The 57,671-nt window shown below is 41.7% G+C and carries 47 protein-coding genes (2 of these 47 running past the window's edge); 29 read left to right on the top strand and 18 right to left on the bottom strand.

From position 1 onward, the window contains the following. The 6 genes from leuD to DSM08_RS03825 form a co-directional block, all read left to right on the top strand. Positions 1 to 259, top strand: partial view of a 3-isopropylmalate dehydratase small subunit gene (gene leuD / locus DSM08_RS03850; protein ID WP_149524916.1) — the end only. Its footprint begins 326 nt before the window's first position; the window shows 259 of its 585 coding nt (coding positions 327-585); its start codon lies beyond the left edge, outside the window; it ends in the stop codon at positions 257 to 259. After that, positions 259 to 1,722, top strand: a complete 1,464-nt coding sequence (locus DSM08_RS03845; protein WP_149524914.1) for an ATP-binding cassette domain-containing protein — start codon at positions 259 to 261, stop codon at positions 1,720 to 1,722. Before leuD ends, DSM08_RS03845 begins: the two co-directional genes overlap by 1 nt. A 3-nt stretch (positions 1,723 to 1,725) precedes the next feature. Next, positions 1,726 to 2,799, top strand: a complete 1,074-nt coding sequence (gene leuB / locus DSM08_RS03840; RefSeq protein WP_149524912.1) for a 3-isopropylmalate dehydrogenase — start codon at positions 1,726 to 1,728, stop codon at positions 2,797 to 2,799. Between the two features lie 33 nt (positions 2,800 to 2,832). Continuing rightward, a complete protein-coding gene (locus DSM08_RS03835; protein ID WP_149524910.1) occupies positions 2,833 to 3,987 on the top strand; it encodes a 2-isopropylmalate synthase in 1,155 nt (384 codons plus the stop codon). A gap of 56 nt (positions 3,988 to 4,043) precedes the next feature. Next, positions 4,044 to 5,297: a threonine ammonia-lyase IlvA gene (gene ilvA, locus DSM08_RS03830; RefSeq protein ID WP_149524908.1), complete on the top strand. Its 1,254-nt coding sequence runs from the start codon at positions 4,044 to 4,046 to the stop codon at positions 5,295 to 5,297. A gap of 171 nt (positions 5,298 to 5,468) precedes the next feature. Then, positions 5,469 to 6,038 (top strand): DUF2911 domain-containing protein, encoded by a 570-nt coding sequence (locus tag DSM08_RS03825; protein WP_149524906.1) that lies wholly within the window; start codon positions 5,469 to 5,471, stop codon positions 6,036 to 6,038. A 460-nt stretch (positions 6,039 to 6,498) separates the two neighbouring features. Here DSM08_RS03825 and DSM08_RS03820 read toward each other — a convergent pair whose 3' ends face one another. Further along, entirely contained in the window at positions 6,499 to 8,895 is a 2,397-nt protein-coding gene (locus DSM08_RS03820; RefSeq protein WP_149524905.1) for an alpha/beta hydrolase family protein, read from the bottom strand. Between the two features lie 480 nt (positions 8,896 to 9,375). Between DSM08_RS03820 and DSM08_RS03815 the strand changes: the two genes are divergently transcribed. The 4 genes from DSM08_RS03815 (at position 9,376) to nrdF (ending at position 13,188) form a co-directional block, all read left to right on the top strand. Beyond that, positions 9,376 to 9,609 (top strand): glutaredoxin family protein, encoded by a 234-nt coding sequence (locus DSM08_RS03815; RefSeq protein WP_149524904.1) that lies wholly within the window; start codon positions 9,376 to 9,378, stop codon positions 9,607 to 9,609. A gap of 24 nt (positions 9,610 to 9,633) precedes the next feature. Beyond that, the gene (gene nrdI, locus DSM08_RS03810) at positions 9,634 to 10,041 is read left to right on the top strand and encodes a class Ib ribonucleoside-diphosphate reductase assembly flavoprotein NrdI (RefSeq protein ID WP_187773969.1); all 408 of its coding nucleotides are present in this window, start codon (positions 9,634 to 9,636) and stop codon (positions 10,039 to 10,041) included. Then, positions 10,001 to 12,106 carry a class 1b ribonucleoside-diphosphate reductase subunit alpha gene (nrdE, locus tag DSM08_RS03805; protein WP_149524903.1) on the top strand — a complete coding sequence of 702 codons (2,106 nt, stop codon included), beginning with the start codon at positions 10,001 to 10,003 and terminating at the stop codon, positions 12,104 to 12,106. Before nrdI ends, nrdE begins: the two co-directional genes overlap by 41 nt. A gap of 95 nt (positions 12,107 to 12,201) precedes the next feature. Next, positions 12,202 to 13,188, top strand: coding sequence for a class 1b ribonucleoside-diphosphate reductase subunit beta (gene nrdF / locus DSM08_RS03800; RefSeq protein ID WP_149524902.1), 987 nt, complete (start codon positions 12,202 to 12,204; stop codon positions 13,186 to 13,188). 91 nt (positions 13,189 to 13,279) lie between these two features. Here the strand turns inward: nrdF and DSM08_RS03795 are convergent, their stop codons facing one another. The 3 genes from DSM08_RS03795 to DSM08_RS03785 form a co-directional block, all read right to left on the bottom strand. After that, complete coding sequence (locus DSM08_RS03795; RefSeq protein WP_149524900.1) at positions 13,280 to 14,998, bottom strand: GMC oxidoreductase; 1,719 nt, start codon at positions 14,996 to 14,998, stop codon at positions 13,280 to 13,282. A gap of 3 nt (positions 14,999 to 15,001) precedes the next feature. After that, positions 15,002 to 15,481, bottom strand: a complete 480-nt coding sequence (locus tag DSM08_RS03790; RefSeq protein WP_149524899.1) for a gluconate 2-dehydrogenase subunit 3 family protein — start codon at positions 15,479 to 15,481, stop codon at positions 15,002 to 15,004. A gap of 63 nt (positions 15,482 to 15,544) precedes the next feature. Continuing rightward, entirely contained in the window at positions 15,545 to 16,195 is a 651-nt protein-coding gene (locus DSM08_RS03785; protein WP_149524897.1) for an HAD family hydrolase, read from the bottom strand. Positions 16,196 to 16,405: 210 nt separating this feature from the next. On the opposite strand from DSM08_RS03785, the gene DSM08_RS03780 reads away from it, so the two are divergent. From DSM08_RS03780 to DSM08_RS03765, 4 genes are read left to right on the top strand one after another with little or no spacing between them, the layout of a single operon-like run. After that, positions 16,406 to 17,017 (top strand): fumarylacetoacetate hydrolase family protein, encoded by a 612-nt coding sequence (locus tag DSM08_RS03780; protein ID WP_149524896.1) that lies wholly within the window; start codon positions 16,406 to 16,408, stop codon positions 17,015 to 17,017. A gap of 1 nt (position 17,018) precedes the next feature. Further along, positions 17,019 to 18,740 carry a M23 family metallopeptidase gene (locus DSM08_RS03775; protein WP_149524895.1) on the top strand — a complete coding sequence of 574 codons (1,722 nt, stop codon included), beginning with the start codon at positions 17,019 to 17,021 and terminating at the stop codon, positions 18,738 to 18,740. An 8-nt stretch (positions 18,741 to 18,748) separates the two neighbouring features. Continuing rightward, on the top strand, positions 18,749 to 19,210 hold the full coding sequence (gene bcp / locus DSM08_RS03770; RefSeq protein ID WP_149524894.1) for a thioredoxin-dependent thiol peroxidase: 462 nt from the start codon (positions 18,749 to 18,751) through the stop codon (positions 19,208 to 19,210). Positions 19,211 to 19,242: 32 nt separating this feature from the next. After that, the gene (locus DSM08_RS03765; RefSeq protein ID WP_149524893.1) at positions 19,243 to 20,712 is read left to right on the top strand and encodes a glycine--tRNA ligase; all 1,470 of its coding nucleotides are present in this window, start codon (positions 19,243 to 19,245) and stop codon (positions 20,710 to 20,712) included. Positions 20,713 to 20,842: 130 nt separating this feature from the next. On the opposite strand, the gene DSM08_RS03760 is transcribed toward DSM08_RS03765, so the two are convergent. Then, positions 20,843 to 21,928 carry an AraC family transcriptional regulator gene (locus tag DSM08_RS03760; protein WP_149524892.1) on the bottom strand — a complete coding sequence of 362 codons (1,086 nt, stop codon included), beginning with the start codon at positions 21,926 to 21,928 and terminating at the stop codon, positions 20,843 to 20,845. Between the two features lie 299 nt (positions 21,929 to 22,227). On the opposite strand from DSM08_RS03760, the gene DSM08_RS03755 reads away from it, so the two are divergent. Beyond that, the gene (locus DSM08_RS03755) at positions 22,228 to 23,472 is read left to right on the top strand and encodes a CotH kinase family protein (RefSeq protein ID WP_149524891.1); all 1,245 of its coding nucleotides are present in this window, start codon (positions 22,228 to 22,230) and stop codon (positions 23,470 to 23,472) included. Positions 23,473 to 23,530: 58 nt separating this feature from the next. On the opposite strand, the gene DSM08_RS03750 is transcribed toward DSM08_RS03755, so the two are convergent. The 4 genes from DSM08_RS03750 to DSM08_RS03735 form a co-directional block, all read right to left on the bottom strand. Beyond that, positions 23,531 to 23,860 (bottom strand): hypothetical protein, encoded by a 330-nt coding sequence (locus tag DSM08_RS03750; RefSeq protein ID WP_149524890.1) that lies wholly within the window; start codon positions 23,858 to 23,860, stop codon positions 23,531 to 23,533. Further along, complete coding sequence (locus DSM08_RS03745; protein WP_149524889.1) at positions 23,827 to 24,957, bottom strand: hypothetical protein; 1,131 nt, start codon at positions 24,955 to 24,957, stop codon at positions 23,827 to 23,829. Before DSM08_RS03745 ends, DSM08_RS03750 begins: the two co-directional genes overlap by 34 nt. Before the next feature lie 208 nt (positions 24,958 to 25,165). Further along, positions 25,166 to 27,499 (bottom strand): glycoside hydrolase family 95 protein, encoded by a 2,334-nt coding sequence (locus tag DSM08_RS03740; protein WP_149524888.1) that lies wholly within the window; start codon positions 27,497 to 27,499, stop codon positions 25,166 to 25,168. A 1-nt stretch (position 27,500) separates the two neighbouring features. Then, complete coding sequence (locus DSM08_RS03735) at positions 27,501 to 29,351, bottom strand: alpha-L-fucosidase (RefSeq protein ID WP_246172437.1); 1,851 nt, start codon at positions 29,349 to 29,351, stop codon at positions 27,501 to 27,503. Between the two features lie 243 nt (positions 29,352 to 29,594). Between DSM08_RS03735 and DSM08_RS03730 the strand changes: the two genes are divergently transcribed. Both DSM08_RS03730 and DSM08_RS03725 read left to right on the top strand, forming a co-directional pair. Continuing rightward, positions 29,595 to 29,885, top strand: coding sequence for a hypothetical protein (locus DSM08_RS03730; protein ID WP_149524886.1), 291 nt, complete (start codon positions 29,595 to 29,597; stop codon positions 29,883 to 29,885). 255 nt (positions 29,886 to 30,140) lie between these two features. Continuing rightward, on the top strand, positions 30,141 to 31,310 hold the full coding sequence (locus tag DSM08_RS03725) for a trans-sulfuration enzyme family protein (RefSeq protein ID WP_149524885.1): 1,170 nt from the start codon (positions 30,141 to 30,143) through the stop codon (positions 31,308 to 31,310). A gap of 393 nt (positions 31,311 to 31,703) precedes the next feature. Here DSM08_RS03725 and tpx read toward each other — a convergent pair whose 3' ends face one another. Beyond that, complete coding sequence (gene tpx / locus DSM08_RS03720; RefSeq protein ID WP_149524884.1) at positions 31,704 to 32,201, bottom strand: thiol peroxidase; 498 nt, start codon at positions 32,199 to 32,201, stop codon at positions 31,704 to 31,706. A gap of 175 nt (positions 32,202 to 32,376) precedes the next feature. Between tpx and DSM08_RS03715 the strand changes: the two genes are divergently transcribed. The 4 genes from DSM08_RS03715 to recA all read left to right on the top strand — a co-directional run bounded on the left by DSM08_RS03715 (position 32,377) and on the right by recA (position 36,921). Beyond that, on the top strand, positions 32,377 to 33,597 hold the full coding sequence (locus tag DSM08_RS03715) for an OmpP1/FadL family transporter (RefSeq protein WP_149524883.1): 1,221 nt from the start codon (positions 32,377 to 32,379) through the stop codon (positions 33,595 to 33,597). A 19-nt stretch (positions 33,598 to 33,616) separates the two neighbouring features. Beyond that, positions 33,617 to 34,942 carry an SGNH/GDSL hydrolase family protein gene (locus tag DSM08_RS03710; RefSeq protein WP_149524882.1) on the top strand — a complete coding sequence of 442 codons (1,326 nt, stop codon included), beginning with the start codon at positions 33,617 to 33,619 and terminating at the stop codon, positions 34,940 to 34,942. 150 nt (positions 34,943 to 35,092) lie between these two features. Further along, a complete protein-coding gene (nth, locus tag DSM08_RS03705; RefSeq protein ID WP_149524881.1) occupies positions 35,093 to 35,764 on the top strand; it encodes an endonuclease III in 672 nt (223 codons plus the stop codon). A 131-nt stretch (positions 35,765 to 35,895) separates the two neighbouring features. Then, entirely contained in the window at positions 35,896 to 36,921 is a 1,026-nt protein-coding gene (gene recA, locus DSM08_RS03700) for a recombinase RecA (RefSeq protein ID WP_149524880.1), read from the top strand. 241 nt (positions 36,922 to 37,162) lie between these two features. Here the strand turns inward: recA and pruA are convergent, their stop codons facing one another. From pruA to DSM08_RS03675, 5 genes are all read right to left on the bottom strand, one after another. Then, positions 37,163 to 38,797: an L-glutamate gamma-semialdehyde dehydrogenase gene (pruA, locus tag DSM08_RS03695; RefSeq protein WP_149524879.1), complete on the bottom strand. Its 1,635-nt coding sequence runs from the start codon at positions 38,795 to 38,797 to the stop codon at positions 37,163 to 37,165. 381 nt (positions 38,798 to 39,178) lie between these two features. Further along, the gene (locus tag DSM08_RS03690; RefSeq protein WP_149524878.1) at positions 39,179 to 39,787 is read right to left on the bottom strand and encodes a superoxide dismutase; all 609 of its coding nucleotides are present in this window, start codon (positions 39,785 to 39,787) and stop codon (positions 39,179 to 39,181) included. Positions 39,788 to 39,892: 105 nt separating this feature from the next. Further along, a complete protein-coding gene (locus DSM08_RS03685; protein ID WP_149524877.1) occupies positions 39,893 to 40,369 on the bottom strand; it encodes a nucleoside deaminase in 477 nt (158 codons plus the stop codon). After that, the gene (locus DSM08_RS03680; RefSeq protein WP_149524876.1) at positions 40,369 to 40,713 is read right to left on the bottom strand and encodes a tRNA-binding protein; all 345 of its coding nucleotides are present in this window, start codon (positions 40,711 to 40,713) and stop codon (positions 40,369 to 40,371) included. Before DSM08_RS03680 ends, DSM08_RS03685 begins: the two co-directional genes overlap by 1 nt. Position 40,714: 1 nt before the next feature. Further along, positions 40,715 to 40,930 (bottom strand): CsbD family protein, encoded by a 216-nt coding sequence (locus DSM08_RS03675; protein WP_149524875.1) that lies wholly within the window; start codon positions 40,928 to 40,930, stop codon positions 40,715 to 40,717. 70 nt (positions 40,931 to 41,000) lie between these two features. Here DSM08_RS03675 and DSM08_RS03670 point away from each other — a divergent pair, with 70 nt between their 5' ends. The 5 genes from DSM08_RS03670 to DSM08_RS03650 all read left to right on the top strand — a co-directional run bounded on the left by DSM08_RS03670 (position 41,001) and on the right by DSM08_RS03650 (position 49,343). Next, the gene (locus tag DSM08_RS03670) at positions 41,001 to 41,588 is read left to right on the top strand and encodes a porin family protein (RefSeq protein WP_149524874.1); all 588 of its coding nucleotides are present in this window, start codon (positions 41,001 to 41,003) and stop codon (positions 41,586 to 41,588) included. A 164-nt stretch (positions 41,589 to 41,752) separates the two neighbouring features. Next, positions 41,753 to 42,532 carry a succinate dehydrogenase cytochrome b subunit gene (locus DSM08_RS03665; RefSeq protein ID WP_149524873.1) on the top strand — a complete coding sequence of 260 codons (780 nt, stop codon included), beginning with the start codon at positions 41,753 to 41,755 and terminating at the stop codon, positions 42,530 to 42,532. Between the two features lie 50 nt (positions 42,533 to 42,582). After that, positions 42,583 to 44,517 (top strand): fumarate reductase/succinate dehydrogenase flavoprotein subunit, encoded by a 1,935-nt coding sequence (locus DSM08_RS03660; RefSeq protein WP_149524872.1) that lies wholly within the window; start codon positions 42,583 to 42,585, stop codon positions 44,515 to 44,517. Between the two features lie 43 nt (positions 44,518 to 44,560). After that, positions 44,561 to 45,334 carry a succinate dehydrogenase/fumarate reductase iron-sulfur subunit gene (locus DSM08_RS03655; protein WP_223110860.1) on the top strand — a complete coding sequence of 258 codons (774 nt, stop codon included), beginning with the start codon at positions 44,561 to 44,563 and terminating at the stop codon, positions 45,332 to 45,334. 247 nt (positions 45,335 to 45,581) lie between these two features. Next, positions 45,582 to 49,343 carry an ATP-binding protein gene (locus DSM08_RS03650; RefSeq protein ID WP_149524870.1) on the top strand — a complete coding sequence of 1,254 codons (3,762 nt, stop codon included), beginning with the start codon at positions 45,582 to 45,584 and terminating at the stop codon, positions 49,341 to 49,343. 384 nt (positions 49,344 to 49,727) lie between these two features. Here DSM08_RS03650 and DSM08_RS03645 read toward each other — a convergent pair whose 3' ends face one another. The 3 genes from DSM08_RS03645 to DSM08_RS03635 all read right to left on the bottom strand — a co-directional run bounded on the left by DSM08_RS03645 (position 49,728) and on the right by DSM08_RS03635 (position 52,595). Continuing rightward, positions 49,728 to 50,669 carry a hypothetical protein gene (locus DSM08_RS03645; RefSeq protein WP_246172435.1) on the bottom strand — a complete coding sequence of 314 codons (942 nt, stop codon included), beginning with the start codon at positions 50,667 to 50,669 and terminating at the stop codon, positions 49,728 to 49,730. Positions 50,670 to 50,787: 118 nt separating this feature from the next. Next, entirely contained in the window at positions 50,788 to 51,924 is a 1,137-nt protein-coding gene (gmd, locus tag DSM08_RS03640; RefSeq protein WP_149524869.1) for a GDP-mannose 4,6-dehydratase, read from the bottom strand. Positions 51,925 to 52,049: 125 nt separating this feature from the next. Next, positions 52,050 to 52,595 (bottom strand): hypothetical protein, encoded by a 546-nt coding sequence (locus DSM08_RS03635; protein ID WP_149524868.1) that lies wholly within the window; start codon positions 52,593 to 52,595, stop codon positions 52,050 to 52,052. Positions 52,596 to 52,996: 401 nt separating this feature from the next. On the opposite strand from DSM08_RS03635, the gene DSM08_RS03625 reads away from it, so the two are divergent. From DSM08_RS03625 to DSM08_RS03615, 3 genes are all read left to right on the top strand, one after another. Further along, complete coding sequence (locus tag DSM08_RS03625; protein ID WP_149524866.1) at positions 52,997 to 53,914, top strand: lysylphosphatidylglycerol synthase transmembrane domain-containing protein; 918 nt, start codon at positions 52,997 to 52,999, stop codon at positions 53,912 to 53,914. Further along, positions 53,914 to 54,624 (top strand): SDR family NAD(P)-dependent oxidoreductase, encoded by a 711-nt coding sequence (locus DSM08_RS03620; protein ID WP_149524865.1) that lies wholly within the window; start codon positions 53,914 to 53,916, stop codon positions 54,622 to 54,624. Before DSM08_RS03625 ends, DSM08_RS03620 begins: the two co-directional genes overlap by 1 nt. 369 nt (positions 54,625 to 54,993) lie before the next feature. Beyond that, positions 54,994 to 57,671: the 5' portion of a SusC/RagA family TonB-linked outer membrane protein gene (locus DSM08_RS03615; protein ID WP_149524864.1), read on the top strand. Its footprint extends 331 nt past the window's final position; the window shows 2,678 of its 3,009 coding nt (coding positions 1-2,678); the start codon lies at positions 54,994 to 54,996; its stop codon lies beyond the right edge, outside the window.

Below are 57,671 nucleotides of genomic sequence, written 5' to 3'. Positions count from 1 at the left end.
TGCCTTGAACAACGGCGTATTACCTATCACGGTTTCAGAGGAATTCCTAGAGAAAATCTTCGACAAGGTATTTGTTAATCCGGATACGGAACTTGTTGTCGATTTAGAGGCACAGACACTAACGATTGCCGAAACAGGTGATCAATTCACCTTTGAAATCAATCCTTACAAGAAATCATGCCTAATTAATGGCTATGATGATATCGACTTCATCTTAAGCCATAAAGCAGAAATAGAAAACTTCGAAGCAGCAAGATAATGCCAGTAACGGTGCATATACGAGACTTTTCGCTCGCATACGGAAGACATTCCGTTTTGCAGGATTTGTCATGGACCATTGCGAAAGGCGAACAGCTTGTATTGGCTGGTAAATCTGGCTCCGGCAAGACTAGCTTAGCGAAAGCCATAGCCGGACTTGTCAAAGGAACTGGACAGGTGGAAATCAACTACGACCTGTCCAGCTCTTTAGCTCAAAAAACAGTGTATGTCGCCAATTGGTATCAGTTTACCAATCTTGAAGGCGACCGTAATTTCTATTATCAGCAGCGCTATAACCGTCACCAAGGACATGATACGCTGACGGTGCATGCAGAATTGATGCATTTCGCAGAAAAAGAAGGCTTAGATTTTTCCGCAATTCAGGAAAAGATCAAGGCTTTCGGATTTGAGAATGTACAGCAGTCCCAATTGATCGAGTTATCCAGCGGTGAACACAAGAAATTACAATTAGTCAAGGGACTTTGGCAAAAACCGCAGTTGCTCATCATCGATGAACCTTACACCGGCCTTGACACAAATTCACGCGCAGTACTCAACGAATTGCTAGACGAATTGATCGTCGAGGGTGTTCAGTTGCTATTGATTACAAACGATAAGCAATTGCCTCATGGAATTAATTCCATCGTACAACTTGTTGATGGCCGTATTGAAAAAGCTGATAGTCTAGACGAGGTATTGCAAGACGCGCAACGCGTCAAGAAGCCATTGCCTAGCTTCCTGAAAGCCATCCCTGAGACGCCATATTCGCATATCGCGGAATTAAAGGATGTTGTCATCCGATATGGTGAAAAGGAAGTCTTGAAAAAGGTTTCCTGGTCTGTCAAGGTAGGCGAAAAATGGTTATTACAAGGACCGAATGGTTCCGGGAAGTCGACTTTATTGAGCTTAATCAATGGCGACCACCCGCAGTCCTACGGTTTGTCCATATCGTTATTCGGCAATCCACGAGGATCTGGCGAGAGCATTTGGGACATCAAGGAGAAGATCGGCATGATCTCGCCGGAGATGCACTGGTATTTTGATCAGCAGGCGACCGTATGGCATACCCTTGCTTCTGGATTCTACGATAGCATCGGATGGTTTATCGATGTAAAATTTCAGGAGAAAAAACAAATTGAAGAACTCATGGATTTCTTTGATCTTACCGAACATAAAGATCAATTGCTCCATACGCTTCCCCTCGGGAAGCAGCGACTGGCCATGCTGGCCAGAAGCATTATAAAGAATCCTCCCCTCTTGGTGTTGGATGAGCCGTGTCAGGGATTAGATACCACACAGGCTAAGTATTTTAACGATGTAGTAGACGAGCTTTGCCAATATGGCAAGACGTTAATCTATGTTGGCCATTATGAAAGCCAACTGCCAAACTGCATTGAACATAGAATTGTATTAGAGCGTGGCGAAGTAAAAGCCATTGAACATAAAGTAGAAAACGTTTTATAGTATATGAGAAAGAACATTCTTATTATTCCGGGAGATGGAATTGGACAAGAAGTAACGACTTGGGGAAAACAAGTATTAGAAGCTATAGCAGAAAAATACGGCCATGAGTTCGTTTTTGACGAAGCGATTATGGGTCATACAGCCATTGAAGCTACCGGAAATCCACTGCCAGATGAGACATTAGAAAAAGCTAAATCCTCAGATGCTATTCTTTTCGGTGCTATCGGACATGCAAAATATGACAACGACCCTTCGGCAAAGGTACGCCCGGAGCAAGGGTTATTGAAAATACGTAAAGAATTGGGCTTATATGCTAACCTGCGCCCAATCCTATTATTCGATGAACTATTGGACGCTTCCAGCTTAAAGCCTGAGGTTTTACGTGGAACAGATATACTTTTCTTCCGCGAACTAACGGGCGATGTGTACTTCGGCGAGAAAAACCGCAACGAGGACAACACCTTCGCATCTGACTTAATGAACTATCACCGCTATGAGGTGGAGCGCATCGCGCGCAAAGCTTTTGAAGCAGCGAGAACACGCAGCAAAAAACTATGCTCGGTAGATAAAGCCAATGTGTTAGAAACGTCCAGACTATGGCGCGAAGTGGTACAAGAGCTTGCTCAAGAGTATAGCGATGTAGAAACAGAGCACATGTTCATCGACAATGCCGCTATGCAATTAGTGAAGAACCCTAAGAAATTCGACGTCGTGCTTACGGCGAACCTTTTCGGCGATATCCTAACGGATGAGGCATCACAGATAGCAGGCTCTATGGGTATGCTAGCTTCGGCATCGATGGGCGATGGCACTGGATTTTTCGAACCTATCCATGGCTCAGCACACGATATTGCAGGCCAGAATAAAGCAAATCCACTCGCCTCTATCCTATCCGCAGCATTGATGCTGGACATCGCATTCGGACTACAGGACGAAGCAAAAACAGTGACGCAAGCCGTTGCTGATACCTTGAAAGCCGGCTGGAGAACAGGCGACATTGCTAATGCAGAAACCCCTGCCGACAAAATATTAGGCACCAACGAAATGGGCGCTAAAGTATTAGAATTCATCAAGTAATTTAACCAAGGAATAAACATAAATAGAAACGACATGTTACACGATCCTAATCACTTATACATTTTCGACACTACCTTGAGAGATGGAGAACAAGTACCGGGATGTCAATTAACGACACCAGAGAAAGTCGAGATTGCCAAAGATTTGGAACGCCTAGGCGTCGATATCATTGAGGCTGGCTTCCCTGTATCTAGTCCTGGCGATTTCCAATCCGTAGTGGAATTATCTAAAGCTGTCAACAATGTAATTATCTGTGCACTGACCCGTGCTAACAAAAACGATATTGATGTAGCTGCTGAAGCATTGAAATATGCGAAGCGACCAAGAATACACACTGGTATCGGCTCATCAGACATGCATATCAAGTACAAATTCAACAGCACACGCGAGGAAATCTTAGAGCGTGCGGTTGAAGCGGTGAAACATGCAAAAACCTATGTCGAAGACGTAGAGTTCTACGCGGAAGATGCCGGACGTGCTGATTTAGCATTCTTAGCACAAATGATCGAAGCCGTAATTGGCGCAGGCGCAACGGTAGTCAATATCCCGGATACAAACGGTTACTGTTTGCCGGATCAATACGGTGCTAAAATCAAATACTTAAAAGATCATGTTCAAAACATCGACCAAGCTATCATCTCTGCACATTGCCACAACGACCTAGGTCTGGCGACGGCAAACTCTATCGCTGCTGTACAGAACGGTGCTCGCCAGGTGGAATGTACCATCAATGGTATTGGCGAACGTGCCGGAAATACTTCGTTAGAGGAAGTAGCTATGATCTTAAAAGTTCATAAGCAATCGTTCGGCGGCATCACATCCAACATCGACAGCACCATGTTCACCGCGCTTTCTCGCAAGGTTAGCGAAATGATGAACATGCCTGTACAGCCTAACAAGGCAATCGTTGGCCGCAATGCATTCGCTCACAGTTCGGGTATCCACCAAGATGGATTCCTAAAACACAGAGAGAATTATGAGATTATCCGCCCGGAAGATGTAGGTTTATTAGAAGCCGATATCATCCTTACGGCACGCTCCGGTCGCCATGCCTTGAAGCATCACCTAGAGCGCCTAGGCTACAACCTAGACAAAGATAGTCTTGCCGATTGTTATCAACGTTTCTTAGTATTAGCCGATGCGAAGAAAGACATCAACGACGAAGATTTACTAACACTAGTAAAATAATAATAAAAGGCTGGGTTTTCCAGCCTTTTAACTCCCTAATACAAATCAATACCAACATGAGTTTGGATTTATCAACCTTAACCATAGATAGCGTTCAGGCCAAAGAACAAATCAAGGATGTAGTAAAAAGGACTCCTTTACAATACAACCACCATTTATCGGAGAAGTATAGCGCCGAAGTCTATCTGAAACGAGAAGACCTACAAGTAGTACGCTCCTATAAACTTAGAGGAGCATTCAATAAAATCAGCAGTCTTTCTGCTGAAGAACTGTCGCATGGCGTTGTATGCGCGTCTGCGGGCAACCATGCCCAAGGCGTAGCGCTATCCTGCAAGCGACTGAACATCAAGGGCGTTATTTTTATGCCAGGCCCTACCCCTCGCCAGAAGATTACCCAAACAGAAATGTGGGGAAATGGCAATATCGAAATCGTCCTTACGGGCGACACCTTTGATGACTGTCAAAAAGGCGCGCTAGCTTATGCTGCAGAACATCACATGACGTTCATCCCTCCGTTTGACGACATCAAGATTATCGAAGGACAGGGAACTGTAGCCGTGGAAATTCTAGAAGATCAACCGGATATTGATGCTGTATTTATCCCCATTGGTGGTGGAGGCTTGTCCTCAGGCGTCAGCTACCACATGAAGAAGTTTGCACCGAATGTAAAATGCTATGGTGTGGAACCAGAAGGCGCACCTTCCATGCAGGCTGCGTTGGAAAATGGCAGTCCAATTGAATTGGAACAGATCAACAAATTTGTTGATGGCGCTGCTGTAAAGAAAATCGGTGCACTGACCTACGAAATTAGCAGTCAACTGTTAGATAGCGTAAAATCCATCCCAGAGGGAAAGATTTGTACGACCATATTAGAACTTTACAATAAAGATGCGATTGTCGTAGAACCAGCCGGAGCGCTATCTATCGCAGCACTAGAATTCCATAAAGAAGAAATCAAAGGCAAGAAGGTAGTTTGTATCGTTTCGGGCGGAAATAATGACATCGACCGCATGAGCGAAATAAAAGAAATGTCGCTGCTTTACGAAGGCTTCAAACATTACTTTATCGTCCGATTCCCACAGCGCCCCGGTGCATTACGTCTATTAGTAACCGAAGTATTAGGTCCTAAGGATGATATCACACGCTTTGAATACATCAAAAAGACCGAACGCGAGCGTGGTCCGGCACTTATCGGTATCGAGCTGAACGATCCAAAAGATTATACCAGCTTTATAGAACGATTAAAGTCTTATAAATTCGACTTCATCGAAGTCAACAAGGATCAAACGTTATTTGAATACCTTGTTTAACTGCTCAACTAACCGTTCCTTATATTTAGAAATGGGGGCTGCGCACTGCAGCCCCTTTTCATTTTCAACCAGCAGATAAACCAATTCATAATCAATATTTTAACACTTTCGCCTGCAAACTATTTTTAGATGGGCTTGTTCTATTTACATACTAATCCAAAAGGAGGAAATATGAAAAATATAACATTCCTAATCAGTTTTCTGCTCTTATGCACACTTGGATACGCGCAGAAACCGCCTATGCCCAAGGCAACGATGCCAGCGACAAAAATGACGAAGGCCGATAAACCGAAACAAGTTGCAAGCCCACTCGACAGTTCAACAGTGACCACCAGCGACGGCGTTACGATCAATATCCGCTATGGTAGCCCCTCATTAAAGGGACGCGAAATAGGCGTAGACCTTGTGAAGCCTGGCGAGCGCTGGCGTACGGGCGCTAACGAAACAACCACCATCGAATTTGACAAAAACGTAACGGTAAACGGACAAAAACTTCCAGCAGGAAAGTACGGTTTAAACACCATTCCGGGAGAGCAAAGCAGCACCCTAATTTTTAATAAAAATTGGCAACAATGGGGTACCAAATTCGAGGAAAAAGATGACGTCCTAAAAGTCGAAGTACCTAACGAAACTACAACAGAATCGCTAGAAAGACTAAAAATTACAGCAGACCAGACCGGAAAAATCCATCTGGGATGGGGAACATACGGACTAAGTATGGATGTAAAAGCAGACCAATAAGCTGCATATACTATTCTAACATCCTTCGATACACTTCCCTTTCAAAACCCTTACAAACCCAATTGAAACCCCAATCAAACCCGCTCGGAAGCGGGTTTGATTGGGGTTTCAATTGGGAGTAGTTAGTAGTTAGTATTTAGTAGTTAGACCTATGACGTGAGATATTAGATATTAGATATTAGATGTTAGACAGTATAGTTTGTTTGCTTGATTGATTGATTGGTTGATTGGTTGATTTGGAAGGGAAGGATGGGTTGTCTTTGAACCAGGAAAGGAAGGATGAAAAGATGAGCAGGATCCTGTCAATCCTTGCATCCCTCTTTTCCTCATTCAAAACAACCTTTATTCTCGCTTAAAAGACAAATTCCCCTTCCTTTCCTTGTTCAAAACAGCACAAAAAAAGCAGGAGTGAATTCACCCCTGCTCTAAAATCTAATGTCTAATATCTAATGTCTAAAATCTACTTCTTCAAATACTTTTCCAAAAACTGGTCTTGTTCCCATAATAAGTGGAAGATATTTTCCTTAGCTGCATATCCGTGTGATTCGCGAGGTAGGATAACCATGCGGACCGGGGCCCCTAGGTTTTTCAATGCTTGGAAATAGCGTTCAGTTTGTAATGTAAAAGTTCCAGGGTTGTTATCCGCTGCGCCGTGCACTAGCAACATCGGTGTTTTCATGCGGTCAGCACTCATAAATGGCGACATCGTTACGTAAAGCTCAGGATTATCCCAGAAGTTGCGTTGCTCGCTTTGGAATCCGAAAGGTGTTAGCGTACGGTTGTATGCACCAGAACGTGCGATACCAGCTGCAAACAGTTTTGAGTTGCTCAACAAGTGTGCTGTCATAAAAGCGCCGTAAGAGTGGCCACCTACCGCAACGCGGCTGCGGTCGATATATCCTAGTTGATCGACGGCGTCAATCGCTGCCTCGGCGTTGGCAACCAATTGAGGAATAAACGTATCATTGGGTTCAGCTGTACCTTCACCTACGATTGGGAATGCGGCATTGTCAAGAACGGCGTATCCTTTAGATACCCAATAAACGAAAGAACCATAGTTAGGGAATGTAAATTCCTTCGGGTTGTTGGTGCTTTGTCCGGCAGTCGCCTTGTCTTTATATTCTCTTGGATAAGCCCAGATTAACAAGGGTAGTTTCTCCTTTTTCGACTTGTCATAGCCAGCCGGAAGATATAAGGTGCCGGAAAGTTCCACGCCGTCTTTACGCTTATAGTTCAATACTTCCTTATGAACTGCTTCCAAAGATTTAAATGGGTTTTGAATGCTGGTTACTGCCTTTTGTTTGCCCGATTTGATATTCTTGCTGTAGTAGTTTGGAAAATCCTTTGGCGATTGTAAGGAAACGATGATATCACCTTTGTTAATATCCACTACTGATGAGATACGCTCTTGCATTTCAGAAGCCTTTGCGGTATATAAACGTTTCTTCTTCAAAGTCTTCAAGTTCATCTCGTCGATAAATGGGAACTCACCTTCTTTCGTATACCCATCGCCGATCAAATAGATATTGTCTTTATTGATGTACATGCTATAGGTTCCGAAGTTGTTTTTATCCAAATGTACTTTTCCAGGATCACCATACACATCCTGGCTATTTCTATCGTCGATTAGCTTCGTTTCACCTGTCGTTGGGTTCAGCAAGAATGTTTTCACGTTTCTGGTATCATACCAGCGTGAACTTACCAAAGCGTATTGATCATTTCCGTAGAATGCGCCGCCAAAGCGGTCTGCTATTTTCATCAACGATTTGGGTGAGCCGTTGAAAGGTGCTTCCCAGTTGAATAGCTCGTCGCGCCATTCTGCGGCCTTGCTTGCATCGCCCCCATCGATAGCTTCCACAAACGATAAGGTCGCTGCTTTGTCGGGACGCCAGCTAAATGCACGTTTGCCCGGTCTAACCGAAGAGAAACCCTTAGGCATCACCTCAATCAAAGGTGTTTCGTTTACCTTTTTAACCAAGTTGCCCTTCAAGTCGTAAATATTCGTTTCCTGTGGGAAGTTATAATATGGAACCACATAGGAGAATGGTTTTTTCAAGGTGCTCACCATTACATAGTTGCCATCAGGCGAAATACTAGAACCTACATATAGATCGGCGTCTTTAAACTTCTCTTCTTTTCCTTGCAGGTCTACCCATACTAGTTGGGAATTGCCCAGTTCGACGAACTGTTCCTCGTCTTGTGGAGTTTTCAATAGATCTTGGTAGGTACGTAGTTGGGAAATCTGACCGCCGCTTGTCGAAACGATAGGGCCGGCAGGAACATTGTCGTCATCGATGCGACGTACGGGCGGAATCACTCTTTTGTTAACCAGCAATTTATCCGAAGTGCGATTCCAACGGAATGGCGCGTCCAGCACCGCATTAAGTTCTTCGCGCGTTAATCTATCAATTCTGCGTGTCGCTAGATCCAATACATAAAGCGCTGTTCCATTTTCTGCAGTGATAGTAAATGCTGCTTTTTTAGAGTTAGGCGAAAAGCTTAAGTTAGCGATCAGGGCGTTGTTAGGGAGGTTAAGCTTGTCAAAAGTCTGCTTTCCGTCCATCGAGCGCAAATCGATATCGTTGTAAAATACTTCATCGCTAGGCATACCCGTAGCAGCATTCATACGTAGACCTGCCAAACGAGTTTCTGCTTGGCCAAGGTCAGTAAGACTTTTATAAGTTGGTCTGTAAAGGAATAGTACCCAATTTTTATCGGGGCTAATCACTACTGCTGGAGGCCTTTGATAGTCTGCTAATGCTAAGATTTCTGCCGATGGCTTTTGGTAGCTCAAGTTTTCTTGCGCAAAGCCCAGCGTACTTAACAAGAGAAAGACTATTAGAAAGTAATTTTTCATAATGCAATTGTTAATATTAATTCAATGTTATTTTTGGAAGTCCTAAAATACTGAATTAAACGGGTTAACGGATATTGCGACAAGTCTTTTACAGAGACTGTTATTTTTAGGTTAATTTCTTGTATTTTCGAATCCGATTTTCATATAGCAAAATGGAATAAAAAGTCTATTTTTTGCAGATAAAATGACACTAAAAAAACGGAACAAATTGCAGTGTATTTTGCGTAACAAATTCCTCATATCAAGTTATCCACATAGTAGAATCCTTGAAAATCAACAGCTTATTATTACCCACGTGTTGCCAAGCGCGTTTTAAGCGGATAGTTGTGGACAATGTGGAAAAGTATAGCTTAGTATCTGAAGATATTAATGAGATATTTGTTCTAGTTGAGAATGTAACCTTCTCCAATCAAACGTTTTTTCATTTATCAAAGTTCCGGACTCTACTACCGAGCTTGGGATTTTCAAACTTAATATAACATGGCAAGAATCATTAAATTCGAAAAAAATGACTGTGCACCATGCGCACAGGTATCGGCATACTTAGACAACAAAGGTATTGCCTACGAAACTATTAATCCATTCGACGAGCCGGAATTAGCTGTTAAGTTTAAAGTTCGAACGGTGCCGACGGTAATCGTTTTGGAGAACGACGAGATTAAGAATCGTATCATTGGATTTAACCCTGCCGAGTTAGATCAGATCGCATTATAATATTAAATCATTTAGCCTATATCTATGATTTATCTATATTACGACTCACGAACAGGCAACGTGGAGCGCTTTATCAACAAAGTGATCCAAGTTACAGGCTGGACAGCTATTCGTATTCAAGAGGATACGGTAATTACTGAGCCCGGCCATTTGGTAACATATACCACCAATTTCGGCAAGGTTCCTGATAAGACCGAGGGTTTCGCGAATAAATTCGCAGAGCACCTTTACTCGGTAACATCTAGCGGTAATCGCAACTGGGGACGAAACTACGCGATCGCAGCGGAGAAGATTTCGGATCACTATGCCATTCCATTGGCGATGAAATTTGAACTTTCTGGCACATTGGAAGATATTAATCAATTTATTGACATCATCAAAAATCAGCACTATGATAGCAAACGAGGTAGCGAAAAATTGGATATTGCTTAACAACGAAATCATGATCAAACATGATGACGAGTTCAGCCTCCACAAAGATAAAGAGGCTGTACGCGCCTATTTCCTTGAATATGTAAATAAGAATACCGTATTCTTTTACACGTTGAAGGAAAAAGTAGATTATTTAATAGAAAACAACTATTACATTGATTTCTATGAATGGTTTACATTCGAGCAAATGGAAGAGGTTTACAATTATGTATTCGCTAAGAAATTCCGTTTCCAATCGTTCATGGCAGCGTTTAAATTCTTCCAAAGTTACGCCTTGCGCGACGACTCTGGCGAGAAGTTTTTAGAGCGCTATGAAGACCGCGTTGTTGCTGTATCTTTATTCTTGGCAAGAGAAGAGGGCGTACAGAAAGCTATTGAGTATGCAGAAATCATGATCAATCAAGAATATCAACCCGCTACCCCGACATTCTTGAACGCTGGAAAGAAACGTTCCGGCGAGTTGGTTTCCTGTTTCTTAGATGAAATTGGTGATAACTTAAACGGTATCGGCTATGCGGTAGATTCAGCAATGAAGCTTTCATCTATCGGTGGTGGTGTATCGTTCAACATCTCTAAGATTCGTGCTCGTGGTGAGGCTATCAAAGGTGTTGAGGGCCGTGCAGGCGGTGTATTGCCTATCATGAAGATCATGGAGGATACATTCTCTTACGCTAACCAATTAGGACAACGTCCGGGCGCAGGAGCTGTGTACTTAAATATTTTCCACTCGGATATCGAGGAGTTCTTAGACTGTAAGAAAATCAACGTAGACGAGAAAGTACGTATTAAATCATTGTCTATCGGTATCATCGTTCCTGATAAATTCATGGAATTGGCGGAGAAAGACGAGCCTTGCTACTTAATTTACCCACATACGGTAATGCAAGAGTATGGTAAATACCTAGACGAATTGGATATGGATGAGATGTACGATGAGCTGATCACCAATCCAAATGTTAAAAAGAAAAAAATCAATGCACGTCACTTATTAGTGAAGATTGCACAGACACAGAAAGAATCAGGATATCCATATATCTTCTTCAAGGAGAACACGAACCGCGAGCATGCTTTGAATGGCATTGGCAAGGTTAAATTCTCAAACTTGTGTACTGAGATTATGCAGGTTTCAGAAGTGTCGGATATTAATATCTACGGTAAAGAAGATACCATCCGTTATGGTATTTCCTGTAACCTAGGTTCTTTGAACGTAGCGACCGTTATGGACAACAAACGTATCAAGGAAACCGTAAAAACAGCGATGCGTGCATTGACAGTGGTTACTGACGTAACGAACATCGAGATGGTTCCATCGATTGCTAAAGCGAACAAAGAATTGCACTCTGTTGGTTTAGGAGCGATGAACTTACACGGTTATTTAGCGAAAAGCTTTATCATGTATGAATCTACTGAGGCATTAGACTTCGCGAATACATTCTTCATGATGATGAACTACTACTCTATCGAAGCTTCTATGGAGATTGCGAAAGAGCGCGGTAGAACATTCGTAGGCTTTGAGAAATCTGCTTATGCTGACGGAACATACTTCGACAAGTACTTAAACCGCGATTACTTACCAAAAACTGATAAAGTTAAAGAATTATTCGCTGGTGTTCATATCCCTACAGTTGAGGATTGGGACAACTTGAAAGCTCAGGTAAAAGAGCACGGTATCTACCATGCTTACCGCTTGGCGATCGCTCCAAACCAGTCGACTTCATACATCATGAATGCTACGGCTTCTGTGATGCCGATTGTAGATATCATTGAGGTAAGAGAGTATGGAGATAGTACAACCTACTACCCTATGCCTTACTTAACGAACGACAACTATTTCTACTTCAAGTCGGCTTATGACATGGATCAGATGAAAGTGTTGAAATTGATCTCGGTTATCCAACGTCATATTGACCAAGGGGTATCGACAATCCTTCACACGAATTCTAAGGATTCTACGCGCGACTTAGCGAAGTACTATATCTATGCGCATAAATTAGGATTGAAATCCTTGTATTACACAAGAACACGTAAATCTACGATTGAAGAGTGTATCTCTTGTTCGGCATAGATTCCACAACAAATAGATAAAGATATTACTAGAGGGCTGAATTGCATGTAGGACATCTACATCGATTCAGCCTCTCACCAACGATACTGAATAAAATGAGTAAACAATTTACCGCGGTAAACTGGAACACACCAGATAACGATTATGCGTTGATGTTCTGGGAACAAAATATTAAGCAATTCTGGATTGACACCGAGTATATTCCTTCCAAAGATATCGACAGCTGGAAAGGTTTGAGCTGGGATATGAAGGAATGTTATAAGAAAGCATTAGGTGGTTTGACTTTATTGGATACCTTGCAATCGCATACAGGTATGCCGAAGATCATTGACCATATCGATTCTTTGCAGAACAAAGCGGTATTGTCTTACATGTGTATGATGGAAGCTATCCACGCTAAATCGTACTCTACGATCTTTACCACCGTATCGACAACAAACGAAATCAACGATGTATTCGGTTGGGTTTCGCAGAATAAATTCTTGCAGTATAAAGCGGCTACAATCGACAAACACTATCGCGGAATCGATAAAGAAAAGGTTTCTAACGAGGAGCTGTTCATGGCTATGGCAGCATCTGTATTATTAGAGTCTTTCTTATTCTACTCTGGATTCTTCTTACCGTTATGGTTATGTGGTCAGGGTCAGATGGTAGCATCAGCAGATATCATCAAGAAAATCGTTGCTGATGAGTCTATCCACGGTGTATTCGTAGGGCTAGTTGCTCAAGAAGTATTCGCTAAACTTCCGAACAAAGAGGAAGTAAAACAACGTTTCTTGGCTTTATTGAATGACTTATACGAAAACGAAATTAAGTACACTGAAGAGCTTTATACCGTGGTAGGTTTAACTGCTGAGGTAAAAGAGTATGTTCGTTATAATGGTAACAAGGCCTTAATGAACTTAGGTTTCGAGCCGATCTTTGAAGTAAAACAAGTGAACCCTATTGTATTGAACGGTTTGAATACAGAGACTACGCAGCATGACTTTTTCTCGAAGAAGTCTACAAACTATGAGAAGTCTATGGAAATCGTGCATTTGATGAATGAAGACTTCGCGATGGATGCGACAGTGGAAATTTAGATGTTAGACAATAGATATTAGGTATTAGATACTGAAAAAGGCGCCTTACGGCGCCTTTTTTATGTTTATAGTATCCGATTTAGGATAGGTGCTAACTGATGTTGCCTTTCTTGAGTTCGTTGATGGCGTAGTCTACTGCGCGAGCGGAGAATGCCATATAGGTAAGCGAAGGGTTTTGCGTAGATGTTGAAGTCATACAAGCACCGTCCGTCACGAAGACGTTTGGACAGCTGTGGATTTGATTCCATTTATTCAACATCGATGTTTTCGGGTCTAAGCCCATACGTACGCCTCCCATTTCATGGATATCTAAGCCTGGTGCCTGTGACGATTCATTGCGCTGTATGTTGGTGAAGCCGGCAGCCGTGAACATCTCTTCCATCGTATCCAGATAGTCTTTTTTCATCTTAGCGTCGTTGTCATCATAGTCAACCGAGATCTTCAATTGCGGTATTCCCCATTCGTCTTTCTGGGTTTCATCGAGTGCAACGTAGTTTGATGCTTTCGGAATCGTTTCTCCCATCATATGCGATCCTACGCCCCAATTGCCCAATTGCGGATTCAATAAGGAAGATTTCAGGTCTTCGCCTATGCCGGATTGGTCTGAGCCCGAGCGGCGGTATGCTCCAAAGCCAGCAGCGTAGCCTCTAAGAAAGTCGGTTTCTTGTTTATGCAGATTTCTGAAACGTGGAATGTAACCTCCACCTGCAGGGTTCTTACCGTCGACTTTATAATCCAAATGCCCTTCATGCTCTGCAGATATCCGAGCACTGTAATTATGGAAAGCGACATATTTGCCTAAGGTATCCGAATCGTTGCCCAGCCCATTCGGGAAGCGCTTCGATTTGGAATTCAAGAGAATCAGGTTGCTGTTCAAGGCGGCAGCATTAACAAAGATCAGCTTGCCGAAGAAATCAATCTCTTCCTTCGTATTTCGGTCGATCACTTTGACACCGATCGCTTTTCCTTTTTCATCATCATAAAGGATGGAATGCACAACAGAATCTGGTCTCAGCGTCATGTTCCCTGTCTTGGCAGCCCAAGGTAGCGTGGAAGCATTGGAACTGAAATAGCCACCAAATGGGCAACCTCTTTGACATAGCAATCGATTCTGACATTGTACGCGTCCCTGATCGAGATGAATCTGATTAGGCTTCGAAAGATGCGCGCAACGAGCCGATATGACTTTGCGTCCAGGGTATTTGGATTCAACCTGTTCTTTGAAGTATTTTTCGACGATATTTAAGGGAAAGCCAGGGAGGAATTCGCCATCCGGCAACTCCGGAAGGCCATCCTTGTTGCCCGAGATCCCGGCAAAGCGTTCTACATGATCATACCATGGCTTGAGGTCGTCGTATCGGATAGGCCAATCGACAGCGAAGCCGTCTCTCGCAGGACCCTGGAAATCAAAGTCGGACCAACGTTGTGTTTGGCGGGCCCACAGCAAGGACTTCCCTCCTACCTGGTATCCACGTATCCAATCGAATGGTTTTTCCTGCACGTAGGGATGCTCCTTATCTTTCACGAAGAAGTGCTGTGCATCCTCTCGGAAGGCATAACATCTGCTAACCACGGGGTTTTCTTCCTTCACATCGTAGGGTATCTCGCCTCGATGTTCAAACTGCCAGGGATATAAATTGGTAGTCGGGTAATCTTTGATATGTTGAACATCACGTCCTCTTTCAAGAACCAATGTTTTTAATCCTTTCTCACATAGCTCCTTTGCAGACCAACCTCCTGATATTCCAGAGCCAATCACAATAGCATCATAGCTGCGTTCTTTCGCAGAATCAATATTTAAATTTGCCATTCCTTATCCGTTAACTTTCATTGCCCCATTATAGCGCCCAGGCACTAATTCATACACCAATTTATTTTTCATGACATATTCCGAGTTCAAGTAGCCTTGAATGGTACGTCGTTTCAGAAGTTGGAAAAAGACATCTTCGGCGGGCAATGCCGCTAGGTAGGTTTGCATATCCTTTAGCCCCTTTCCTTTAATCGTTTCTGCTCCTTTCAACCCTTCTATGAAAGCTTTCTGTTCTTCAGGGCTGGCACAATCGTCGACCATCTTCATCACAAAGAGATGTAGATTGAGGTCCTTAGCGCCCGGCGTGTCGGTTTTAGGGATTAGGGATTCAGTCAATTCAGCGAGGAGGTCCTCGTCTGCTTTATTAAGTTTAAGATGATTAAGCACGATGCTGGTTGATTTATCTGTGAAATCACAGGAGGTTGCAATCATCATACCCCCTGCAACCACAAATAGCTGCTTAATCGCGGTCCGTCTATTCATAAGATTTACAATCAATAGATTTAAATCTACGAATAAAACGGGAAAACTGGAATGCTAAATCGTTTAGAACAATAAACTTTCCACTTCTTTTAACGAAGAGGCAAGTTTATCTGCGTGAGAAAGGCGTTCGCGTTCGACTTCTTGTTTAGAAACAGCAACGCAATAAAGCCCTGCGGCTTTAGCGGCGGTACATCCTGTGCTGGTGTCTTCTACTACCAGGATCTCTTCGGATGGGATAGCGAGCTTCTGTGTAGCCAGTAAATAAGGTTCTGGATTGGGCTTAGGTTGTTCTACAGATTCTCTAGTCACAAAAAACGAGAAATAATCTAATAATTTATGTTCACCGAGCACGGTGTCTACTGTTGTTTTATAACTGGAGGTTACTAACCCTGTGGTTAGCCCTTTCGATTTAACTAACTCCAATATTTCTTGTGCATGTGGCATCAATCTGATCGTTCGCATATCTGCTTTTGCATATCTAGAACGCGTTGCAAACCACATGTCTTCTTCATCGACTTTCAATTTGTATTGCTCATTCAACATAACAACGTTGCGAGCTAGGGTATGTCCTGCAAAATTGGAAATCCAATCGTCGAAAGTTATGCTTAATCCATAATCTTCTGAAAGAATCGGTGCCCAATTGCTATAGTAAAAGTATTCAGAGTCTATCAAAGTACCATCTAAATCGAATAGTACAGCTTTAAAGTTATTCATACGACAAAGTTAGTTATTGCAATATTAATACAATGTTAAATCAGCAGGAGTTAACATATAAACGGTCATATGAATCTATAAATATAAAATGAGTCTCGTGAGGCAGTCGCTTGGCACTGCGCTTATCTTGCTAATCCCTCTCAGTTTTGCTAAGTTTGTTAAGCCGTTGGAGCGGAATCTCCTGAGCATTTACATCAATAAATAACATTCATGAAAATAATAGCAGTAGGTAGAAACTACGTAGATCATGCCAAAGAATTGAATAATCCGGTTCCTGAGAAACCGGTTATTTTTCTTAAACCCGACACCGCCGTTTTGAAAGATAATAAAGACTTCTATTTTCCGGAGTTTTCTAAGGATGTACATTATGAAGTGGAAGTCGTGCTTCGTGTGTGCAATGAAGGGAAGCATGTTTCTAAGAAATTTGCACACAAATACTACGACGCTATTGGTTTGGGAATAGATTTTACGGCTAGAGATATACAGGCCGAACATAAGGCTAAAGGCTTGCCTTGGGAACTAGCAAAAGCTTTCGATCATTCTGCTGTTATCAGTAACCTCATTCCGAAAGAGGAATTTGAGAACATACAGGAACTAACTTTCTCTTTAACAAAAAATGGAGAGACAGTTCAGGAAGGAAATACGAGGGATATGATCTTTGATTATGACACATTAATCAGCTTTATTTCGCAATACATTACGATCCGTAAAGGAGATCTTATTTATACAGGCACGCCGGTTGGCGTGGGCCCTGTTCAGATCGGCGACAAACTGGAAGGGTTTTTGGAGGGAAATTCCATGTTTGTATGCCAAATTAAATAAAATGAGAAAAACGTTCGTCACACTTTTACTTGCTACTACCCTTGGGATGTCATCCCATGCACAGAATAATAATATATATACTTCACGTAATTACCCACAGGGTTATTTTCGGAATCCCCTGAATATTGCTCCTGATGCTTCGGGAACATTCGGTGAGCTCAGGTCTACACATTTTCATGCGGGCGACGACTATCGCACGCAGCAAAGAATAGGTCTGCCGCTGCATGCTGCTGCTGAAGGCTATGTATCGCGCGTTCGAGTGCAGATCGGCGGCGGGGGAAACTCTGTTTACATCGCGCATCCCAATGGATATACTTCGGTATATCTACATATGGACAGCTTTAATGATGCCTTGACCAATATCATCCGCGCCGAACAATACAAACAACAGCGCTTTGACGTGGACTTGGAGTTGAAAGAGGGTCAAGTAAAATTGACGAAAGGAGAGTTTATCGGCAATGCCGGAAATACTGGTGGTTCGGCAGGACCGCATCTACATTTCGAAATCCGAGATACAAAAACTCAGCGCCCGTTAAATACCCAGTTATTTGGACTTCGATTCAAGGATAACTTTGCTCCAACGATCAACGGACTCATGGTCTATGATCTTAATGAGCCTATCTTTAATGAATTCACCGGACGCCGTTATATGCAATTGAAAGCTTTAGGTTCAGGTCGTTATGCACTAGCGTCCGGAGCTCCTATTTCCGTTAATGGGAAGTTTGGATTAGGTATCAATAGCATAGATCGACATCGCGCTGGGGGCTTTCAAAACGGGGTATATTCTATCGATTTGTTTATCGATGGGCAACCCGTTTCGACGGTTGTATTTGAGGAATTAGATTTCAATACGTCCAGAGGTATTCATTCTTATATTGATTATCCGCACTGGAAAAAAACAAAAGTCAAGGTTCAGAAGAGTTTTAAAGATCCGGGTAATAGAATTGAAATATTCAAACACTTGGAAAATGAAGGTGTCATCGAATTGCAGGATCAAGAAGTTCATGATGTTAAATATGTCGTGAAAGATGTGCAAGGAAATTGCAGCGAATTGAATTTTCAAATCAGGAATAACCCTTCATATCAACCAAAGGCCAACCCTCTAAAAGGAGAACGATTCGCCTACAACAAGGTTAATAAATTCTCTGCTGATCATTTACAAATAGAAATCCCGACAGAGACTTTGTATGGCGACCTGGACTTTGTATACAGCCAAAGCGCGCCTATTGCGAATAGCTATTCGCATGTTCATCATGTCCAAAATGCTTACATCCCTTTATTTTCTAGCTATATGCTGAATATCAAGCCAACCAATCTACCCCCACACCTAGAAAGCAAGGCTTTAATTGCTTCCGTGCAAAATGGCGCTGAAGGTGGAAAGCTTGAAAAAGGATGGGTTAGCGTGAATACGCGGAACTTTGGGTCTTTCTATGTCGCCGTGGATACGATTGCACCGACCATTACTCCGCGCAACTTTAGCAATGGAAAGAACGTTAGTGCCCAATCTAAAATAGATTTCACTATTTCCGACAACTTTTCTGGAATTCAATCATTCAATGCGTATATCGATGACAAGTGGGTATTGATGGAATACGATTCGAAGAACCGACATATTTGGCATCGTTTCGATTCCTCATTATCGAAAGGACAACATAAATTCAAATTAGTTGTGAAGGATTGGAAAGATAACGAGAAGATCTACGAAGCAACATTCACGAGATAAAAGATATTATGGCAACATTAGATGTAGGCGATAAAGCGCCGGCAATTCAAGCGAAAGATCAGCATGGTAAAGAGGTTAAACTTGCCGATTTCAAAGGCAAGAAAGTTATTCTTTACTTCTACCCGAAAGATAACACTCCTGGCTGTACTACCGAAGCCTGTAACTTTAGAGACAATTACCAAAGTCTTTTGAAAGACGGCTATGAAGTTATCGGTGTCAGCATCGATAGTGAGGCATCGCATCAGAAGTTCATCAACAAGTACGAATTGCCCTTTACACTATTAGCAGATGAAGATCAAAAGATCGTCAATGATTATGGCGTCTGGGTAGAGAAAAACATGTATGGCAAAAAATATATGGGAACTGCTAGAACTACCTTCATTATTGATGAAAATGGCGTTATCCAACATATTATCAAAAAAGTAGACAATAAAAACGCGAGCCAACAAATTCGCGACCTAATGGCATAATAAGTCATACGAATACATTATATTTGCTTCCTATGAGTAAGCAAACAGATGATTTCTTTAAGAATATAATTTCGCATGCGAAGGAGTACGGTTTTGTGTTTCCTTCCAGTGAAATTTACGACGGTTTAAGTGCCGTATATGATTACGGCCAATTAGGTTCTGAATTGAAAAACAACCTTAAGTCTTATTGGTGGAAATCCATGGTTCAATTGAATGAGAACATCGTAGGTATTGATGCTGCGATCTTCATGCATCCAACAACCTGGAAAGCATCCGGACACGTAGATGGGTTCAACGATCCTATGATCGACAACAAGGACTCCAAGAAACGCTATCGTGCCGACCAATTAATTGAGGACAAGATCGACCGCTATGAAAAAGATGGGAAAACCGAAAAAGCTGCTCAGTTACAAAAAGATCTTGATGATGCATTAAATGCAGATGACTTAGCTCGTCTAAAAAATATCATTGAAGATCACGATATCGTATGTCCGATTTCAGGAACTAGAAACTGGACAGACGTGCGCCAATTTAACCTGATGTTTGCAACACAGATGGGTGCCATGGCGGACGGTGCGGAACAAGTATATCTACGCCCTGAAACCGCGCAAGGTATCTTCGTCAACTTCCTAAATGTTCAGAAAACCGGTAGGATGAAGATTCCATTTGGTATTGCTCAAATTGGTAAAGCATTCCGTAACGAAGTCATTGCGCGCCAGTTTATCATGCGTATGCGTGAGTTCGAGCAAATGGAGATGCAATTCTTTGTACGCCCAGGCACTGAATTAGACTGGTATAAAAAATGGAAAGAAACTCGTTTGAAGTGGCACTTAGCATTAGGTGCTGATCCTGCGAAATACCGTTTCCACGACCACGTAAAATTAGCACACTATGCTAATGCTGCGGTAGACGTAGAATACGAATTCCCATTCGGTTTCAAAGAAGTAGAAGGTATCCACTCTCGTACTGATTTCGACTTAAAACAACATCAAGAATTCTCTGGAAAGAAACTTCAGTATTTCGATCCTGAGATCAATCAAAGCTATATCCCTTACGTTATTGAGACTTCCATTGGTCTAGATCGTTTATTCTTAACGGTATTAGCAAACTGCTTAGTTCAGGAAGATTTATCAACAGAAGAAAAACAAGATTCACGTGTCGTATTAAAGTTCCACCCTGCTATTGCTCCTGTTAAAGCAGCTGTATTACCATTGACGAAAAAAGATGGTCTTCCAGAAAAAGCAAGAGAGATTATGGCAAAATTGAAACTAGACTACAATATCCAATACGACGAGAAAGACTCTATCGGTAAGAGATACCGTCGTCAAGATGCGATCGGTACACCGTTCTGTATCACAGTGGATCATCAGTCTTTAGAGGACAATACAGTTACTATTCGTCATAGAGATAGCATGCAACAAGAAAGAGTAAATGCTGATCAATTAGAGAAAATCATTGGCGATCTAGTCGGTATGAACAACTTATTGAAGAAAGTTCTATAAGACTTATTTCACGATAAAAAAGAGAGGCTATCGAATCGATAGCCTCTCTTTTTTATCTAAACGTCTCTACTTTCAAAGTTCCTCACGAACCTTCACTCCTATTGGAGTTTTAATGGAAACATGAAATTCTCTATGTCATACTGAAATCCATTCGACGTAAGTATTCTCGCGGGTCCACGGAGTATTGCTTTCTGAAAGCTCTATAAAACTTATACTTATTCGCAAAACCGGCTTCATTGGCAAGGTTCAATATTCCTTTGGCAGAACAATCGATATGCTGGCAATGATCCACAAAATAACGAATGCGATGTTTGTCCAAATAATCTTCAAAACTAATACCTAAGCCCTGCTCTAATATGATGGATAGGTTTTTGGGATCTATTTCCAAGATGGCAGCTAAGTCACGGATATGAAAATTCTTCATCCGGAACAGACGTTTCTCTAAGATGTATTTATCTGCTGTTGCAATGTAATTATTCCAAGTACGGACGGTCGTTTGATGCGCATATCCACTTTTTAGCTCGGCGTCCGGTAATATTATCTTCCGATATTTTGAAACCGCGATGTGCAGCCCTTTAAAATACAAGGTATAATAGATTCCAATCAAGAACAGCAGCGCTGTTTCCTGTACCGGAAACTCCACGATTGTCTCCACTCCGACAAAGAATGCGCGCAGGAATACAAAGGCGACCAGGGCCAGTTTTAAAGCCACGAACAAGAACCCTAGCTGACCATCAATCGAAGAAAGATAATAGGATAGCTGATCTCGTTTTGCGTAAAGCAAGGATAGTTCATATAACACTACCAAAGCGAGCAGGACATTTTTACCTTGGTGGAACATCCAATTTAAATAATAATGAACAATACTATCTAATATCTGTGCTTCATACCCCGCATATAACAACAGGAAAACAATAAACAGGATAAAAGGAAATACAGCCAAAAGAATTAAATAGCCGGACGTTCTACGTTCAACAAAGATATTTCTGACGTAAATAAGCGACAGCGTGATAATACAAACTCCAATTGTTCCGGCATAAAATAGAGCGACAGGACTGTCAAAACTAGGCCTTGCGAAGCTAGCGATAATCACTGATAAACAACAAACAACTAATATATTGATTAATTTTCCTCGCTCATCCCGCATCGACCTCTTCGTAAAGTAAAGCCAAGAAAATAGTAATTGGAGTATAACAACAACCAAAATAAGTACCATATAACAAGTTTACTTTTATTGTATTAATAAATTAAAAACGCTTTATTAAATTTCTACTTGAATAAGCACTTTAGGTAACCCCTTACCGAATAACCTGTCTCATATCTTATATCTCACAAAAACGCCATACCATTTCCCTTTTTCAATAACAATTCATAACAAACATATAACCACCTGTATTCCAATCCATTGGAAGACAAAAGACATATCTCATTTCCAAAAAAGGAAAGTCAACATTGTCAACGCCGACCAATCGCTCTCGTGCGCGATGTAACTTTAACATTCCAAACCAACCATCTATGAGATTGAAACTAAACATCTATTACAGTATGTTATCATGCTGTTTATTTCTGGCTTGTACAAGCCCAACCGAGTCCGATCCTGTCCCGGATATTGATGAGAAAGCAGAGCTTGACGAATCTATTGCTGCAAAGATCCCACATGTTTACATCACGACAGATGGCGGAGTTGCTATCACGAGCAAAGATGATTATGTAAATGCGGAGGTAAGCATCAATGGAAATTCCGTTCAAGCCGACCTAGACAAAAAGAAAACACGAATTAAAGGTCGTGGAAATAGCACGTGGTTCTTTCCTAAAAAACCTTACCGTCTGAAGCTGGATGAAAACGCCAGTATTTTTGGACTCCCTGCTGCCAAAGATTGGGTACTCCTTGCAAACTATCAGGATTATACCCTCATGTGCAATGGTATCGCCATGAAGGTCGGTCAGCAGCTCTCTATGCCTTTTACCAACAGTATCGTTCCTGTTGATGTTACGCTAAATGGGCAGTACTTGGGAAATTACATGCTCACCCAACAAGTCGAAGTAAAATCATCACGCATCAATATCGGTGATGACGGTGTGCTTCTAGAGATGGATACCTATTTCGACGAAGAATTCAAATTTAAATCGGCGGCCCTACAACTACCTATGATGATCAAGGCACCAGATATCGAGTCCGATGCACAATTTAACAGCATTAAAAAAGAATTTGAAGATTTCGAGAAACTACTTGTCGACAGCAAATTCCCTAACAATGGATATGGCAATTTGTTCGACAAACAGCAGCTCGTCAACTACCTTATTCTTAACACGCTGGTTGGCAACATGGAAATCAATCACCCTAAAAGCACCTATATCCATAAAAAAGCCAATGGAAAATATACCATGGGGCCAATCTGGGATTTTGATTCCGCCTTTGGACATGATGACGGTTTGAAAACCTACTTCAATTACGTAGACATAGCGTTGCTACGCGATACTGACAACCGACTTGGAAGCAAATTCTTCAAGATCTTCATGAAAGATCCCGAAGTGGTACAACTCTATAAAACCACTTGGACGAACTATAAAAACAACAAACTAGACGCCCTGCTCACTTATATTGAAGAATACGCCGCAAGCATCCGCGAATCTAAAAAGCAAGATTTTGCAATCTGGAAATTCGGCAGCAACGATCTTCCGACAGCGAAAAAGGATATGAAAATCTTCCTTCGAAAGCGAGCTAATTTCATCGATAACTACATAAAGACATTGCGTTAATCATATGCAATTTGGTGATTAACGGAAGTGGAGCCGCAAGGTTCCACTTCCTATTAACCTAATCATGGTCAAACTGTATCACCTTCTCCCCATCCCATTCTTCTTGAAGACTCACTTCGAAACCTCCAAACCCAGTCGTAGGTGGCAATAAGGGCCCTTTAAAAACCAATTGCATATTGTTCCTGCTAGTACCCTGCACCTCAAACGTCCGCAAGACCTTTTCCTCTTCCATCACCTCGACCTTATATTTCAGATCCCTTTCCATAGCTTCCAACCCCAGAAACTCGTTGAATACAACCGTTCTCTCTCGCACAGCATTCAAGTCGATTAAATAAGGTTTCCGTGGTTTGGATTCTACTGCCGCGGGACAATCGAAAAGGGATTCCATGTATAGCGATGATGAGCAGGATACACGCGAAGTTGAGTTACTCTACTAGGAGCCACAACATCTGTAAACTCAAATCGAATCTGGCTGTAAGCTCTCCGCAACGCTATCTTTTGGGACAACGAGCGATTGACCTTAAAGGTATCGATCGAACCGAAGATACGCCCATCGAGCCCCATACTATCGCGGAGATAAAAGTCATTCTTTGTATTAATAACTTCAGGAAAAAAAGGATCGTTCACCGAATTCTTGTAGACGGTGGCAGTACTATACTCTCCGAATGGTAATTCCACACGTAAACTTTGTGCACTATTTTTAGCGTCGAAACTACCGCGATCTACAATCAAATTGTTTTTCTGATCAAAAATAAAATAGTGTATGTCGTTCTTCAATTTATCGTTCCGAACATTTCGAATCCCCGACACTCGTATATTATCTATCCAAACACCGGACCTGCTCCGATTAAAATTTTTATTATCGCTGTACTGCCCCCTATTCACGCTTAAATATAAATACATGGTATCCTTATCCTGAAAAGATAAGTCGCTAAGATCGAATGATAGTGTGTTCTTTCTAAAATCCAACTGTTCTTTTGGGATTGTTATTTGTTTTCCCACTAAGCTCAACACTGATGTACGAGAAAAGCCATATTCGAGCTCAACTCCTAGCGCACTATACTTGCTCAAGCCGAGTTCAACGTTCAGCTTATCCAATCGTCGGATACCTGCCGCCGGAATGGGCAGTATAAAAGCACTTACTACCCTCGCTTCCAACAACTTGTTTGAAACAGCAGAATTCGGAAAACCGTTGAGAAAGGAGTGCGCTGTACTGGCTGGAAAAAAGGAAAGTGCAATTGCCGACTGCTGATAGTAGTCGCTTAAAAGAGATGCTGCATCGAAGGACCAATAATACAAGGTCGTTGGATATTCATCAACATTCCGTGCTTGCGTTTTGAGAGCCTTGCTATGCTCATCCGCTTGGCCGGACGTTATCGGGCGGACTCTTGTTTCAAAACCCGAAAAATTCAAATCAACGAGGTAGGTATCGCCCTCGATATTCGGGGTTTCATTTCGCGGCGTACAGCCTGCGATTATACCCATAGATATTAGCACTAGAACTATCGCCTGGGTAAATCTCAAAACTCTATTTTTCAATATATTAATCATAATCATCCTTATTTTATATTGAAAAAAATAGAAGAAAGAAATTACTTACACCCTATTTTCAGGTTAAGTTTAAAATAACGAACCCCTAAATTCATTGAGTACCTCAACGAAATTTACGGGTCAAAAACCTATGTAACAATAGTTATTTTATCACGGAAACTTGTACGTCTTGTAGTGCACCATTTACCAGTACTTTCACGTTTCCCGCTTTCGCCGCTGAAATACGATAATCAACAACTCGACCGTTTCGCCATTTTATATCAACAGTAAAATTACCTCTCGCTTTCAGACCTTTCAATTCACCATCCTTCCAAATTCCGGGTAGGGCAGGTAATAAATGAATATAGCCATCGTGGCTCTGCAACAGCATCTCGGCGATACCCGCCGAACCACCGAAATTACCATCGATTTGAAAAGGCGGATGCGCACAGAACAAGTTTGGATAGGTTCCGGCACCCGACCCGGAATAAGAAGTCGCACCGACTGTCGCCGGGCGCAACAGCTGTCTAAGGATCTCTAAAGCGTGGTCTCCATCATGCAGTCGAGCCCAAAACAAAATCTTCCAAGCGCGCGACCAGCCTGTCCCCTCGTCGCCGCGAACCGCTAAGGTTTTCTTTGCCGCCTCAGCCCATTCCGGGCTGCTGACAGGTGATATAAAATTGGCCGGATACAACCCGTATAAATGAGAAACATGGCGATGCTCCGGATCTGTCTCTTCATAGTCCGTTAACCATTCCATTACTCTGCCCGATTTGCTGATCTGTACAGCCGGTGGAGTAAGTTTCAAATCCTGCTGTAAGCTATCAGAAAATGCTTCATCCTCACCCAACTCCTTTCCCGCAGCGATAACAGCCTGATAGAGCTCGCGCACAATCTGATTATCTATTGTAGGCCCCATCACCACCGCAGCACGCTTGCCATTGGCTAACTTGAAGCCATTCTCCGGTGAAATAGAAGGCGAAGTAACCAGCCAACCAGTCTTCGGATCCTTCACTAAGGTCGCCTTATAAAATACCGCTGCACCCTTCAGAACAGGATATACCTCTTTCAAATACGCCTTATCCTGGGTAAACAGATAATGCTCCCACAAATGATTGCAAAGCCATCCCGACGCGGTACTCGCTCCCCAGGAGGCACTCTCCCCGGGAGCCGAAAATCCCCAAACGTTCGTGATCATGTAGACCACCCAACCCGGCGCATTGTAATACGCCTTCGCAGTCTTCTCTCCTTCCTTCGCAATCTTTTTGATCAGATTGATAAAGGGCTTATGATATTCCGATAAGTTGCTCACTTCAACGCCCCAATGGTTCATTTGCGCATTGATGTTCAAATGATAATCGCCATTCCATGGCGTCTGGATACGATGCGCCCATAAACCCTGCAGATTCGGTGGCAATGCATTTGGGAAATCTGGAGCCGCACTCGATAGGCTCAGATATCGACCGTATTGATAATACAGTGCTGCCAAACCCGGATCCGATGCTGGATCTTGATAGAAATTAGCTATCCGCTGAGGCGTTGGTACCGATTCCTGACTCCTATCTTGGGCAAGTTTTAAATCTACACGTGAGAATAACGGCTCGTAGGCCTTTTGATGTGCCTTTGCTAATTGCTTGTAGGATTTACCTTTCAACTTATCCATCTCTGCCGTAACGTACGCTACTGGGTCATGATCGTAATAATCTGTGCTGGCAACAAACAAAACCAATGCCTCATCGGCCTTTTTTATCACGAGCTGATTATCATAGTTCATCAGCGAACCACCTTTTGCAATGACCTTGATCTTCGCTGCAAAGCGCATTCCATCGCCGCCCTTACCGTCGGGCAAACGCCCCTCGATCGTTATTTCGTTATCCTTGATCTGATAGGACTTGATATTTTCATCTCTATAGAAATGTAGCGCAAAGCCAATAGACTTTCGCTTATTCGCCGTCAAATGAACGACGCCTGCGTTGTCCGCAAAGGAAGTAAAATAGTCACGTTGATACTTTACTCCTGCTGCCGTAAAGCTAGTCTGCGCACGTGCGGTAGAGATATCCAGAGAGCGCTGGTAGTTACTAACCTCGTCGATATCGAAATGCAGAAAATTCAGAAAGCCAAAATTTTGGAAACAGCCGTAGGGCTGCAATGCTCCCTTCCCACCACCTGAGCCTGCCCCGGTACATACGAAGTTTTGATTGACTAATTGCTCCGCTAAGTCGTTTCTACCTTGAAAAAGCAGCTCTTGTATCTTGGAAACACTCTTATGTGCGTCATAATTGTTTGCATCCTGCGGACTTCCAGACCATAAAGAGATCTCATTCAAAACCAGCTGCTCATCGGATACTTTCCCATCGGGCATCATCCCAATCAAACCGTTCCCTAGGGGCAAAGTCTCTTCCCAATGTTTCGCAGGCTGATCATAACGAAGCTTCATGTCCTGCGCAGATGAAAAGGAAACAAAACCTGATAAAACGACAGCAAGTATATACCTCATATTATTTTACAAATAAATCAAACTCGGCAACAGAGAAAGCTTTATCCTCACTTAACACTTCGATAGGTTCAAATCGAATATAATGGGCCTCAACGGGCGTAGAAAAATTGATCATCTGTGCGGTTGCATTTGCCTTTATATTCGAAAACTCGCCGATAGCGACGGTTTGCCAAGCTTTCCCATCTTTACTGCTATAGACTTTATATTTCGTCGGCACACCAGCAAGCTTTGCATCTTGTCGTGGCGTATATTGCATCCCCGTCAGCCATTCATTCTTTGTTAAGCGAATCTCAATAAATTTGCTTCTGCTGGTCGTGGTCTCCCAAATACTTCTCAAATTATTGTCGATCGCATTGCTAACATGCTTATCTGCCGAAATAATTGTCATGTCCTGTTTCGCAACGCGCTTGCGTTCTGTCGTTGCCAATCCAAAATTCGATGCTGCCTCTTTAAACAACGCAAACTCGCTTAAAGTTGGCGCTACGGGTGCGAATAAGTCAACCTTCAAACGCTGCGCCGTTACCGGACTCGCTAATTTAATTAAGCGATTTGCGCCGATACTCGTCGCCTCGCCGATTAATTTCCAACTGCTATTTTCCCAAACTGAGATCTTCACACTGTCTAAACGCTGACCAAGCTTAATGTTTTCGCGTAAACGAATCAAATCAAATGTCTGCGCACTCGGGAGGGAAATCTCAACGCTCGGATTCAATACCTGATCATCCGACGCATAATACGAGTAACGATCACCATCAAACAATTTTGCGGTCGAAAACTGCTCGTGGTTCTCTCGCACATTGCTTGCCTTCGCCATCGCCCCTGCTGTCAGGTCAGTTTTAAAGGTTTCTTTCAACTTCTGTCCAAAGGATTTTAAAGATAAAATATCGTTATCATGTAAGATACCCTCCGGCATTGGCGCTAAACCTAGGTTCATTCCTCCCCCTCTGCCTACGGACTTCAGGTAGATTTCAAATAACTGATCCGGAGTCTTCACACGATCATTCTGATCCTCGTGGTAAAACCATCCCGGTCGCTGCGGAACATCACACTCTGCAGGAATCCAATATTCCCCACCACGATCTCCTGTGGACAAATTGGTTTCATCAACCTGTCCCGGCACCGGAGGTTTGCCGTCTTTACTTTTTGGCGTCAATGTTGACCAAGAAGTTTCGGCTGCAAAGCCTTTCTCATTCCCCACCCAGCGCATGTCCGGTCCGACGTCAGAAAAAATCATCGCCATCGGCTGCAGCTTGCGCACGATAGGCCAGGTTTTTTCATGCCACTCATAGTAAGTAGAACGGTCGATCGTTCGCTTTTCGTTTTTACCGCCATAGTAGCCATCCCCGCCATTGGCGCCATCATGCCATGATGTAAATAGCTCCCCATAATTGCTCATCAATTCGGTTAATTGCTCTCGATATGCATCGGCGTAAGCTTTTGTGCCATAACGGGTATCATTACGATCCCAAGCAGATAGGTACACGCCAAACTGCAGTCCATTAGCATGCGACGCTTTCTTAAACTCGCGGACCATATCCCCTTTGCCTTCTTTCCATGGCGAACTCGCTACCGAATACTCGGTCGTAGCCGTGGGCCATAAACAAAAACCATCGTGATGTTTTGCCACCGAAATCAGCCCTTTAAAACCTCCAGCAGCTGCCGCAGCAGCAATCTGATTGGCGTCAAATTTCGTCGGATTAAATATTTTGGGATCAGCATCCCCATAGCCCCACTCCTTATTTTGAAAAGTTGTCGGCGTAAAATGAATCAAGGTGTACATTTCCATCTCATGCCAACGCAGTTGGCGCTCAGATGGGGTTGCGCCATAAGGCGCGGGCTCTGTTTGAGCCATACTTAAAAAAGGAGTAAATAATAGGATAGATAATAGTTTAGTTCTTTTCATATAATGCTAAATGTGCCCTCAAGATACTCAATTCGAAAACGAATAAAAAGATTACCGATTAGAATGTTACCCTCATAAACGTATCGATAAACGATTTATTCCAACCTAGTTAAAATATTATCCAAAAAACTTGCAGCAATCGTTTCTAATATTTTACTTTGTATTTCAAAGTACTTTTAATAACAAAAGATTATGATAACAAATCACACCCCACAACGCTGGATCTATTTTATCCCTGTCGTTCTTTTATGCATTCCGATAGTAGCTATGCAATTTACAAATGAGGTTAATTGGAACGCAATCGACTTTTTGGTAGCGGGCATTCTATTATTCGGTTCGGTATTCATTATCGACCTCTTGTGGAGAAACGTAAAGAACAAAAGAAACTTTTGGATTGGAACCGCAATCGTCCTTTTCCTGTTGATCATTCTTTGGGCGGAATTGGCGGTCGGCATTTTCGGAAGTCCAATCGCTGGAAGTTAATCGTGCTCAGCAAACAAATTTCTTCTACTGAGCTCCGAAAAGTAAACAACATATCTGTCCCAATGTATAGCCCTTTCAAAGCCGTTCGCGAGCGGTTGTGAAAGGGTTTTACATTGGGTTTGAAAGGGCTTTGAAAGGGTTATAAGCAAACGTTGCCCTATGCTAGCACCGAAGAGGCCATCACTCAAAAAAAAATCAAAAATAAATTCGACAAGATTAGTAGTTTATGCATAAAAGTAAATAAATTTGCCCATCATGAACAACGAACAATCCAAAATCATCCGCGAGCAAGCACAGCGCTCCGCATTACGCGAACACTCTGTTCCTCTTTACCTTACCTCAAGTTTTATTTTTGACAGTGCCGATCAAGGGCGTGCTGTTTTTGCAGAAGAAGAGGAAGGGATGGTTTATTCTCGTTATGCGAATCCGAACACAACAGAATTTATCAATAAGGTTTGTCTGTTAGAAAATGCAGAGGCTGGTTTAGCGTTTGCTTCGGGCATGGGAGCAGTTTTTGCGACCTTCGCGGGGTTCATTGAAAGTGGTGACCACATCGTATCTTCGCGCGCCATTTTTGGATCTACGCATCAGTTGTTCACGCAGCTATTCCCACGTTGGGGTGTTACCACGACTTATGTGGATGCCATCAATCAAGACGAGTGGGAGAAAGCCATTCAACCCAATACGAAATTTATATTCTTAGAGTCGCCGTCCAACCCTGGCCTTGAATTGGTGGATCTGGAATGGTTAGGCGGACTTAAAAAGAAATATCCACACATTATCTTTGCCATCGATAACTGCTTCGCAACGCCTTACCTTCAGAAACCCTTGCAATATGGGTTCGATCTGTCCATCCACTCAGCAACAAAATATATGGATGGTCAAGGTCGCGTGTTGGGTGGCGTAGTTGTGGGAAAGAAAGAATTGATGGACAAAATGATGTTCTTGATTCGCCATACCGGTCCTTCCATGTCGCCATTTAATGCTTGGGTACTTTCAAAGAGTATCGAAACATTAGGATTGCGCATGGACAGACACTGTTCGAATGCGCTGGCATTGGCACAGACTTTAGAGCAGCATCCCGAAATTGCCGACGTTAAATACCCTTTCCTACCCTCGCACCCGCAGTATGAATTGGCGAAAAAGCAGATGAAAGCAGGCGGTGGTATCGTGACGTTTGAAGTGAAAGGCGGAAAAGAACGCGCATTCAAATTCTTGGATGCCCTCAAAATGATAAAATACACCTCCAACCTCGGTGATGCCCGCAGTATCGCGACGCATCCGGCAACAACAACGCACTCTAAACTCTCCGAAGCCGAACGCGAAAAGCTAGGTATCCGCCCCGGAACGGTGCGCCTTTCCGTAGGTATCGAAGAACAAGAAGATATTATCGGCGATATTTTGCAGGCATTGGGGGCGAGCTAGATATTAGACATTAGATATAAGATTTTAGACCTTGAGCGGACTGTAATGGTTCGCTTTTTTGTTTTTAAGGGGGTTGTTTTGAACTTTTGGTTAGAAAGGAAATTTTGTTTTGAATTAGGAAATGAAGTGAAGTTTGTCTTGAACCAGGAAAGGAAGAATGCAAGGATGAACAGGATCGGGTATCGTGTCGTATAGTGGTATGCACATTTACGGTATTGATATCATGCGTTTAGTGAAACGTCTCCTATAAAAATACAATCGATCATACGTCACATTGCCCGATCCTGACCATCCTTGCACCCTTCCTTTCCTGGTTCAAAACAACCCACAAATAAAGGCGCCTAATCGGCGCCCTACTCTAAGATCTAATGTCTAAAATCTTATATCTAATATTTAAATACTAGCCAGTGCTTTATCATAATCCGGCTCTTCGGTAGTTTCTTCTACCTGCTCGGTATAAACTACTTTACCTTCTTCGTCGATTACCACTACGGAGCGGCTTAACAGACCTGCTAGAGGACCGTCTGCGAACTTAACGCCGTAAGCGTCTGCGAAAGCATTGTCTTTAAAGTCTGATAGGGTGATTACATTTTCGATTCCCTCTGCTGCACAGAAGCGTGAGTGTGCAAAAGGAAGATCTTTAGAGATACCTAAAACAACTGTATTATCTAAGCTTGTTGCCTTTTCATTGAATTGGCGTACAGACGCGGCGCATGTACCAGTATCGATACTCGGGAATATATTTAAAATAACTTTCTTACCTTTGAAGTCGCTCAATGACTTAGACGAAAGGTCGCCTGCTGTTAGTGTGAAGTTTGGAGCAGTATCGCCTACTTTAGGTAGGTTTCCTTCCGAATGAACTGCGTTGCCCTTGAATTTAATTTGTGCCATAATATCTTTTAGAATTGTATTCCTAAAGATAACCATTTAATATGCAAATATGTTTGAACGATATTCATTTACTCGCATATTATTAAATTGTGACAAATATTTTTATTTTAATTAATAAAAAAATGCTATGTTAGCATATCAAATCTAATTTGAAAAAACGCTAATCAATATTTATATGAAACGATTATTACTGAGTTTGTTATTAGCTTCCCCTATTCTATTGCATGCACAAGGCTCGCAAGTGAATACGCAAAGTCAGAAAGCCGTAGGTATGGCCGGCGCAGGTTCTGCACTATTTATAGATGAAACGTCTATATTTTACAACCCGGGTGCATTAGTAAAGATGGACCACAACGCCATTCAGGTTGGTGCTAGTGCTGTTATGTACCGATCTGCTTTCCGTGAACATGGAAGTACGGAATCACACGATACGAAATTTCAAATTTCGCCTCCATTTGGTGCTTATGCTACTTTTGGCCCGAAAAACTCTTGGTGGAAAGCCGGTATCGGCGTTTATACACCTTTCGGTGGCTCGGTAGATTGGGGCAAAGAATGGCCAGGACGCTTCTCTCTGACGCACCTTTCTATGCGCGCAATTTATATACAACCAACATTGAGCTTTAAGCTTACTGAGCAGTTCAGCGTAGGTGGTGGATTTGTTTATAACATCGGATTGGTTGATCTAGGTCGTGCTCTACCTGTGTTCTACCCGGATGGAACTGCCGGACAGGCAACCCTAAAGGGAACAGGTACGGGTATGGGTTATAATGTCGGGGTACACTACAACCTAGAAGATCAATTTGCCATCTCCTTAAGCTACCGTTCGAAAGTTGTTACAAAACTAGAAGGTGGCGACGCTACTTTTGAGGTTCCGACTTCATTGGCAGCAAATTTCCCTAATGGTAAATTCGACGCCGAATTGCCTTTACCTTCTACATTCAACATTGGTATCGCATTCCCACTGAGCGATAAAGTTCAAGCCGCAATCGACGGATCATTGATCAACTACGATATCTACAAAGAATTGGTATTCGATTACGAAACGAACACACCGGTATTGCAAGACACACGTTCGGAGAAGAGATATCAAAATGCCTTCTCGGGTAAAGCAGGTATCAACTACGACGTGAACGATGCATTGGCATTACGTGTAGGTGCGGGTTATGTTTACACGCCGGTTCAAGCGAAATATGTATATCCAGAGACGCCGGATAATAACCGTATCATGGCTGCTGGGGGTGTATCCTACAAGTTCAATCCGAAATGGGAAATGTCTGCCGCCTATGTATTCCAAAAGATCTTGAAGCGTACGACTACCAATGCGGAAACATTGCTTCACGGAGCATACGAAACCAATATCCATGCACCAGGTATCTCCCTGTCTTATAAATGGTAAGCCTTAATTGATGAAAACAATGAAAAAGAACTTTAGATTATATATTGGACTAGCAATTTTAGGACTTGTTAGTTCCTGTAAACCCGAAATTGATGCTCCAACTTTTAGTAAGGGTACTGCAGACTTTTCGAAATATGTAGCCATTGGTAACTCGCTAACATCGGGTTATGCGGATAATGGCCTTTATTTAGAAGGTCAGAAAGTAGCTTTTCCGAACTTGATGGCAGCGCAGATGAAGAATGTGGGTGGCGGCGATTTTACTTCACCATTCTTCCCGGCAGATAAAGCAAACGGTTCCGGATATATTATGTTGGAATCTTTAGTGGATGGAAATCCTGTGATGAAGCCGGTAACAACTGATTTAGCGATTCGCGGAGCTAATGCAGCTGGGAAACCATTATATATTAAATATACCGACCCTATTCAAAACTTAGGAGTTCCGGGCATGCGTTTAGATATGGCTTTTGCACAGGGTGTAGGAACCGCTAATGGCAATCCCTATTTCGAGCGTCTTTTGCCGGATAATACGCCAGCAACAATGACTTACTTTCAGTATGCTGCAGGTCATGATTATACGTTCTTCTCTTTTTGGTTAGGAAACAATGATGTTTTAGGCTACGCTATGAACGGTGCAGTCTCTACGGTAAATACACCTGCAGGTCCGGTTGAAGATCCAACAAAGAATTTGACATCACTACCTTTATTTACACAGTTATACACGAACTTTATTACCACGTTGACTGCAAAAGGTCAAAAAGGTGTTGTAGCTACGATTCCTGATGTTACGGCTGTGCCTTTCTTAAATACGGTAACTACGGCACGCTTGAACGCAGGTGTAGAAGCGGCATCGCAAGGGGCATTCAAAAATGTGATCATCAAAACAAAAACTGGTGTTCGCCCGGCAACGGCAAAGGATTTATTCCCTTTGACCTTCAATACCGCAGCATTGGGTAAACCAAACGAAGTTGGTCCTGGCTATGGTATCAGTCCAGCGAATCCAATCGAGGACCATAATGTATTGGACGAAGCGGAAGTAGCGCAAGTAAGTGCTCGAGTTAACGAGTTCAACACTGTAATTAAGCAAGTAGCAGAAAGCAAAAGTGTAGCGGTTGCTGATGTACATGCCTTCTTAAATAAAGTTAAGGGTGGCTATGTGTACAATGGCATCGGTATTAGCTCGGCTTTCATTACGGGTAATGCATTCTCATTAGACGGTGTGCACTTAACGCCAATGGGTAATGCAATCGTTGCTAACTTGTTTATTGATGCTATCAACAAGGAGTATAATGCATCCATTCCTAAAGTAGATATCTCTCTTTATAGAGGTGTAAAATATCCGAATTAATTTTGGAAAACTTAACAGAAGGTTAGGGCTGCCCATGTGCAGCCCTTTCTTATTTCCAGACTGCGCGTCTTCTCCTTGAATTTTCTATCAAGCAATTGTAATCTACGCCTGTTAAGCTATCAATTCTCTCAAAGATGCGTATCTTTGACTATGCTTAAGAAAGACAGGTATAAGGCTTTTGTGGAGTATTTTTCTACGCACAATCCGGATGCACAAACTGAGTTAAATTATAGTAATCCCTTCGAATTGTTGGTCGCGGTAATCTTATCGGCACAATGTACCGATAAGCGAATTAATCAGATCACCCCCGCCCTATTTGCGCGTTATCCTGATGCGGAGAGCTTAGCGGAAAGCTCGGTCGATGAGGTATTTTCTTACATCCGTTCGGTGAGCTATCCGAATAATAAGGCCAAACATTTGGTTGGTATGGGACAGAAATTGCTAAGCGAATTTAATGGGGTTGTGCCGGAAAAGATTGAAGACCTTGTGAAACTTCCCGGGGTCGGCAGAAAGACGGCAAATGTGATATCCTCGGTGGTCTACCATAACCCGGCGATGGCTGTTGACACACATGTGTTCCGCGTGGCAAACCGACTTGGTCTAACTTCCAGAGCAACGACTCCCTTGGCGGTAGAGAAGCAATTAGTGAAGTACCTGCCGAAAGATACGATTGCGATTGCGCATCATTGGTTGATTCTTCATGGACGTTATATCTGTCTGGCAAGGAAACCGAAGTGTGAAGAATGTCCGATTACCTATTTCTGCAAATACTTTGAGAAAACCTATAAAGCGAAAGCTATTGTAGAAAAGGACCTAGAATAACAATAAACCTTAACATTTATTTAAATAGAAACAAGTTAACTTTACAGATGGAATATTAAACTAATTTTTTTAGTAAATAATTTTGTATTATTCCATTATTATATTATTTTTGAATTCGATATACTAAAAATATGAGCAACTCAGACAAATTAAAGGCGCTACAGCTTACTTTAGATAAATTAGAAAAATCGTTCGGTAAAGGTACGATCATGAAATTAGGTGATACTGCAGTAGAGCCTATCGAGTCTATTTCTACGGGATCCTTAGGTTTAGATATCGCCTTAGGTATTGGCGGTGTTCCTAAAGGCCGTATCATTGAGATTTACGGTCCTGAATCATCAGGTAAGACAACTTTAGCGACGCATATTGTTGCGGAAGCACAGAAAAAAGGTGGTATTGCTGCAATCATTGATGCGGAGCACGCTTTTGATAAGTACTACGCTCAGAAATTAGGTGTTGATATCGAGAACTTATTGATTTCTCAGCCTGACCATGGTGAGCAAGCGCTAGAAATTGCTGACAACTTAATCCGTTCGGGAGCTATTGATGTCATCGTAATTGACTCGGTTGCTGCATTGGTGCCAAAGGGAGAGATTGAAGGTGAAATGGGTGAGTCGAAGATGGGTCTGCAAGCGCGTTTAATGTCGCAAGCCCTACGTAAGCTTACAGGTACGATCGCAAAAACAAACTGTTGTTGTATATTCATCAACCAATTGCGTGAGAAAATTGGTGTGATGTTCGGTAATCCAGAAACGACTACAGGTGGTAATGCGCTTAAGTTCTACGCTTCTGTTCGTTTAGACATCCGTCGTACATCGCAGATCAAAGATGCTGATGAAGTAGCAGGTAACCGTGTTAAAGTAAAAATCGTTAAGAATAAAGTAGCTCCTCCATTCCGTATTGCTGAATTTGACATTATGTTCGGCGAAGGTATTTCTAAGGTTGGTGAAATCATTGACTTAGGTGTAGAATATGGAATCGTTAAGAAATCAGGTTCTTGGTTTAGCTATGGAGATACAAAATTAGGTCAAGGTCGTGATGCTGTGAAGTCGCTATTGTTAGATAACCCTGATTTATCAGATGAGTTAGAAGCAAAAATTAGAGCAGAGGTTACAGGTCAGAATTTAGACGAGACGATCTTAAACGAAGACGAATAAGCTTTTTTATTACAATCAAATTCCCACTAGGTTTCAAAAATATGGGAAATATGCAGCAGCTATCTTTGATGGCTGCTGTTTTTTTTCTGAAGGTCTCTGTTTTCAGAGGCCATCAAGAACTTTCGTTCCTGTTGGTGTCTCAATAATGGATGCATGAAAGTTTTTTGATTCCTTGAGGCACCTAAAAAGAAAAAGGAGACCATCGGTCCCCTTTCTCTATATTATGCAATTAGGAGTATTGTTATTCTTCGGATAAGAATGGATATCTGTAGTCTGTATCCGGATTGAATGTTTCTTTGATTGTTCTTGGCGATACCCAACGTAATAGGTTGATCATCGACCCTGCCTTATCGTTTGTACCAGAACCTCTAGCACCACCAAATGGCTGTTGGCCTACTACTGCACCTGTACATTTATCGTTGATGTAGAAGTTACCTGCAGCATTACGTAGGTAATGAGTTGCCTCTTCAATAGCGTAACGATCCTGAGCAATGATAGAACCTGTTAAAGCATAGATAGATGTTTCATCTACTAGTTTCAAAGTTTCTTCCCATTTGTTATCGTCATATACGTAGATCGTTAAAACCGGGCCGAATAACTCTTCAGATAAAGTTTCGTAATCTCCTTTTTTCGCTAAAATAACTGTAGGGTGGATAAAATAACCTTTTGATTTATCGTATTCACCACCGATTACTACTTCTGCATCTTTAGATTCTTTCGCTCTATCGATGTACTTCGTAATCTTATCGAATGATTTCTCGTCGATTACAGCATTGATAAAGTTGCTGAAGTCCTCAGTACCACCGATTCTGAACGATTTGATATCTCGCTCCATTGATTTTTTCAAATCTTCCCAAAGTGACTTAGGAACATAGGCGCGAGAAGCTGCAGAACATTTTTGTCCTTGGAACTCGAAAGCACCTCTTACTAATGCGGTGTTCAGCACATCAAGATCTGCCGAAGGGTGTGCAAGGATAAAGTCTTTACCACCTGTCTCTCCTACGATACGTGGATAAGTTTTATATACGTGGATATTCTCACCAATTGTTTTCCAAATATCTTGGAAGACACCGGTAGAACCCGTGAAGTGGATACCTGCAAAATCTGGATGTTTGAAGATAACATCACCAGCTTCAGGTCCTGATACATATACTAAGTTGATAACACCATCAGGTACACCAGCTTCTTTAAAGATTTGCATCAATACGTTTGCTGAATAAATTTGTGTGTTCGATGGTTTCCATACAACCACGTTACCCATCATAGCCGCACTTGTAGGCAAGTTACCAGCGATAGCGGTAAAGTTGAATGGCGTCAATGCGAAAACAAATCCCTCTAATGGGCGTTGCTCCACACGGTTCCAAACATTCTTAGGGCTGATTGGAGGTTGTTGTTGGTAGATTTCTGACATGTATTTCACGTTGAAACGCAAGAAGTCAGCGATCTCACATGCTGAATCAATCTCTGCTTGATAAGCATTTTTAGATTGACCTAACATTGTTGCAGCATTTAATTTGTAGCGGTATTTGCTAGAAATTAATTCGGCAGCTTTCAAGAAGATAGCAGCGCGTTGCTCCCATGGCAAATTCTCCCAATCGTTCTTCGCAGCTAATGCAGCATCGATTGCTTGCTTAACATGCTCTTTTGTTCCTTGGCTATAATGGCCTAGGATATGTTGGTGATCATGCGGAGGAGTTAATTTACCTTTTTTCGTAGTATGTACTTCCTCGCCACCGATATACATTGGGACGTCAATTTCATTTGCTCTAGCAGCAGCAATAGCTTCTTTTAATAAGCTTCTTTCTTTAGTTCCTGGAGCATAGCTGTATACTGGCTCATTCGTCGGTACAGGAACATTAAAAAATCCTTTTAACATATTTGTATCTATTTTAATTGACCAGACCGCTTATTTACATGTTTTGACATTGATACACATGATAGGTAGTCTAGTGCTTCATTACTTGAATAGTTCTCCGATAAGCGGCTTTTGAAGTTAGGGTGGCTTATCGAGCGTATTGCTTAACTCTAACAGTTTGAACAATTTGCAGTACGAAATTACGAAATAATAAAACTATTGTTAAAACTTATCTAATTCGATAATAAACCTATATTGTCCAAACGACCAGCATAAACGCCTAATTTCCTAATAAAATGAGAGTAGTCACTATTTGATTATTGCGTGACCTTGACACCTCAATATAAAAAAACGGATAACAATTTCTCGTTATCCGTTTTTATAAGATTTATCTCTTAGCGATTACTTTGCTGCGTTATAACGCTCTGCAACCGCATCCCAATCAATCACATTGAAGATTGCATCTAAGTAGGCTGGGCGTTTGTTTTGGTACTTTAAGTAGTACGCATGCTCCCAAACGTCAATGCCAAGGATTGGCGTACCTTTTACTTCAGCAACATCCATAAGTGGATTATCTTGATTTGGAGTTGATGTAACAGCTAATTTCCCATCAGCACCAACGATTAACCAAGACCAACCTGATCCGAAACGAGTCGCACCGGCTTCTTGTAATTTCTTTTTCAATTCATCGAATGAACCGAAAGTGTCGTTGATCGCAGTCGCCAACTCACCTGTAGGCTCACCACCTTTATTAGCACCTAATACAGTCCAGAATAATTGGTGGTTGTAGTGACCACCACCATTGTTGCGAACTGCTGCAGGGTATTTACTAATGTTTTTGATAATGTCTTCTAGAGAAGCATTCTCAGCATCAGTACCGGCAATAGCTTTGTTCAAATTGTCTACGTAAGCTTGGTGATGGCGATCATGGTGAATCTCCATTGTTTCTTTGTCAATATGTGGTTCTAATGCGTCTGCTGCGTATGGTAACGCTTCTAATTGAAATGCCATAATAATGTATATTTAATGAATGTTATGTTGTTCTTAAGTATTATACGAATATAAAACAATTTGACCTAACATAAGTTTGTTTAGCGCCTAATTTTATCTTCGATATTAGCGTTTATTACGAAAAAAAGACTTTACTAAGTTTGCACAGTCTTCTTCGAGCACGCCAGACTTGATTTCCGTCTTGGGGTGTATAATTTTATCATGAATTGCTGAGTATCCCCGTTTTTCATCCTTCGCACCATATACGATTCTACTGATTTGGGTCCAATAGGATGCTCCAGCGCACATGACGCATGGTTCAATCGTGACATATAGGGTACAGTCTTTTAGATATTTGCCGCCAAGGAAATTGGCAGCCGCCGTAAAGGCTTGCATCTCTGCATGGGCCGTAACGTCGTTAAGGCGTTCCGTCAGGTTATAGCCTTTCCCGATAATCTTGCCATTTGCAACGATGATAGCCCCAATAGGCACCTCATTCTCCCGGAATGCTTGTTCCGCGAGCTTCAGTGCTTCGCGCATATACTGTTGGTCTGAATTTTCAGGTGTTAAATTCAGATCACTCTCAAAGTTGTAAACTTTCATTATTTTAATTTGGAACCGTTTGGAACTTGACGCTCAACGGTCGTTAGGATGATATCTCCGTTATGATCTTCAAATCCGGTCACTAGACATTCGGACATAAAGTTTGCTATCTGCTTTTTTGGAAAATTGACCACGGCCACTACCTGCCGACCGACCAATTCTTCCTTTGTATAATGTACTGTTATTTGTGCGCTTGATTTGAGGATACCTATTTCTTCTCCAAAATCCACAGTCAATTGATAGGCTGCTCGCTTCGCCTTCGGAAAATCCTCGGCAGTTAGAATAGTTCCCACTCTTAAATCTACGCGCTCGAAATCAGCCCAGCTGATCAGCTCTTCCTGCATGTTACAATCTATTAGAGTCCAGGTCAGACATTTCCTTTGACAAGGTGAAAAGCACATAATCAACATTCCTGTGAAGTCGCTTTGCCAAACGCCTTAACAATTCATCTTCCTGACCGTCTTGGAACGTCAGATCTTCATCGGTAAGTCGGTTGTATTTACGTTGTAATTTTAGCTTTAGAATAGGCCAATCTTGCGCTTGAATCTTGAAATTAATCATGGATATATGCCGTTTATAGATAAAAAAGTCTATTTTAGTGATAGAAACAGTAAATATATAAATTTTTAACATGAAAAAAATTATACTAGCATTTGCTGCGCTATTTCTAATGGTGCAGGCTTCACAAGCTCAATTGCTACCTAGTTTCAAATTAGGGGTTAAGGGTGCATTAAACTTCTCTAGTTTAAAATCTGATGGCAAATGGTTGAACTCTGACACCAAAACGGGTTATCAACTAGGTGTTTGGGGCCGTGTTGGGATTGCAGGCTTCCACGTGCAGCCAGAGCTTTATTATAGCCAAAAGAAAGCAGGATTCGATCCTACAGAAGATGCTGAGGCTGGCGAAGTGACGATTAAAAGTATGGATCTTCCTATTCTATTAGGTACTAGAATCGGATTAGGTCCATTAGGCGTACGTATCCAAGCAGGTCCGGTATTTTCATTTGCACAAGATGGAAAATTCGATATCAAGACTGCGACAAATTTTGCAGATTATAAAAAGACATCAACAGGAATCATTGGAGGTGTTGGTGCCGATATCCGCAACTTCACTGTAGATCTTCGCTATGAGCACGGTTTAAACAACCTCAGCGAAAGCAGCAACCAAAAACAAAAGATCAGTATGTGGTCGATTGGCGTAGGATATGCATTCCTGTAACTAAAAGATAATTAAAAGTTTAGGCTCGTTTGTTATTCAATCGAGCCTTTCTTTTTTCCCTGCAGATTAGAAAGATTCTAAATTAGTGCTTTTTTGTACATATTTCTCACAAAAGTGTCATCAATTAGATAGATTTGCGGAACTAAATTAAATTCATAGTAATAATGAGTAAATCAAAGCCAGTATTAACATCTTCACTAGGGAAGAAACTAATCATGAGCTTGACAGGATTGTTCTTATGTACGTTCTTGATTGTTCATTTGATTGGTAATTTACAGCTCTTTAAAGATGATGCGGGGTATGCGTTCAACAATTACGCTTATTTCATGACCCACTTTACACCTATCAAGGTAGTTTCTTACTTACTTTACGCTTCTATCATTATCCACGCGGTTTACGCTTTAGTATTGACTACTAAAAACAAAGCGGCGAGACCAATTGGCTACAACCAGTATGATGGTAAAGCGAGCAGTGCTTGGAACTCACGTAACATGGGAATCTTAGGTACTGTATTATTAGTTTTCATCGTAACACACATGCAAAACTTCTGGTACCAGTACAAGTTTGGTTCTACTCCTTATGTAGAATACCACACTGAACTAGCAACAGGAAATCAAGAGATCATCTCTTTAGATGAGATTCCTGCAGAGTATGACGGGTATAAAATCTTTGTTAACGAAGGTGTAGAAACTGTTCAGTCAAAAGATTTATACAAGCAAGTTGCTGTAGCATTCCAAAATCCTTTCTTAGTTGGATTATATCTTTTAGGAATGGCTGCCTTGTCATTTCACTTAATTCACGGTTTCCAGTCTGCATTCCAGACAATTGGTTTCAACCACAAGCGCTATGTCGGCATCATTAAATGGATTGGAATTTGGATATTCGGTATCATCATTCCAATTGCCTTCGCTGCAATGCCGTTGTATTTTTATTTTGTTAAATAGGTTATTTACAGATTGAAGCAATAGCGAAATCTACTAAATAAAAGAAGGATATGTTAGATTCAAAAGTACCTGCAGGCCCATTGGCCCTAAAATGGTCAAAACATAAATTTGATATGAAGCTGGTTAACCCGGCCAACAAACGTAAATTCACGATTATCGTTGTTGGTACAGGTTTAGCTGGTGCATCTGCGGCAGCATCTCTTGCAGAATTAGGTTACAACGTAAAGACTTTCTGCTACCAAGATTCACCACGTCGTGCGCACTCTATCGCTGCACAAGGTGGTATCAATGCTGCTAAAAATTACCAAAATGACGGTGACTCTGTTTTCCGTTTATTTTATGACACTATCAAAGGTGGTGACTACCGCGCTCGCGAAGCAAACGTATATCGTTTAGCGGAGGTTTCGGTAAACATCATCGATCAATGTGTTGCTCAAGGTGTTCCTTTCGCACGTGAATACGGAGGTTTATTGGATAACCGTTCATTCGGTGGAGCCCAAGTATCTCGTACGTTCTACGCTCGTGGACAAACTGGACAACAATTATTATTAGGTGCATATTCAGCACTTAACCGTCAGATTCAAAAAGGAAAAGTACAATCTTATACGCGCCATGAAATGTTAGATCTTGTTAAGATCGATGGCGAAGCTCGCGGTATTATTACTCGTGATTTAGTTACAGGAAAGATTGAATCACATGAAGGCCACGCGGTATTATTATGTACTGGTGGATATGGAAACGTGTTTTTCCTATCGACTAACGCAATGGGATGTAACGTAACGGCAGCATGGAGAGCACACAAACGTGGTGCATTCTTCGCTAACCCATGTTACACACAAATCCACCCTACTTGTATCCCAGTTACTGGTGATCACCAATCGAAGCTTACGTTGATGTCTGAATCATTACGTAACGACGGTCGTGTATGGGTTCCTAAAACTATTGAATTAGCTGAGAAATTGCGTAAAGGCGAAATGAAGCCTAAAGACATCAAAGAAGATGATCGCGATTACTTCTTAGAAAGAAAATATCCTTCATTCGGTAACTTAGTTCCTCGTGACGTTGCCTCTCGTAACGCTAAGGAAATGGTTGACGAAGGACGTGGTGTTGGTAAATCTGGAGTAGCGGTATTCTTAGATTTCGCTGATGCTATCCAACGCTTAGGAAAAGATACAGTAGAAGCGAAATATGGTAACTTGTTCGATATGTACTATCAGATTACTGATGAGAACCCATACGAGCAACCAATGCGTATCTACCCTGCTGTTCACTATACCATGGGTGGTGTTTGGGTTGATTACAACTTAATGACTACTGTACCTGGTTTATACTGTTTAGGAGAAGCGAACTTCTCTGACCACGGTGCTAACCGCCTAGGTGCTTCTGCCTTAATGCAAGGTCTTTCTGATGGTTACTTCGTAATTCCATTTACTGTTGGTGATTACCTAGCTAAAATCGGAAACTTCAAACCAGTAGATAAAAATCACCCTGCTTTTGAGCAAACTCGTAAAGAAGTAGAAGATAAAATCAACAAATTATTAGCGCTAAGAGGTACTAAGACTGTTGATGATATTCACAAAAAACTTGGTCATATCATGTGGGAATACTGTGGTATGGCGCGTACAGCTGAAGGATTGACTAAAGCAAAAGGTCTTATCCAAGAATTACGTAAAGAATTCTGGGAGAATGCTTGTGTATTAGGTGAGAACGAAGAACTTAACATGTCGTTAGAGAAAGCTGGTCGTGTTGCTGACTTCCTAGAATTAGGAGAGTTAATGGTAGACGATGCGTTGAACCGTAACGAATCATGTGGAGGACACTTCCGTCTTGAATCTCAAACAGAAGAAGGCGAAGCAAAACGTGATGATGATCACTACGCTTATGTTGCTGCATGGGAGTACAAAGGTGATAACCAACCGGAAGCACTACACAAAGAAGAGCTAGTATTCGAAAACGTTAAGTTAACACAAAGAAGTTATAAATAAGCAAAAGGCTAGCAATAGCCTTTTGATACTCAATATTACTATTATGAGTGGACATATGAATTTAACGCTAAAAGTTTGGCGTCAAAAAAATATAAACGACAAAGGACAATTCGTTACTTACCAAGCTAAAGATATCGCTGATGATATGTCTTTCCTTGAGATGCTTGATGTAGTGAACGAAGATTTGACTCGTAAAGGTGAAGATCCTATTTACTTTGACCACGATTGTCGTGAAGGTATCTGCGGTATGTGTTCATTAGTAATTAATGGTCGCCCGCATGGTCCTAAATACGGTATTACGACCTGTCAATTACACATGCGTTCATTCCACGATGGACAAACTATCGTTATTGAACCATGGCGTGCAGCAGCTTTTCCTGTATTGAAGGATTTAGCTGTAGATAGAACTGCTTTTGACCGCATCCAACAAGCTGGTGGATATGTAAATATCAATACTGGTGGTGTGCCTGATGCGAATACTATTCCAATTCCAAAACGCGTTGCTGACGAGGCTTTCGAATCAGCTACCTGTATCGGATGTGGAGCATGTGTTGCAGCGTGTAAAAATGCTTCAGCTATGTTATTCGTATCAGCTAAGATCTCTCAATTTGCGTTACTTCCTCAGGGTCAAACAGAGCGTTACGAACGTGCGCAAGCAATGGTTGATCAAATGGATGCTGAAGGCTTTGGTAACTGTACAAACACAGGAGCTTGTGAAGCGGAATGTCCAAAAGGAATTAAATTGACAAATATCGCTAGAATGAACCGTGAGTACTTTACTGCGAAGTTCTTCCGTCAAGAAGATATCCACGCATAAGGAATTCTCACTAAGCTATAAGGTCCTCGTAAGCATTTTACGAGGACTTTTTTTATGTCTTCTACCCTGTTATTGTCCCAGCTATTCATCTGAATGCCGGCTGCAATCGCAATCTTCACATCAGTATTGTAGTTATACACACTAAATTCTTCTAAAATACTGCTTAAAAGTACTTTCATTCGCTTTATCCATTAAGTGGAATGCTGAAAGTTTTGTTTATATTTACCCTTAATAATCTTAAATCTTAATGGGTAATAGAATACGAATTCTTCTACTGATTCTAACAGTTTTATTCTTAACGACGGCTATCACGATTAACAATATCGTCACCAAGGAAGATATGTTGGAATTAGATACCCGCACGCTCTCCAACAACCTACACCGTTCGGAAGAACTGGTAGACCAGTTTTTTGCAGACTCCAGCATGATGAAAGCTTTTCAAAATGTGGAGATCTACCCTACACAAGCATTAGATATCACTAAAAAGATTGGAGCAAAAGAGCGGATCTTTTTTTTCGTTTATAAGAACCATCAGCCCATCTTCTGGAGTACAAACCTATTTGTTCCAGTCAATGACCTCGGCTTTCAATCGGACGTTAATTATATAAAAGAAGATAACCGGCATCTGGTCGTTAAGAAGAAAGTGCTTTCAGATAACAGCTCCCTATTGGCGATTATCCCCATAAAAGCTGATTTTCCATTTACAAACCAGTATTTAGAAAATATCTTCAATGTGACTTTATTGAAGTCTGACAACCTTGCCATTGCGGATTATACGGATACCGAAAACATCAAGAATATATATAGCAACAACGGATCTTATTTGTTTTCTGTAAAGCTGAGCGAAGGTAAACATGATAACATCTTCATCAACATACAGTTCATCTGTTGGATATTCGCGTCCTTATGCTTTCTGATTTTTGTTCACAACGTTAGTTATATGACTGCTAAGAATGGTCGACCATGGCTGTCGATAGCATTCTTTGCCTTAATTTTAATGTTGACTCGCTACGTTGATTTAAAAACCAACTGGCTTGCCTCTCAATCCAGCTTAGGGTTATTTAATCCAAAGTATTATGCATTTAGTCCGATCCTTCCGAATCTTTGGGCCTTCCTGATGACGACCTTTTTCGTCATCTGGTTTGTGTTCTATGTTCGATCAGTTATGGGCTTCTTAAAATTCCCCGAGACTTGGAAGAAACCAACCCTATCGGGATTGATCGCATTAGCGTCAATATTGAGCATCTATTTCGTTTCGAACCTACTCTTCTACCACTTATCGACATTAATAACAAATAGCTCACAAGTAAGCCTCGACTTCACACAGCTCTTATCGTTTGACACCTACAGTTGGATCAACACATTGATCTTTTGTGTCAATATGGTCATCCTGCTATATTTCATTGATACGATCGTTGGGTTTCTCAAAAACATCCTACCCAATACGACCTCTTTCTTAAATCTGCAGCTGATTGCTTTAGTAACGGCCATTATCCTGAATGCCATTATTATCGGTGAAAATACTTTCTTCAATATATTCCTAGCGGGCGTTATCATGTTGAGAGCATATAGCAATATGCGCATGAGCCTCAACCTACCGACCTTTATCCTAACGTTGGTTTTCCTAGCCTTCATGGCGACGTCCGTATATATGCGCAGTGTGCATGATAAGGTGGAACAGGAAATGAAAGTGACACTAGGACAATTGGAAGCCGAAGACGACTTTAATGCCCTTGCCCTATTCGTAGATCTTGAAAAAGATATTTTAAAAGATGAGCAACTAAAACAGTTGTTCACCATCAGTCTCCCGAATACGCAGACTGATATCATCAACCAATACCTCAAAACACATTACTTCAGTGGCTATCTGTCTAAATTTGAATTCAATAGTTATTACTACTACGATCAAAGACCACTCGAGCATTATAACTCAGATAAGATAGAGGAATACCGTGAAAAGGTAATCAACAACTCAACGAAAGTACCACAGACGCAGAACTTCTATCGAGTAAGAAGTGAATTAGGGACGCACGAATATTTCCTACAGTTTGAAATACCTATCGTTCGTAATGGCAAGGAAGACCTGGTGCAGGTTTATCTGAACTTCAAGAATAAAGCCTTCAACGCTTCATTGAATTACCCTGTTATTTTAGCCGACAGTCGTTCCGAGTTCATCAACAAACACAAGCAGCTTGCCTCATCCTTCGCCCTGTATCGCGACGGATACTTAGTGACGCAGAATGGTTCATTTACCTATCCGAATAGAGACGATAACTTTGCTAGCAAAATTGGCCAATACACCAATAATGAAAACTACAATGGCTATTTCCACGTCATCTATCGACCAGACAACCATACCAGTTTAGTGGTAAGTACGCCTCAGTTAAACTTCTGGCAGTCTATCGCTATCTTTTCATTCTTATTCCTGAGTCTTTACACCTTCTTCCTATTCTTTAATTTTATTCGCTATGTAAGTACCACGGTCACACGCCGAGCATTTAACTTCAACAGCGTTAAATACCACTTCAAACTTCTGGTAAACCGGGTTCAATATAGTACCCGTATTCAAACCATGATTGTCGGCGTGGTAATATTTGCTATTGTCATCTCCGGTTTGATTACGTTTATCAGTATCTCCTACCAGCTAGAAAAGGATTCTGTAGAGCAACGCCAGAAATATATTCTCGATGTTGTCAATAAGATTGAAAGTCTAATGCAGGAGTCACCGAACCTCGATGAAAACCGTTTTGAAGAAATCTTGCAAAAGCTGTCCGAAACTTCGGTAACAGACTTCAACTTATACGATAAGAACGGAAAGCTTCGATACACTTCACAGCCGCGAATTTACGATATGGAGCTTATCTCCACCTATATCAATCCGACAGCTTTCAATAACCTGAACATCCGCAAGAAGACAGATTTATTCTTGAAAGAGAAGCTTGTCAAGTTCGAATATAATTCAAGCTTTGCAGCTATCAGAAATAATGACTACAACACGGTCCTCTTTCTGAATATCCCGTATTTTACGACGGCAGAACAAGAAAATGCCAGCCAGAACTTACTTCTTAACACCTTATTGAACATCTATACCATCATCATCTTGGCGTTTGGATTCTTTACGGTTCTAGTAGCTAATTCAATTACTAAACCATTGAGTTTAATCGGTAGAAAGCTATCAGAAACTATCTTCAGCAATAAGCCTAACGAGCCGCTCTATTGGGAGAGAGACGATGAGATCGGCGCCTTGATCAAGGAGTACAATTACATGATTGTTAAGTTGGAGGAAAATGCGAAGCAATTGATGAATGCGGAACGTGAATATGCATGGCGAGAGATGGCCAAACAGATCGCCCACGAAATCAAGAACCCGTTAACACCAATGAAGCTGGGCATACAGCAACTTTCTCGAAGTTACCGAGAAGGCGACCCTCGTTTTGAAGAAAGATTCTACAAGTTCTCTAATTCATTCATTGAGCAAATCAACAGCTTATCGAAAATAGCAACCGAATTCTCGAATTTTGCAAAACTCCCGGATACCAACCTGACAAAAATCAATATTATTGAGAAAATCAATAAATCGGCGAATGTGTACCACAATACGCATAATACTTATATCAAAGTAATCAACAATACTGATCAGGAAAACATCTACGTATTGGGCGATAAGGATCAGTTGCTAAGAACCTTCAACAACCTACTGAAAAACTCATTAGAGGCATCCATAACACGCAAAAAACACCTCATTAGTGTATTGGTAGATTATGCGGATGAGAAACACGTACGCATCTTATTGAAGGATAATGGCCTGGGAATTCCGAGCGAGTTAGTACCTAAGATCTTCCAACCGAACTTTACAACCAAAAGCTCTGGAACTGGTCTAGGATTAGCCTTTGTAAAGAAAACAGTAGAGTCCATGAAGGGACAAATATCTTTTACGACATTCGAAGGAATCGGCACCACCTTTACCATTATTCTTCCGCTTTATAACGAGGAAATGTTAGAAGGATAAACAACACCGGCATTTACCGGCGCGGTATTATTAAGTCTATATTCCCATATTGTTTACCAGCAAAAAAGCTGTGTAAGTGAAGATATTCATTAAAGGACCATTTATACCGGTCGATATAATAAAGACTTCAGCGAGCTCTGAAATGCATGCCCTGAAGATAACGGGCTTACATATGCTAAAGGAGTCGAATAAATAGTCTCTTCATCCCCTCTATTCACCTTTTGGGACATAAATCAATCATCTAACACCATCAAAAAGGGAACTTCAACACTACATTGAAATCAATACCTCCAGAAAAATATAATCAAAAGGAATTATTAAATAACGAAAAAGCGGGTTTCCCAGTTGGAAAACCCGCTTTTCTATAATAGTATAATACCTTTATTATTTCAATACAATAGATGCTCTTCCCATGATGGAATTATCCGCATAAAGCAATATCGTATAAGCGCCTTTTTGAAAACGCTCGCCGTTGTTGCCCCATTCCATCTGATACTCTTGACCGTTGTTTGTAAAGTTTATGCTTTGCTTGAAACTATACTGTAACTTTTCACCATGCACATAAAAAATATCCTCTGAGTTTGCCTCTAAATTGCCTTTCGGATTGATTACGCGAACAAAAATATCCTTCTTGCCCGTACTCGCCAAAGGATTATCAGCTACCGTAAAGCTGATTTGAAGCTTATCGATGCGTTTCGATTTCGTCTCAATCTCTATCACGCCACCCTTCTTTTCTTCAACTCCGGCAATATGAATGTTTGAAACTTTGATGGAAGATGCTTTATTAATTTTCTCGTTCAAGACCTTAGTTTCTTTGCTTAGGTTTTCAGAGCGTTGCCTCGTAGCTGTTACCTCATTCTTCAAATCCGAATTCGCTTCAGCCAGCAGTTCGTTTTTAATACGTAATTCCGTCACCTCGTCCTTCATTCTAGAAACCTGCGTCTTCAACTGATAAACTTGCTGTTTAGCATTCTCAATTTGTTCATCAGTAATCTCGCCGCTTTCTAAACCGTTGCGCAATTCTTCAATTTTTAAACGAACAACCTGTTCTGCCGATTGAAAATCTTCAGTCGAACCGTTCGACTGGGATCTGATATTATCCAACTCTGCCTCGATACGATCAATCTCCGATTGCAAACTTTCTTTCTGCAAAGTCACGGTATAAAGCTTCTCACCCGATGACTTAAACTTTACGTAGAAATATATATTCGTCGCTAAAAGTGCCGCTATCGCTATAATGAAAAAGTAAATCTTCGAACTATCGCGTTTTACCGCAACCTGTTCTTGATCCTCATTCATTCCTGTATTTTGTATTCCTGTTTTCATGATGCTTGCACGTACATGTTATCCCAGCGAAGATTCGATTAAATCAATCAGACAACGTACGTTTAATATTCTATTAACATATTCGTAAAACCAAACGCAAAAACTGTTCCAACTCCAATTATTCGAAATAATTTAAAGTTGTGAAACCGCCTTTCTTTAAGTATTCTTCACGCTGCATAACTTTCAAATCCGAAAGAACCATCTCATTCACCAACATATCAAGCGAATACCTTGGTTTCCAGCCCAGTTTGCTCTGCGCCTTAGAAGGATCACCAATCAATAGATCAACTTCCGTCGGACGATAATATTGCGGATCCACTTTCACTACAGTCTGTCCTAACTTGATGTGCTCAGCGCTAAGACCCAATTCCTGCAATCGCTCTTCGTCGCGATCAATGATAACCGCTTTTTCAGCCTCCCCTTTTCCGCTAAACTCAATCTCAATTCCTAACTCGGCGAAAGCCATGCGAACAAATTCACGCACTGTGGTCGTCACACCTGTTGCAATAACAAAGTCTTCCGGCTTCTCCTGCTGTAATATAAGCCACATTGCTTCTACATAGTCTCTTGCATGCCCCCAATCGCGCTGTGCCGATAAATTTCCTAAATAGAGTTTATCTTGCAATCCCAATGCGATTTTCGCGGCTGCTCTTGTAATCTTACGCGTAACGAATGTCTCTCCGCGGACAGGACTTTCATGGTTAAATAAAATTCCGTTGCAAGCAAACATGTTGTAAGCTTCGCGGTAATTCACCGTAATCCAGTATGCATACATTTTAGCAACAGCATATGGGCTACGTGGATAAAACGGAGTGCTTTCGCTCTGCGGAACTTCTTGCACCAAACCGTAAAGCTCAGAAGTTGATGCCTGATAGACTTTCGTATGTTCGATTAAGCCTAAAAGACGAACAGCTTCCAAGATGCGCAACATCCCGATACCGTCAGCATTCGCCGTGTACTCTGGCGTATCAAAACTTACTTTCACATGCGATTGCGCTGCGAGATTGTAAATCTCATGCGGGCGCGTCTCTTGTATCACGCGAATTAAATTAGTAGAATCCGTTAAATCACCGTAATGAAGCACGAAATTCCTCCCTAACTCATGAGGATCCTGATATAAGTGATCGATGCGATCGGTGTTGAACAAGGAACTTCTTCTTTTCAACCCATGGACCATATAGCCTTTTTTCAATAGAAATTCAGCTAGATATGCGCCATCCTGACCCGTAATCCCTGTAATTAGTGCGACTTTCATATGTTGTGGATTCATCCAATGCGTAAAAATTACGCAAATATATTTAAAATTAATGCAAACAATTGATGTTTAAACAACAAAGCCGCAGAAAATTTCTGCGGCTTAAAGTTTTTTCTGTGCTATTCTTAGTTAGCGCGTGAGAAATTGAACACCAAGTAACCTTGTCCTTGATCCAATGGAATCGGCATACGCATCGTCATACCGTTCTCATCAGCGAAAGAAAGATCTAAGCGGTATCCGCTAGTCACATTAGATGCTTTGTCTCCAGCGTATACTTTCTTAAATTGAAACGCCGGCTCACCACCTGTTTTTCCAGGGTTAAAAATAGACCAAACGATGTTACGAACAGCACCATTTGCACATAAAGTGCCATCAGCGTTGAAAGTAATCGTTCCGCGTTGCGCACCACCCGGTAAATCCCAAACCGAACCGATGAAACAATCTACAGGAGCTTCATCAAAAATGTTCTTGATCGTATAAGTGCTCGGAATGTTTTCACGTTCAACAGAATTCAACACCCATTTACCTTTAACACCAGCGCGCCACTGCGACGCAGTAGGACCTTGCGAAGTCTCTGTACCACCAACAGTTGATTTTTTCTGCGCACCGCAACTTCCTAAAATTAACACCATCGTTAATAAGGACAAAAAGGATAAAATACGTTTATGCATATTACAAAGTTTAAAATAGTATATTAAATGTATATTAGTAACCTCAAAAAAGAACGATATTTTGATGAACACTACTTCCAAAAATCATACCATAAGCAAAATCGTTGCCAAGGCGATATTACGAATTGTTATGATCATACTTATTATCGGAATAGCCTACTCCTTCAGCAAAGATGCTAATTTATTGAAGAACATTTCATTATATTTTCCACACAAATGGGCTATATTTGCACCCATTTCACTATTTATTATTTTTATTATTCTAATGGTGATCATGCTCCGAGAAAAATATAAAAGAACAGACATCAACTGGTTGTTCTCTTTAGCAGGCGGTTTTCTTTTCGTCTACCTAATGATGCTTTTCTCAAAAATATACCCCTTATTATAATTGATCTTTGCCCATGCAAGACTCGAAAGTTTGGAATATAGTCAAAAACCTACTGAAAGTAATCATCACTTTCGGTGCGGTCTACTGGGTTTCCACCAAGATATCGTTGACCGAGCTAAAGGATGTTCTGAGGGATAGCAACCCGCTCTACTTATTGCTTGCTTTTCTCGCCTACTGCTGCTCGATATTAGTAGCCTCCTCGCGTCTCAACTCATTCTTCAAAGCAATAGGATTAAAACTTTCCGAACGTTATAACTTCCGACTTTATCAACTCGGACTCTTATACAACTTTTTCCTGCCCGGCGGAATTGGCGGCGATGGATACAAAATATTCTTCCTCAAGAAAACCTTTCAAATATCCAGAAGACAAGTGCTTGGCGCTGTATTTTTTGATCGCTTAAGCGGACTCTGGGCATTGTGTATTGTGGCCGGAACGCTCGTAATCTTTATGCCGCGGTTAGCCATACCTAACTATATTACTATCGCGGTCTTAGCATTGGGTACCATCAGTTACCTGTTTGTATTGAGAACATTTTTCAAGCAGTTCTTGAACAATTTTATCATTACCCATTTTAAAGCACTGGCAGTTCAAGGTTTCCAAACCATTACCGCCATCTTTATCCTTTATGCGATGAACTTCGATGGAAAGTTCTCTCCCTATCTCCTCATTTTCATGGTATCCTCGCTTGTGGCCATCGTGCCTTCAATTGGTGGAGCAATCGGATTGCGAGAAACGGTGATCTTCAGTTTAGCAACATACCTACAATTAGATCAGCATATCGCGGTTACTATCAGTTTGATATTTTATATCATATCCCTTTTAGTAGCGTCGAGTGGCATTTATTATATTTTCCGACCACAGCGCCTGGGTGCAGACAAGCTTCCATCGGCAAAAGAGGTTGAAGAAGAAATTGAAAAAGAAGAAGAATAATGGCAAATATTATCGTAACAGGAGCCAGTAGTGGCATTGGATTCGAAGCAGTATTAGATTTAACAGCAAATAAGGATCATAAAGTGATCGCATTGGCACGTTCAGCCGACAAGCTTCGTAAGCTGCATGAGATCGCCAGTTCCTTAAACCACGACGGGGGAACTCTTTATCCAGCACAATTCGATATTGTTTATGACAACTATCCCGACTCCTTAGTACCCTTCGTCCAATCCAAATTTGAGCAGGTCGATATATTGATCAATAATGCCGGCGCATTAATCAACAAGCCCTTCTTAGAATCGACCAATGAGGATTTCGCACAGATGCTACAGTCGAACCTAATTGGGCATATCAATATGATCCGTCATATCGCACCATTGATGAAGGAAGGTAGCCATATCGTCAATATCAGTAGTATGGGCGGTTTTCAAGGCTCGGCCAAGTTTCCGGGACTGTCGGCCTACTCAAGTAGTAAGGCGGCATTAGCCGTATTGACAGAATGTTTGGCGGAGGAATTTAAAGACAAGGGCATCAAAGTAAATTGTCTGGCATTAGGGTCCTCCCAAACCGAGATGTTCGAAGCAGCGTTTCCAGGCGTCGAAGCCGGAACCTTAGCCTTTGAAATGGGCCGATACATTGCAGAATTTGCGCAAAATGGCCATAAATATTATAACGGAAAGATATTACCCGTGGCAAACACCACACCGTAATCCAATATACGATATTATTAAGCCCTATTCCATATAGGGCTTTTTGTTTTTTATCTCCATCCTCTTAAGAATCTCAGCTATTCCCCCCCACAAAGCCTTTTTATTATAAAATAAGCTTTCCCTAATATGCTTATCGAAGTTTTTTAACGAAAAACAATAATAAATCAGATTTATTTATAAATTTACTACTAGTAAATGCTGAAACAATAACATCTTTACAACGAAAAACCTAAAATTTAACTAATCCAAACCATTGAATCAGTTAAAGACATACTTTCCGAAGCCACAATAAACAAACACAACACATAAGCTTTTTTGGGGCCCAGCCCTTCAAACAACAACAAATTAATTAACTAGAAAACTTAAATTATGAAAAGAAATCTACTGTTTTTCATAATGCTTTGTTGGCTACCTATAGTGGCATTTGGACAAAGCAGACAAGTAACGGGTACTGTTACTGATGCCGTTACAAACCAACCCATCGCTGGTGCGACAATAAAGGCGGTGGGAACCAACTTCGTAGCCCAAACGGACGTGAATGGACGCTATGAAATCGGACTCAATGAATCGACCCGATTCCTCTTCTTTACCTACATCGGCTATTCGTCTCAACAAGTTGCCGCCACTGTTGGAACAGTGGATGTACAACTTATACCTTCTGCCGCAGATTTGGAAGAGGTAGTTGTAGTAGGTTATGGTACGCAGGTCAAAAAAGACATGACCGGTTCTGTAGCAAGTGTTAAGATGTCGGATCTAGAGGATGTTCCCCTACAAACGGTAGAGGCAGGTTTACAGGGCCGTGCTCCCGGCGTATTTGTGAATACAAGCTCCGGTAAATTAGGACAGGCACTACAGATCCGCGTTCGCGGTATTTCTTCCATTTCCGCTGGAACACAGCCATTATACGTAATCGATGGAATTCCGATGGTTACCGAAGCGATGGGAACTTATGACGAACCGGATAACCCACTTGCCGCAATCAGCCCGGATGATATCGAATCCATGGAGGTACTAAAAGATGGTTCTGCATCCGCTATCTATGGTTCCAGAGCATCCAACGGGGTTGTATTGATTACAACAAAAAAAGGTAAAGCCGGCAGAACGAAAATCGACCTAAGCTACTTTGCAGGATTTAGCGACCCAACAAATAAGGGCGATTTCTTAAATGCTGACCAATATCGCGAACTCCTTTCCGCAGCATTGAATAATGCAGGCTATATAGGTCCAGATCCCGACGAACAATATCCTGACGTTAGCTCTTTCTGGGCTGATTGGACGGGTACAGACGATTGGGATAAAAACTACAACTCTAACTGGGTGGACGAAGGTATGCGTCGTGGCAACCTGCAACAAGGAAGCTTAAGCATTTCTGGTGGTGATGCTAAGACAAGGTTTACAGCGTCCGGAAGTTATGCAGACACAAAAGGTATTATCATCGGTAACCGTTTTAAAAGAACATCGGGACGTATTGGTGTCGACCATTCTGCTTTCGATTTCTTAGACATTGGCGGTACTTTGAACATCAACAAAATCGATAACTATCGTGTAAACAGCGATAATGCGTTCTCAAATCCTTTGCAATTAAATGCGCTACCTCCTATCCAACCCATACGCGATGAAAATGGAGAACTGTACAATTACACGGTTTATTACAACAACTTGATCGATCTAGAAAACGGAAACAATCTATCAAGCACCTACCGCACATTCGGAACCGCCTATGCCAATGCCAGAATAACATCAGACTTAGTATTCCGCTCGGAATATGGTATGGACTTCCAAAACTTAGAAGAAGATTTATACTTAGGTATGCGGACACAAGACGGTGGAGATTCAGGAGGTTATGGCTTTAGCTACCAAGCGCGTTCGGTGAACTTCAACACCAACAATACCTTGACTTACTCGAAAACCTTCAATGAAATCCATAACCTAGGTCTATTAGGTGGTATGTCTTATCAAGAGCAACAGTTCAGATATACGATGGCAGAAGGTAAGAACTTTCCTTCCGATTTATTCAGAAAGATTACTTCAGCAGCTGTAAAATCAGATGCTAGCTCGTCGGCAACCTCAAGATCGATTGTATCCTATTTTGCGCGCGCTAACTATAAACTGATGGACCGCTATTTATTTGAAGCATCTATCCGTACTGACGGTTCTTCCAGATTCGGAAAAGAATCAAAATACGGAACCTTCCCTGCAGCATCCATCGGATGGGTTATCTCAGAGGAAAACTTCCTGAAAGAAAGCAACTCCTTAAACTTCTTGAAACTTAGAGCAAGTTACGGCTTAACAGGGAATGAGAATATTTCCAATTTCGCTTCCAGAACGCTATACAGTGGCGCTAACTACGCGGGTATTCCGGGAACTGTTGCCTACAGATTAGGGGATCCGCATCTGACTTGGGAACAGACAGCGCAGACCAATATCGGTTTAGATTTCGGAATTTTAGCAGATCGCATTTCCGGAACTATCGAGGCCTATCATAAAAAGACCACCGACCTATTGTTAGACATGCCTGTGGTATCCACCAGTGGATTTACGACTGTTTTCAGAAATATTGGAAGCCTGGAGAACAAGGGGCTTGAACTGAGCTTAAACTCTAAAAATTTCGTCGGAGAATTTAAATGGTCGACCTCATTCAACATTGCTTGGAACAGAAACAAAATCCTAAAATTAGTCGACGGACAGCCGATCTATCCTGGAGGTCGCTATTTGGGCCGCTTGGAAGAAGGCATGCCTTATGGTTTCTTCTATGGAAAAGCATATGCCGGTGTTGACCCTGAAAATGGCGACGCCCTATATTACTTAGACGAAACTAGAGAAACAACAACAAGCGACTACTCAGAAGCTGCAGATCAGCCTATCGGAGATCCAAACCCGAACTTCTACGGTGGTTTTGGCAACAAATTCTCCTACAAGAATTTCGATCTTGATATTCAGACACAATTCGTGAGCGGCAATGATATCTATAATGCTGCCGGTGGATTTCAATCTGCAAATGGTGATTATTTCGATAACCAAACGACTGATCAGATGGACTATTGGAG

It is taken from the genome of Sphingobacterium hotanense, from assembly GCF_008274825.1.
Lineage (GTDB): Bacteria > Bacteroidota > Bacteroidia > Sphingobacteriales > Sphingobacteriaceae > Sphingobacterium > Sphingobacterium hotanense.
The sequence above is the reverse complement of the archived record's forward strand: the minus strand, read 5'-3'. Positions and strand labels throughout refer to the sequence as shown.

What these genes read in the sequence shown, in the direction of transcription:
- DSM08_RS03815 (WP_149524904.1), top strand. Translation starts at nt 9,376, where the DNA reads ATGGCAAGAATCATTAAATTCGAAAAAAATGACTGTGCACCATGCGCA.
- leuB (WP_149524912.1), top strand. Translation starts at nt 1,726, where the DNA reads ATGAGAAAGAACATTCTTATTATTCCGGGAGATGGAATTGGACAAGAA.
- DSM08_RS03730 (WP_149524886.1), top strand. Translation starts at nt 29,595, where the DNA reads ATGATAACAAATCACACCCCACAACGCTGGATCTATTTTATCCCTGTC.
- DSM08_RS03645 (WP_246172435.1), bottom strand. Translation starts at nt 50,669, where the DNA reads ATGAAAACAGGAATACAAAATACAGGAATGAATGAGGATCAAGAACAG.
- DSM08_RS03655 (WP_223110860.1), top strand. Translation starts at nt 44,561, where the DNA reads ATGAGTGGACATATGAATTTAACGCTAAAAGTTTGGCGTCAAAAAAAT.
- nrdF (WP_149524902.1), top strand. Translation starts at nt 12,202, where the DNA reads ATGAGTAAACAATTTACCGCGGTAAACTGGAACACACCAGATAACGAT.
- nth (WP_149524881.1), top strand. Translation starts at nt 35,093, where the DNA reads ATGCTTAAGAAAGACAGGTATAAGGCTTTTGTGGAGTATTTTTCTACG.
- tpx (WP_149524884.1), bottom strand. Translation starts at nt 32,201, where the DNA reads ATGGCACAAATTAAATTCAAGGGCAACGCAGTTCATTCGGAAGGAAAC.
- DSM08_RS03775 (WP_149524895.1), top strand. Translation starts at nt 17,019, where the DNA reads ATGAGAAAAACGTTCGTCACACTTTTACTTGCTACTACCCTTGGGATG.
- DSM08_RS03620 (WP_149524865.1), top strand. Translation starts at nt 53,914, where the DNA reads ATGGCAAATATTATCGTAACAGGAGCCAGTAGTGGCATTGGATTCGAA.
- DSM08_RS03735 (WP_246172437.1), bottom strand. Translation starts at nt 29,351, where the DNA reads ATGGCTCAAACAGAGCCCGCGCCTTATGGCGCAACCCCATCTGAGCGC.
- DSM08_RS03825 (WP_149524906.1), top strand. Translation starts at nt 5,469, where the DNA reads ATGAAAAATATAACATTCCTAATCAGTTTTCTGCTCTTATGCACACTT.
- DSM08_RS03745 (WP_149524889.1), bottom strand. Translation starts at nt 24,957, where the DNA reads ATGGGTATAATCGCAGGCTGTACGCCGCGAAATGAAACCCCGAATATC.
- recA (WP_149524880.1), top strand. Translation starts at nt 35,896, where the DNA reads ATGAGCAACTCAGACAAATTAAAGGCGCTACAGCTTACTTTAGATAAA.
- bcp (WP_149524894.1), top strand. Translation starts at nt 18,749, where the DNA reads ATGGCAACATTAGATGTAGGCGATAAAGCGCCGGCAATTCAAGCGAAA.
- pruA (WP_149524879.1), bottom strand. Translation starts at nt 38,797, where the DNA reads ATGTTAAAAGGATTTTTTAATGTTCCTGTACCGACGAATGAGCCAGTA.
- DSM08_RS03635 (WP_149524868.1), bottom strand. Translation starts at nt 52,595, where the DNA reads ATGCATAAACGTATTTTATCCTTTTTGTCCTTATTAACGATGGTGTTA.
- DSM08_RS03750 (WP_149524890.1), bottom strand. Translation starts at nt 23,860, where the DNA reads ATGGAATCCCTTTTCGATTGTCCCGCGGCAGTAGAATCCAAACCACGG.
- DSM08_RS03675 (WP_149524875.1), bottom strand. Translation starts at nt 40,930, where the DNA reads ATGATTAATTTCAAGATTCAAGCGCAAGATTGGCCTATTCTAAAGCTA.
- DSM08_RS03725 (WP_149524885.1), top strand. Translation starts at nt 30,141, where the DNA reads ATGAACAACGAACAATCCAAAATCATCCGCGAGCAAGCACAGCGCTCC.
- DSM08_RS03685 (WP_149524877.1), bottom strand. Translation starts at nt 40,369, where the DNA reads ATGAAAGTTTACAACTTTGAGAGTGATCTGAATTTAACACCTGAAAAT.
- DSM08_RS03660 (WP_149524872.1), top strand. Translation starts at nt 42,583, where the DNA reads ATGTTAGATTCAAAAGTACCTGCAGGCCCATTGGCCCTAAAATGGTCA.
- DSM08_RS03780 (WP_149524896.1), top strand. Translation starts at nt 16,406, where the DNA reads ATGAAAATAATAGCAGTAGGTAGAAACTACGTAGATCATGCCAAAGAA.
- DSM08_RS03790 (WP_149524899.1), bottom strand. Translation starts at nt 15,481, where the DNA reads ATGAATAGACGGACCGCGATTAAGCAGCTATTTGTGGTTGCAGGGGGT.
- nrdE (WP_149524903.1), top strand. Translation starts at nt 10,001, where the DNA reads ATGATAGCAAACGAGGTAGCGAAAAATTGGATATTGCTTAACAACGAA.
- DSM08_RS03795 (WP_149524900.1), bottom strand. Translation starts at nt 14,998, where the DNA reads ATGGCAAATTTAAATATTGATTCTGCGAAAGAACGCAGCTATGATGCT.
- DSM08_RS03690 (WP_149524878.1), bottom strand. Translation starts at nt 39,787, where the DNA reads ATGGCATTTCAATTAGAAGCGTTACCATACGCAGCAGACGCATTAGAA.
- DSM08_RS03820 (WP_149524905.1), bottom strand. Translation starts at nt 8,895, where the DNA reads ATGAAAAATTACTTTCTAATAGTCTTTCTCTTGTTAAGTACGCTGGGC.
- DSM08_RS03785 (WP_149524897.1), bottom strand. Translation starts at nt 16,195, where the DNA reads ATGAATAACTTTAAAGCTGTACTATTCGATTTAGATGGTACTTTGATA.
- gmd (WP_149524869.1), bottom strand. Translation starts at nt 51,924, where the DNA reads ATGAAAGTCGCACTAATTACAGGGATTACGGGTCAGGATGGCGCATAT.
- DSM08_RS03835 (WP_149524910.1), top strand. Translation starts at nt 2,833, where the DNA reads ATGTTACACGATCCTAATCACTTATACATTTTCGACACTACCTTGAGA.
- DSM08_RS03710 (WP_149524882.1), top strand. Translation starts at nt 33,617, where the DNA reads ATGAAAAAGAACTTTAGATTATATATTGGACTAGCAATTTTAGGACTT.
- nrdI (WP_187773969.1), top strand. Translation starts at nt 9,634, where the DNA reads ATGATTTATCTATATTACGACTCACGAACAGGCAACGTGGAGCGCTTT.
- DSM08_RS03765 (WP_149524893.1), top strand. Translation starts at nt 19,243, where the DNA reads ATGAGTAAGCAAACAGATGATTTCTTTAAGAATATAATTTCGCATGCG.
- ilvA (WP_149524908.1), top strand. Translation starts at nt 4,044, where the DNA reads ATGAGTTTGGATTTATCAACCTTAACCATAGATAGCGTTCAGGCCAAA.
- DSM08_RS03760 (WP_149524892.1), bottom strand. Translation starts at nt 21,928, where the DNA reads ATGGTACTTATTTTGGTTGTTGTTATACTCCAATTACTATTTTCTTGG.
- DSM08_RS03650 (WP_149524870.1), top strand. Translation starts at nt 45,582, where the DNA reads ATGGGTAATAGAATACGAATTCTTCTACTGATTCTAACAGTTTTATTC.
- DSM08_RS03665 (WP_149524873.1), top strand. Translation starts at nt 41,753, where the DNA reads ATGAGTAAATCAAAGCCAGTATTAACATCTTCACTAGGGAAGAAACTA.
- DSM08_RS03680 (WP_149524876.1), bottom strand. Translation starts at nt 40,713, where the DNA reads ATGCAGGAAGAGCTGATCAGCTGGGCTGATTTCGAGCGCGTAGATTTA.
- DSM08_RS03670 (WP_149524874.1), top strand. Translation starts at nt 41,001, where the DNA reads ATGAAAAAAATTATACTAGCATTTGCTGCGCTATTTCTAATGGTGCAG.
- DSM08_RS03755 (WP_149524891.1), top strand. Translation starts at nt 22,228, where the DNA reads ATGAGATTGAAACTAAACATCTATTACAGTATGTTATCATGCTGTTTA.
- DSM08_RS03845 (WP_149524914.1), top strand. Translation starts at nt 259, where the DNA reads ATGCCAGTAACGGTGCATATACGAGACTTTTCGCTCGCATACGGAAGA.
- DSM08_RS03625 (WP_149524866.1), top strand. Translation starts at nt 52,997, where the DNA reads ATGCAAGACTCGAAAGTTTGGAATATAGTCAAAAACCTACTGAAAGTA.
- DSM08_RS03740 (WP_149524888.1), bottom strand. Translation starts at nt 27,499, where the DNA reads ATGAGGTATATACTTGCTGTCGTTTTATCAGGTTTTGTTTCCTTTTCA.
- DSM08_RS03715 (WP_149524883.1), top strand. Translation starts at nt 32,377, where the DNA reads ATGAAACGATTATTACTGAGTTTGTTATTAGCTTCCCCTATTCTATTG.